Raw genomic sequence first — 57,671 nt, forward strand, 5'->3', positions numbered from 1 at the left:
GAAGCCTCTACCTACAAGCTGGATATCATGCTCGAAAAGCTTGATGTCCAGGCCCACCATCACCTGCTGGAGATCGGCACCGGCTGGGGAGGGCTGGCCATTCATGCGGCCAGGAGTCGTGGCTGCAAGGTCACCACCACGACCATTTCTGAAGAGCAGTACAACCACACCGCCGAGCGCATCAAACAGGAAGGTCTGGAAGACCGGATCACCCTGCTCAAGCAGGATTATCGCGAACTTGCCGGCACCTTTGATCGGGTGATTTCCGTTGAAATGATTGAAGCCGTCGGCCATCAGTATCTGGATACCTATCTGGCCAAGATCGACAGCCTGCTTAACGCCGAAGGCCAGGCCATGCTGCAGGCGATTACCATTCGCGACCAGCGTTTTGAATCTGCCAAACGGGATATGGACTTTATCAAACGGTACATCTTTCCTGGTGGCTTTCTGCCGTCGCACCACGCCATGCTGTCCAGCGTGATGCGCAAGACGTCACTCAACATGGTGGCGCTGGACGAAATCGGCCAGCACTACGCCCGCACCCTGCGCGAGTGGCGGCAACGTTTCGAGGCCAGCCTGGAGGCGGTACGCGCCCAAGGCTACGACGAACGCTTTATTCGCATGTGGCGCTATTACCTCTGCTACTGCGAAGGCGGCTTTATTGAGCGCTCGATTGGTACCTGTCATCTGGTGCTGGCCAAGCCTCAGGCCAAACCGGCACCGTTGACCGGCGCGCCATGAACAAGGCATCCGCGCCGCGCTGGCCAAAGCTGGTTTTCAACCTGATAGGGTTTGAGACCGGCTGGCTTTTGTGTGTGCTGGGAGGCTCCTGGGTGGCGCTGGCCACCGGCCTTGTGCTGATTGGCGGGCACTTGCGGTTTATTGCCCGCCCTGGAGAATGGCGCCTGCTGGCAGGCTTTGCAGGATTAGGATTACTGCTGGATGGCAGCCTGACGCTGCTGGGCGGTTTTGATTTCAGCGACCATAGCCAGCTATTCGGGTTACTGCCGCTGTGGTTCTGGATGCTCTGGCCACTGTTTGCCACTCTGCTGGCGCATTCGCTGACCTGGCTATGGCGCCTGCCCTGGCTGGCTGCCTTGGCCGGCGCTGTCAGTGGACCGCTTTCCTACTACGGCGGCGGTGTGCTGGCCGGCGTCAGTCTGGCACCCTGGCTGCTCCCCGTGCAGGCGCTGATCTGGGGGGTGCTATGCTATCTGTTGGCGCGCAACGCCGAGCGCCTGGGACTGGTGAGCCGGGTATGATTGTCGTTATGGCTGACGTCTGGCACTCAGGAAGCTTCCATATAGGGCAACAGTGTCTGTCTCACTGAAGATCGCCCGCCAAGCACAGTTTTTTATTCTGTCTACACTCATTTTTGACAAAGATACCATTCACCTAAAGGCTACCTTACAAAAAAAAGACACAGTCATAGGCATAACCATGGACTTCGTTCGTTTTTATTCCTTATTGCATCGCAATACAGGCTGATAGAATTGTGCGGCTTTTTGCCACCCCTTATATCAACCACTCTCTTTCATCCCTTTGGGTGAAAGACGCTAAGGATAAACTCACTATGACGCCCTTGAACGAACCTCCCAGCCAGCCGCGATGCCATCGCCGCTGGCTTTTTTTGTTGGCTCTATGCACCTTTTCAGCGCTGATGCTGTTCAGTCCTGCGCTGCTGGCGGCTACCGGCGAGCTTGACCTGACCAGTACAGGCGTGGGCTTTTTTGCCATTGCGGTCTTTGTGTTGGCGTACATGCTGGTCATCGCCGAAGAAAAGATCCATATGCGCAAGTCCAAGCCTGTGTTGGTAGCCGCCGGTATTATCTGGGGCCTTATTGGCTGGGTGTATGTCCAGAACGGCATGTCGGCAGATTCCGAACACGCGTTTCGTGTGACACTTCTGGAATTCACCGAGTTGATGCTGTTTCTGCTGGTGGCGATGACTTATATCAACGCCATGGACGAGCGCAAGGTGTTTGATGCGCTGCGCTCCTGGATGCTGCGCAAAGGCTTTAACTATCGCAAGCTGTTCTGGCTGACAGGTGGCCTGGCCTTTGTGCTCTCGCCGATTGCCGATAACCTGACCACTGCCCTCTTGATGTGCGCCGTGGTCACCAAGGTGGCCGAGGGCGACAAGCGTTTTATCAACCTGGCCTGTGTGAATATCGTCGTGGCGGCCAATGCGGGCGGCGCTTTCAGCCCCTTCGGCGATATCACCACCCTCATGGTCTGGCAGGCCGGTATGGTTGAGTTCCAGGAGTTCTTTATCCTGTTCTTCCCCTCGCTGGTCAACTTCCTGGTGCCCGCCATCGTGATGAGCTTCTTTATCAAGGATGCCAAGCCGGAAAGCGTTTACGAAGACGTCTACCTGAAACGCGGCGCACGTCGCATCATCTTCCTGTTCCTGCTGACCATTACCACGGCCGTACTCTGCCACACCCTGCTGCACCTGCCGCCGGTGCTGGGCATGATGACGGGCTTGGGCTACCTGCAGTTTTTTGGTTATTACCTGCGTCGCAGCCTGCCGCGCTCGCTGGAACGCAAGCGTGAACGCTACAGCCGCCGGGGTGACCACAAAAAACTGGAAAATCTGGGCAGCGTGGTGCCCTTTGATGTTTTCAATCGCGTGGCGCGAGCCGAGTGGGACACCTTGCTGTTCTTCTATGGGGTCGTCATGTGCGTAGGCGGCCTTGGGTTCATGGGCTATCTGGCGATGCTTTCTGAAAGCCTCTACCTGGGCTGGAATGCTACCGGTGCCAACATCACCCTGGGGGTGATCTCGGCGCTGATCGATAACATTCCGGTGATGTTTGCGGTACTGACCATGGAGCCGGATATGTCTCATGGGCAGTGGCTGTTGATCACCCTGACGGCGGGTACTGGCGGTAGCCTGCTGTCGATTGGTTCAGCGGCGGGTGTGGCGGTAATGGGTCAGGCCCGCGGCGCTTATACCTTTATGGGCCACCTGCGCTGGACGCCGGTGATCATGCTGGGTTATATCGCCGGTATTATCGTTCATATGTTTTTGAACTCAGGAAGCTTCGCCCTGTTTGGCTGACCGCCTGACCAGTGACTGACGCTGGCGCCCCTGACGGATTTCTGTCAGGGGCGTTTTTTTAGCGCGCTTTTTTAACCCGGCACCCATGCCGCATCAGCGTCTCTGTGGTTAGAATGATGCTAGATCCGTTTCTTGTGCAGGAGTCACCATGTCCGCTTATCCAGATCCGCTAAACAAGGTCCTTGTTCTTCATGGTCCCAACCTCAATCTGCTGGGCAGCCGGGAGCCCGACATCTACGGCTATGAAACCCTGGATGACGTCAACAATGCTCTGCGTGAGAAAGCCGTGCTCGCAGGCTGGGAGCTGAACTGCCTGCAAAGCAATCATGAAGGCGTGCTGATTGATGCCATCCAGGCGGCGCGCACCGATGGCACCCGGGCTATCATCATCAATCCGGCCGCCTACACCCATACCTCGGTCGCGATTCTGGATGCGCTCAACGCCTTCACAGGCAAGGTGATGGAAGTGCATATTTCCAATGTTCATCAGCGCGAGACTTTCCGCCAGCATTCCTACGTGTCGCTTCGCGCCAACGGTGTGATTGCCGGGCTGGGCACGCAGGGCTACCAGGCAGCGCTGGATGCCATCCTGCGCGCAGCCGGGCAGTAACCACCTCAGGGAGCCACAGATGATTATCTTTAACACCCAGGTCGCCGCTGAGTGGGTCGACTATAACGGCCATATGAACGATGCCGAGTATGCCCGGGTATTTTCATTGGCGGTGGAGGCGTTGATGGATCATATCGGCCTGGATGAAAGCGGGCGGGCCGAACATGGCTATACCATTTATACGCTGGAAACCCACCTGTGTTACCAGCGTGAAACCCATCAGGGAGAGCCCTTGAACGTTTCGCTGGCACTTCTGGACAGCGACGCCAAGCGCTTACACGTGTTTTTTGAGCTGCATGACAGCCAGGGGCGGCAGCTGGCCACCAGCGAGCAGATGCTGATGGGTATGGATAGCACCTCGGTACGCCCAGCGCCCTTTCCCTCGGCTATTCAGGCCGCCATTGAGGCGCTGTCCCGCCCGGCAGAACCTCCGGCCATGGCAGGCAGAGCCATTGGCATTCGCCGTTAACCGCCCTGGTGCCCTCAGCAATGATAGTGCCAGATCCACTGTGCTGCAGGCACCCGAGTATCATCAGGTGCTTACACTGTCGATCAGCTGCCGGCCAGTTCCAGCACCCTGGCAAACTGTTCTTCGCTCAGTACGTTTCGCCAGTGGTCGGCACAGTTGGAGCGCATCATTAACAGCTCGGATTCCAGCTGACCGATATAGGCGGCCTTTTCAGCACGGGCCTGTGGGTCAGCGCCTGTCAGAATCATGCTACGTAGCTCGCCACGCTGAGCAATGACACGGTCTTCAAGGGCTTCACGCACGGCCGGGCTGCTGGCCAGCCAGTCTTCAAGTGCCGCCTGCTGCTCGGCATTCAACTCAAGCTCCTGGGCATTTTTGGCAACTACCGGCGTCAACATCACAATCGGCGTTGAAAGCTCAGCGACATCACGTTTGGCATCTTCGGCGTTGGCGGTTGAAACGCTCAGGCTGAGCAGGGCGATACAGGCAGTGGTCAATACTCGCTGGGAAAAAGGCATTCAGGTCTCTCCTTGGCTGTTGAAAAGACCTTTAATTTATAACCTTATGCCATCTACCACGATGTGTGAGATTGTCACACCCTGAGGGGGTCTCAGTCATTGTCATTGACGCCGGCACCAGCGCCGCCTCGGGACGCCTCTGATGACTCGACCAGAATACGGTGCGCCAGCGCCTTCAGGCGTGCCCAGATGGCATCGTCCACCTCGATACCCTCCTGCAGGGAGCGCTCGCGACAGGCCATCAGGTCGGACTCCGAGTGACGCGCCAGCAGATCCAGGTCGTGGTCAGCGCCCAGAGAAGGAAGCAGCTCAACGTGGTTGGCCATCACCAGGGTGATGCCGTCGTTGGGCTCGTTTTCTTCCGGCACATCGCGCACCGAATAGATACGCACTTCAGGCGTGGGATGACCGGCCCGAAAGCCCACGACCTGCTCGGTCAGCGGCACCTGAACATTACGCCAGAAAGCCGTGATATTGATGCCCCGCCCGGCCAGGCGGGACAGGTAGCCCATGATCAACTGCCGGTTGTGGCAGCGGCGGATCTTGACCACTGAAAGCCCCCGCGCACGGGCCTTGGCAAAGCCCAGCTCGGTGGCCAGGCTGATGCTGCGCAGCACGCTCTGGCCGTGGCCATCCAGCACCGCCAGGTCACCGTCCTGGTAAATCACCTGCGGCAGGGATTCCGGGTCTTCTTCCAGCAGGAAGTCCAGCCCACGGTTGAGCTGGTCAATCGCATTAAAACCATGGCACTGCATCCAGGCCACCATGTCCGCGGCATCGGCGGCATCGCCGTCTTCAAAACCGATCCCGGTGAAGGCCTTGCGGCACAGCCCCTGTAGCTCATTGAAGGAGACTTTCATGGGCTTTGTCCCTGCACAGGTTGATGGTTACAAAGTGCTGCGGCTGGCCCTGCCTGTGGCGATAGCCCTGCAGGGCCGACAGCACCGTTTTCACGCTGCGGCTGCAGCGGAAAACTCCAGTCATCGAAGCGGCCAAGATCCTGCGGCTCGGCGTTGAGCTCTTCCACCAGGGGTGCGCCCTGGAACAGGGTGATGCGTACCCAGCGGTCCGATTTCGGGTCAAAGCGGCTGGCGCCGAAAAATGCCAGCTTGGTGCGCAACAGGTGCATGGGCTTCATATCCTGATGCCAGAGATTGGCGTGGATATCGCCATAGGTATCCTTCACCAGGGTCTGCACCCGGCGGATGATTTCCTTGTGGCGTGGCCTGGCCAGCAGGAAATCCACCACCTTGGCCCGGGGGTTGTCCTCGAGAAACTCGCAGATGGCCGCATGGCTATGGGCAACTCTGGGTCCAATAGCAATCAGCATTTCCTTCTCGGCGCCGGCTTCTTCATGACGCACACCCAAGCGTGGCTCTTCCTTCTCCACGGAGCGGTACCAGAACCAGTAGCTGCCTTCGCGGCTTTGGTAATCATGCGCCAGTGCCCAGTTGTAATGGGTCTCGATCAACTGGCGCAGGCGAATCAACGGCATGTCCGGTTGAAGGTCGAGGTTTTCGGTTACCCCCATCTGCTCCTCCAGTGGGTCAACCCGCTCTGGATACAGCTCGATCAGCAGGGTATTGATCAGCTCCTGGGCTTCAAGCGACAGGGTGCGCTCGCTCCAGGCCGTCAGCTGCGCCCACAGATCGTCTTCCAGAGGAGCACTTTCCAGCCAGGCCAGCACATCCGGCAGGCTGGCGACGGTCTCGGCATTGCGTTCGGTCTGTTCGCCATCCTCGGTGACGGTTTCTTCAAGGTGCTGCAGGGCGCGCCGGGTCAGCGCCAGCATCCGCTGGCGGTCTTCCTCGCTGGGTAACTGGCGCTGGGCCAAGGCCAGGGCGGTTTCCCGCTGATTGACCCACTGGGCAATCAATTGCGGGTGACTGATCAAAAACGGCGCCATGCCCAGGCCGGTGGAATTGCCGATACCCAGATAACGGCGCAGCTCGGTGGCCAGGGCACAGGCGGTTTGCGGCGCCTGACAGCGGGCCAGGTGCTCGACCTGCTCAATCGAGAAATGGCGCAGCAGATAGACGCCTGCCATCTGCGCTGAAAAAGGCCGGCGAAAATCCGGGTTTTCATGCAGGCGGGCAAAATCGGCAATGCCGAACTTGCCGTTGCCATAGACCGCCGTCGTGCGATACAGATAGCCGACCCGGGTCAGCCACTCGGGGTCGGGCTGCTCGCCCTTGGCCAGCGCTTTTACAAAGTGGGCAAAGTTGCGCAGGCTTTTATTGGCGCGGGAAATCACCAGCACCCTGGGGTGCTGGCGGCCGGCTTCCTGCAGGGGTACGTTGGCCGCCATCTGTTCCAGCAGGCTGGCGTCCACATCGCCTTCAATCAGGCCAAAGGTGACATCCCAGGCGTCCGCAATTACCCGGTCGGAGCGGCGCGAATCATCCAACGCCTGGGCAAACATCACCCCGTGATAGCCCCCGTAAGGCGTCTGCAGGCGATAGATGGCGGTGCCATAACCGTTTTCATCCAGATCAAACCGCTCGCGGCTGACCTGCCAGCGCTGACGCCCCATCTGGCGCACCAGGCTGCGCACAAAACTCAGGCGGCAGGCATGCAGGCTGCCCAGACGCTCCAGCTGCATGACGTCATCGGCACAGCGCAGATTCAACGCCGCCAGCCCCCATTCGCGGTTACTCATGAACAACCACCTTCTTGCGGGTGCTCAGCCCCTGCTCGCGCGCCATGGCGTAGGCTGCTTGCGGGCCCAGCCACAGCGAGGGCAGCAGCACCAGGGAAACGGGAATCGCGGTAATCACGATAAACTGCTGCAGCACACCGATCTGTCCGGCGCCCATATACAGCAGGATGGCCGCCATCAGTGCCATGGTGATGCCCCAGAAAATCCGCACGGCGGTGTGCGGCTGATCATGGCCGGTACACACCACGGCAATCGCATAGCTCATCGAGTCACCGGTAGTGGCGACAAAGATGGTGGTCAGCAGCAGGATCGCCAGCGCCATGACAACACCCCCCGGCAGCGCCTGGGCCACGGTGAGGGTCGCCACATCAAACTGGAAGTTGTTGAGCGCCTCGGCCAGGTCAATTACACCGCTTAGCTGGTAATGGATACCGGCTCCGCCCAGCAGGGTAAACCAGACGGTGGTGGCAATCGGCGCCATCACCGCCACGGCAAGAATCATCTGGCGAACGGTTCGGCCACGGGAAATACGCGCCACGAAAATCGCCATCAGCGGGCCGTAACCGATAAACCAGGCAAAAAAGAACACCGTCCACCACTGCATCCACCAGCCCGGCGCAGTTTCCGAGGTCATGGTGGCCATGGCAAAGAAGGAGCTGATATAGACACCGAACCCCTGCAGATAGGCGTTGGTAAAGAACAGCGTCGGGCCAAACACAAAGATGACCGCCGCAATCGCCAGTGCCAGAAAGACGTTAAAACGGCTGAGCAGCTGGATGCCTTTATGGATACCGGTCGCCGCCGAGGTGACGTATACAGCGCCCAGCACAACAAGGATCATCAGCTGGGTAATGTAGCCTTCACTGATTCCAAACAGCTCATGCAGGCCAAAGCTGACCTGGGTGGCCAGAAAGCCGATCGGGCCAACGGTGCCCGCGACCACCGCAATCACGCAGCAGGCATCAACCACACCGCCGACCCAACTGCGCATCAGGCGATGCCCCAGTACCGGGTAAAGCAGGGTACGCGGCTGCAGCGGCAGGCCGCGGTCGTAGTGCCAATAGGCCAGCACAATCGCCGTCAATGAGCCGAGCACCGCCCAGGCCAGAAAGCCCCAGTGCATGAAGGACTGCGCCAGCGCACTGGCAATCGCCTCCACCGTGCCGGCTTCGCTATCAAAGGCCGGCGGCGTCACCACAAAGTGATACACCGGCTCACCGGCGGCAAAAAACACCCCGCCCCCGGCCAGCAGGGTACACATGATGATCGACAGCCATTTGAAGGTGCTTAACTCAGGCGACTCAAGACCGCCCACCCTGGCACTGGCCGCCGGTGACACTGCCAGGCCAATGGCAATAAAAAAAGTCAGTAGCAAAAGCAACTGGAAATACGCGCCCAGCACGGCGGCGGTCCAGGCAAAGCCGCTTGAAATGGCGCCGGCAACGCCCTCGGTATTGATCAGCGAAAGAACGACAAACAGGATGACAAAGCCGCCGCTAAGCCCAAGCACGACAGGGTCGCCGAACTTGCCAAGCCCTGAGGCATTCTCCTTGTTGTGTGGCGTGTTAGAGGAAGAGTCCATGGGGAAACCTCATTATTGATTATTGTAGGTTGTTATCGTTAAGGGGTGGCCCATCAGCCCGGCCATTCCAGGCATCTAGGCCATCGGGGTCGTGGTGCGTTCCAGCAATGCGACCCAGTTGCGCCCCATGATGCGGGCGACATCCTGCTCGGCGAAGCCTTTGGCGCGCAGGGCCTCAATCAGGTTGGGAAAATCGCGGCTATCGCGCAGCCAGGCCAGCGGCCTGGGCCAACCCGCATTACTGGCGCTGCCCTCGCCGTAATCCATCTCTTTTGACCAGCGACCGTTACGCATCCATTCCAGCACCGCGGTCGGCTGGTTCTGGCACAGGTCGGTTCCAAGACCGACATGCTCAATGCCCATCAGGTCAACGGTGCGGGCAATCATGTCGCAGTAGTCCTCCAGGGTGCAGTCCGGGCCGTTCTTCAGGTGGAAGGGATAGGCCGAAAAGCCCAGCAGGCCATCGTTTTCGGCAATCGCCCTGAGCACCTTGTCCGACTTGTTGCGCTTGGCATCATGGAAGAAGCTCGGGTTGGCATGCGAGATAATCACCGGCCGCTCGGAAAGCTCGATTGCGTCCAGGGTCGAACGCTCGCTGCTATGCGACATATCAATCACCATACCGATCCGGTTCATCTCGCGGATCACCTGACGGCCAAAGCGGGTAATACCGCTGTCCTCGCTCTCATAACAGCCGCAGGCCAGCAGGCTCTGGTTGTTATAGGTCAGCTGCATGATCAACAGTCCCAGTTGACGCAGCACCGCCACCATGTCGATATCGTCCTCGATCGGCGAGCAGTTCTGGGCGCCAAAGAAGATGCCCACCTTGCCCGCCTCATGGGCGCGCTCGATATCGCCCGGCGCATGAACGGGCATGATCAGGTCGCCATGCGCTTCAAAACGGCGGTTCCACTCACCAATGCGGGTCAGGGTCTCGCGCAGGGTTTCGTGGTAGACCAGGGTGGCATGGACGGCATCCACGCCGCCCTCGCGCATCTGTTCAAAAATCTCCCGGGACCAGTTGGAGTACTGCAAGCCATCCACGGTCAGCATCTGTCTGGACATGCGCGACTCCTTACGCCTTGACGTAGCAGGTCTTGACCACGGTGTAGAACTCACGCGCATAGCGCCCCTGTTCACGCGGGCCGAAACTGGAATCCTTACGCCCACCGAAGGGCACGTGGTAATCCGTTCCCGCCGTCGGCAGATTGACCATGACGCAGCCGGTTTCAGCGTCGGCTTTGAAACGGGTGGCCAGGGCCAGGGAATCGGTAATGATGCCTGCGGTCAGGCCGAAGTTGGTGTCATTCAGGGTGGCAATTGCCTCGTCCATATCCGCTACCTTGATCACACAGGCAATCGGGCCGAAGACTTCTTCACGGTTGATCGCCATCGCGTTGGTGGTATCCACAAACAGGGTCGGCGCCATGAAGTAACCGTCGCTGGCACACGCGACCCGCTCGCCGCCAAAGGCCAGGGTGGCCCCCTCGGCCTGGGCGCGCTCGATCCAGTTCAGATTGGATTCAAGCTGACGTTCATCGGCCACCGGGCCAATCTGCACGCCCTCTTCCAGAGCCGGGCCGACCTTGGCGTTGGCCAGACGCGCGCTGAGCCTGTCGACAAAGGCATCGTGAACCGCGGCGTGAACAATCAGCCGCGAAGAGGCGGTGCACTTCTGGCCGGTGCCGGAGTAGGCGCCGTTGAAGGCTGCTTCCACGGCCAGGTCGAGATCGGCATCTTCCGCCACAATCAGAGCGTTCTTGGAGCCCATTTCCAGCTGGCACTTGACCAGGTTGCCGGCGGTGGCAGCGGCCACCCGACGGCCGACGTCCAGTGAGCCGGTAAAGGTCAGCGCGTTGATGGCGGGGCTGGTGATCAGCGCCTCCCCGACGCTGCCGCCACTGCCCATCAGCAGGTTGAAAGTACCCGCCGGCAGCGCCTGACGGCTGATAATCTCGGTCAGCGCCCAGGCGCTGGCGGGCACCAGGTTGGCGGGTTTGAAGATTACGGCGTTACCAAACGCCAGCGCCGGGGCAATCTTCCATACTGCTGTTGCCATGGGGAAGTTCCAGGGGCTGATGACGCCTACCACGCCTACCGGCTCACGGCGGGTATCGACTTCCACCCCGGGGCGCACGGAATCGACCCGATCATCCAGTTGGCGCAGCACTTCGGCAGCGTAGTAATGAAAGAACTGCGCCGAACGGGCAACTTCGCCCATGCCTTCTGCCAGCGGCTTGCCTTCCTCACGCGACAACAGGCGCCCCAGCGCTTCCTTGCGCGCCATCAGCTCATCGCCAATCGCCATCAGCACGCCATAACGCTGCTCAAGCCCGGTCTTGGCCCACTCCCGCTGGCCAAGGCGCGCCGCCTCGATGGCTTCTTTCACCTGAGTGACACTGGCCTGGGCATAATCACCGATGACATCGGTCAGGTCAGAAGGGTTGGCGTTGGTAATATGGCGGTCGCCGTCGACCCATTGACCGTTGATATAAAGCGCGTGGGGGGATGACATAAAGCGTTCCTTCAGCAGGGTGATTAACAAGCATTTGACGCCATGCTAGAGAAGAGACGAAGATAAGGATAATCAATAATGCAGATAAAATGATCAGCAAAACTTACCGCTCTGAATGGCTGAAAACAGACCATGCTTCCCGACCTGAAACTGGCGCCCATGCGCTATGTATTGGCGATTCTTGATACCGGTGGTTTTCATGCTGCCGCCCGCCAACTGCACCGCAGCCAGCCGGCCATTTCCATGGCAATACGCGACCTGGAGGAGCGGCTTGGCCAGCCGCTGTTCGAGAAAGGCGGCGGTAAGGCTCAGTTAACCCCCTTTGGCCACTGGTGCGTGCCGCGCTTTCGCGAGCTGGTGGCCCACCACGACCGCGTCTGCCGGGATGCCCTGGCGATTGCCCGTCAGCAGCACGGGCGGGTGGATATCGCTGCCGTGCCTTCGGTGGCCAGCCGACTGATGCCATCACTGCTGGCCGGCTTTCTGCAACGCTACCCGGGGATTGATATCAGCCTGCAGGACGGCCACTCCGAACGGGTCAACGACATGGTGCTCAAGGGTGACGTCGAACTCGGCATCACCAGTCTCTGGTTGCCCGATGAAGCGCTGAGCTTTGAAGCCCTGCTGCACGATGATATTGGCGTGGTCTGCCGCGACGACCACCCGCTGGCGCAGCAGGCGGCATTGCACTGGCGGGCACTCAAGCCCTATACGCTGATCCGCAACGGTACTTCGCGCCTGCTGGAAGGCTCACCGGCGGCAGAGCTTTTGTCCCATAGCACCCTGTATATTTCCAATATGATCTCGCTCACCGCCATGCTGGAAGCCGGCATCGGGGTAACCACACTGCCCAGGCTGGCCTTCCAGGAAGAGCATGAGCGGCTGCGCTTTATTCCCCTGGCCACGCCGCACCTTGAGCGCCAGATAGGCCTGTTACGCCGCTCAGGGCTAAGCCTTTCGCCTGCCGCCGACGCCATGTACCGGTATTTGATGGCCCAGCTTGGAACACCAGCCAAGCGTTGAAAGCCGCCGTTAACGCCTCTGTCGCGCAGCTTGCCGACTTTGCATCTAAACTCGCCAGAGTTGGCTGTCTTTTGCCCCGGAGGCCCTATGGATTACCACGCTTACCGCCATGCCCTTGCCGCCCAGCTGCAAGGCGCTGAACTGCCCTTCCCAAACGCAGAATTTGCCGCCCGCCTGGCACATACCCGCCGCCTGATGCAGGCCGCTGGCCGTGATGCCCTGTTGCTCACCGACCCGGCGGATATTTTCTACCTGACCGGTTATCACACCTTTGAAGTCTCGGTACACACCGCCCTGGTGGTTACCGCTGAGCGCATCACCTTACAGGTGCCCTCGATAGAAACCGGTCCGGCGGTGGTCACCGCCACTGTGGATGAGATCCTCGGCTATCGCTGGGAAGGCATTGATGAGGTGATCGCCCCCTTGGCCGACCTGCTGGCGCCTTTTCAGGCCATCGGCCTGGATGCCTTCAGTGCAGGCCTGCGTTTCGGCGTCACCCAGCCGTTACAGGCGCGTCTTGGCAGCGAGCGCTTCCACCCGGACGGCGGCGAACTCCTTGACGGCCAGCGGCTGGTCAAGCGGGCGCTTGAGCTGGATTGCCTGCGCGAAAGCGCCCGGATAACCGCCGCGGGCCTGGCGGCGGCAGAAGCCATCATTGCCCTGGGCATGACAGATAACGATATCGCCGCTGAAGGCGCTCGCGCCCTGATTGCCGAAGGCAGCGAATTCATGAGCCTGCAGCCGATTGTCACCAGCGGGCAACGCATCAGCGTGATTCACGTCAACCACAAACGCACCCCCATTGCCCCCGGCGACCCGGTGTTTCTGGAATTCGGCTCGGCTTATCAGCGCTACACTGCCCCCATGATGCGCACCGCCGTGGCCGGCCAGGCCTCTGATGAGATGCAGGCGGTGCGCGATATCTGCCGGGACATTTATGAAGCGCTGATTCAGGCCATGCGCCCCGGCAACACCTTTGATGATGCCGCCCGTGCCGCGGAAGCCGTACTGGTGCCTCATGCGCAGCGGCTGTTTTTCTCCGGGGTCTTTGGCTATGCCGTCGGTGCCCAGTTCCCGCCCAGCTGGGTGGAAGGCACCGGCTATATTGCCCGTGGCCAACAGAACGTCTTCGAGGAAAACATGGTATTCCACCTGCCCATCTGCCTGCGCCTGCCCGGCCAGTGGGGGATCGGCATCAGTGATACCGTGCTGGTTACTCACCGAGGTGGCGTGGCGCTGACCAGCAATGACTGGCAGATCAATCAGAAACTGTGACGGGCATAAAGGCCACCTACCCACGCGTATGCGGCGTTTTTTCACAGCCTCAATGCTTGTGATAGCGCTACTTGGGCGCGTAGGTTATCTACTCCTAACCCACCACTTATACGGTCATTATCATGCGTTCTGTGCTTTTTACCCTTGCTCTGATGATCGCCCCACTGAGCCTTGCTCAGGGCGAAACCCCGTCAAGCCCACTTCAAACAGGCGATGCCTTCCCCTCATTGCAGCTACCGGATGCTTTCGGCAACGCGTATCAACTGCCTTACCCCGGCGTTCGTCACGTGCTGTTCAGCGCGGATATGGATGCCAATGACCTGATGAAGCAAAGCTTTGGCGAACTGGAAAAGGGCGATTTCACCGCCGCCGGCCTGGTATATGTCGCCGATATCAGCGGCATGCCACGCCTTGTCGCCCGCCTGTTCGCGATACCGTCTCTGCGTGATTACCCCTTCCGGGTGCTGCTCGCCCGCGAGGCAGAACAGCTGGCCATGTTGCCGCGGGAAGAAGGTGCCGTCAGCGTCATCTCCCTGACTGCCGATGGCAGGGTCGACAACATCGATGTTGCCCTTGATGAATCAGCATTGGCAGACCTGTTGACAACGTCGGCCCCTTGATTGTCGCTTGCTACGCATTCCTGCAACCAGCCTCTGTAAATGGCGTATCGGGGCCTGTTGGTCAGCCGCTTGCTTGCCAAGGAGCACAAATGTAAATTTTTAGTTAAGGCTTGTGTTCAGAGCGACCTGGCGACAAATATATTAGCAGGCAAATATTCTGCTCATCAGGAGGACAGCAAGATGGCCCCCACACCGCGACTTCAGCCAGATTTCGCTTACCTCAACAATCCGGCACGCCTTGAAGCACTGTACCGGCTGAATATCATCGATACGCGCAGTGAAGAGGTGTTTGACACTATCACCCGCTTGACGGCTACCCTTTTCGGCGTGCAAGTGGCCACCATCCACCTGGTGGATGACCACCGCCAATGGGTGAAAGCATCATCCAATGGCACCCGAGCGCCAGATACGCCAATAGGCCAGACATTCTGTGAACGCACCGTGGCCGAAAGGTCCATGGTTGTGATACCCGATCTACAGCAAGACCCTGTTTTCCGTAGCAGTCATTTCGTCACTGGGCCGTCAAGCTTGCGGTTCTATGCTGGTATGCCCTTGGTCACCCGAGACAATCAGGTGATTGGTACCCTTTGCCTGCTGGATTCACGGGCCAACCTCTATGAATCCTTCTCTGAACGTGACATCAGCCTGTATCACTACCTGACCGATATCGTGATTCGCACCATGGAGCTCCGGGAGAGCCACATGAGTGCCCAACAGCGTTTCCTGCAAGCCAGTGAGGAAGACGGTGTCACTGGCCTGATCAACAGCCGGGGCCTTCTGGCCCACCTCAGTCAGCAGCTAACCCAAAATGACGGACCTGAAGGCGTTGCAGGAATGATCGAAATTCGCTTGCAAGACCTTGAGCGCATTCGCTACGCCTATGGAGCTGTCTTCGCCAACCAGCTGTTACAGCAGGTCGCCAGGCGCATTCAGAACGCCCTTCAGCCTGAGGACCTTCTGGCAAGAAACACGGATATCAGCTTTCTGGCCACCAGAGTGTCGGTCGCCTCGACGGAGCAGCATGCCAGGCATCTGATTATCACCTGGGCCGAGGAACAGGCACGCGCCTTGCTGGATGCCTTGAAAGAGCCTTTTACCCATCAAGGTGAGCGCCTGTACCTGGTCGCTCACCTCGGTCTTGCATACTCAACGGATAGCGACACCAGTGGATATGCCGTACTGGAAAGGGCGGATTATGCCGCGATACAGGCACGCAAAGAAAGCAACGTCAGCGCCATGTGCTGGAGTGACCCGGACCAGAGGAAAGAATATAAACGGGCGGTGGCTATCGAGTCTCGCCTGCGCAATACTATTGAAAAGCAACAGCTGGCGGTTGTTTTTCAGCCGATCGTGGACCTTCAGGGCGACAACAGGATTGTAGGCGCGGAGGCGCTGGTCAGGTGGCCGCAGTCGGGTGAGCCAGTCATTGGGCCGGACATTTTTGTAACGCTGGCAGAAGAGTTGGGGCTGATTGGCCAGATGGGGGCCTGGGTATTTGAAAACGCCTGTCAGACGCTAAAATACTGGAATGACGTCTGTGGCCAGAACCTGTGGATGTCACTCAACGTATCACCCAGGCAACTCCAGGACCCTGATCTGGTCTCCCAACTTGAAACACTCACCTCGAAGGCTGGCCTGATGCCTGCCCAGATAAAGCTGGAGATCACCGAAAGTGGCCTGATAGAACACTATGACCAGGTGGCTCAACTTCTTGAATCGCTGTCCAACGTCGGTTTTCAGCTTGCTCTGGATGACTTTGGCACAGGGCATTCGTCATTGAGTCGACTGATCCACTTACCCTTCAACATCCTGAAGGTTGATCGTGCATTTGTCTCTGACAGCCCCGATGGGGCGGGTGCCGCTGTGGTGGCCAGTTTATCCGGGCTGGCCAGATCCTTGAACCTTGAAACCGTCGGCGAAGGGGTCGAAACAGACGATCAGGAACGCTTTCTCCGCCAGCTGGATTATCGCTACGCTCAGGGTTATCGCTATGCCAAGCCGCTGACAGCCGCCGATTTTCTGGAAGAATTGATCAAGCAGGCCCACCGTTAGCTTGAAAGGGGATGAAAAAGAGTGACACGGTAGTACTAACAGGCACGATAGTGTTAAAGGGGAATTTACAGTTAGGGCATCAGCATGAGTGATAGGCAGGGTGAAGGGCTCCCTGAGGGCAACGATGACAAAGGTGCACTACAAAGCGATCTTGAGGCATTTTTTGCCGTATCGCTTTCTCTGATGACCATTACCGATCTTGACGGGCGATTCTTGCGGGCCAACCAGGCGTTTCATGAACTTCTCGGCCACGATCCCGCTAGCATGGTCGGTGCGTATGCCATTGATTACCTCCACCCCGATGATATCCCACAGACAAAGGACGCCTTCAGCCGCCTGGCAGAAGGTGCTACCGTAATCAACTTTGTTAACCGCTTTCGCGACGCGGATAACCGTTACCATTCATTGGAGTGGCAGGCGCGGGCCCGGGATGGCAAGGTCTATGCCTCGAGCGTTGATGCCACTGAGCGATTGGCGCTGGAAAATCAGATCGATGAAGACCGCACCTTCCTGCAGGACGTGATCGATGCCTTGCCAACGCCGATTTTTGTCAAGGATTGGCAGGGCCGCTTCACCATTGTCAACCAGACGCTGGCCGCCGTTTTTGGCGTTCCTACTGAGGCGATTATCGGCAAGACCGACGCCGACTTTTCACCGCGCCCAGAAGAAATCGAAGCCTTTCTGCTTGATGATCAGGAGGTATTGAACAGCGGTAAGTCCAAGTTTATTCCAGAAGAGCCGGTGACCGACAGTAACGGTCAACAGCGCTGGTTCCAGACCACCAAGATTCCCTTGCAGCTCAATCTGCCCCCCGAAAAGCGGCGACTGGTCGGGGTAGCCACCGATATTACCCATCGCAAGCAACGTCAGGATAAGGCGGAACAGGCCAGCCAGGCCAAAAGTCTGTTTGTGGCCAACATGAGTCATGAAATTCGCACCCCGCTCAATGCCATTATCGGCTTTGGTGACCTGCTCAGCCAGTCTTCATTAAACGCCTCACAGCGTGAGTGTCTTGACAATATTCAATCGTCCTCTCAGCTGTTGCTGGGCATCATCAACGATGTGCTGGATTTCTCCAAGATCGAATCCGGCAAGCTGGAAATGGAGAACCGCCCTTTCCGCCTGGAGGAGCTGCTGGAACAGCAGCGAGCGTTGTTTGCCCGTCAGGCTGATGAAAAGGGTCTGGCGTTTGTATTACGCCGTGACCCCCGTTTACCAGAGGCCGCCTACGGGGATGCCCTGCGTCTGAAGCAGGTCATGACCAACCTGGTCAGTAATGCCATCAAGTTCACCCACCGCGGAACGGTCAGCGTTGAACTGAACGGTGAATATGAGTCGCACCGGCAGTGCCGGCTATGCATTGAGGTGACCGACACCGGTATCGGCATGTCCGAAGACCAACTTGCCAACCTGTTCAATGCCTTTACCCAGGCTGATATATCGACGACCCGACGCTATGGTGGCACCGGCCTGGGACTGGTGATCAGCCACCAGTTGACGGAATTGATGGGCGGCCAGCTAACGGTGGACAGCGAGCCTGACAAGGGCACGCGGTTCAGGGTCGCGCTGCCCTTGACCGTCGCCAGCATGCAGGACAATCCCGGCTCCCAGGAAATGGCTCACCTCTCGCTTGAAGGACGCCGGATTCTGGTGGCTGAAGATAACAGGATCAATCAAACGCTGATCAAGCGCATCCTGACCCGTTTTGACGCTGAAGTAATCCTGGTCAACAACGGCCAGGAAGCGCTGGATGCCTGCTGGACCCAGACATTTGATGCCATCCTGATGGACCTGCAAATGCCACAGATGGACGGTTTTGACGCCACCCGCGCCATACGCATGAACGGTTTCAGGATGCCGATTATTGCCATTTCTGCTTCCGTATTTGCCGATGAAAGGCAGCGTGCCGAGAGAGCTGGCGTTAATGCGCACCTTGGGAAACCCATCGATGCTGATGAGCTGGGTCGCCTGCTGGATAACTACCTTAGAGATTGTTGACGTTTCAACGCCAGCAAAGACATCCCGCTCAACCCGGCCTGCCTCGGCTTGTCAGGCTGTCAAGAGCTTGCCAATGACAGGTAATGATAGAGGGTATTATGTAGCTCGGCGACTTTGACGGGCTTGGTGATCACCGCCTGCATACCTGAATCCAGGCAACGCTGGGCATCTTCCGGCATGGCGTTGGCAGTCATTGCCAGTATCGGCAGGGTTTCACCCCTTGCACGCAGTTGCCGTGTGGCTTCGGTGCCATCCATCACCGGCATCTGCATATCCATCAGCACCAGATCAAAACGCTGGTGGGCGAGGATATCCAGCGCCTCCTGACCGTTCTCCACCACGCTGACCTCGTGGCCAAGCTTGATGAGCTGTTTGCGAGCCAACATCTGGTTAACCGGATTATCTTCCACCACCAGTATTCGGGCATACAGACTGGGGGCTTGCGGCACCTCAGGTACCAAGGGTTCCACGGGCTGGGCGGTGAAGGTGAGCCGGAAAGAAAACCGGCTGCCGCAGCCTGGTTCGCTGTGCAATTCGATATGGCCACCCATCGCTTCGACCAGCTGCTGACTGATCACCAACCCGAGACCGGAGCCTTGGCGGCGCCGGGATAATGAGCTGTCTACCTGTGAAAAAGGCTTGAACAGTTCGGATTGCTGCTTCTCACTCATGCCGCAGCCTGTGTCGCTGACGCTGAAGCAAACATGCAGCTGATCATCATCTCGCTGAGCGGTCACATCCAGTGCCACACTGCCTTCATCGGTAAACTTGAAGGCGTTGTTGAGCAGGTTCATCAGTACCTGGCGCAAACGGTCTGGATCGGCCACCACGACCCCCAGCGCCTCAGGTCGGTCACAGTAGAACGTAACTGAGGTATTTTCAGTACGCAGTTGGTAACCGCTGCAGAGCGTTTGCAGGCACTTGTCCAAGGAGAATGGCCGAGGCTCCAATGCCAGCTTACCCGCAGCAATGCGTGAGTAATCCAGTATATCGTTGATCACGGTGGAAAGCGCTTCGGTGCTTGCGCGCAGGGTGTTCAGGTAGTCGCGCCCTTTGTCAGTGCGCACAACCTCTTCTTCAATCAGATCCGTCAGGCCGACGATACCATTCAGCGGCGTGCGCACTTCATGACTGACCACGGCCATGAAATCGGATTTGGCCTGGCTGGCTTTTTCAGCCTGCTGCTTGGCTTTTTTTAGCTGGGCGTTGCTTTCAGTCAGCGCACGCTGGCGCGATTCCAGCGACAGACGCTGATGGCGCAGTTGAAAGAACAGAATCAGACCGGCCAACATGGTCAGGGCCACCAGTACCAGCGATGAACGTATCAAGGTATACAGGGCTTCACGGTCGCGTTGGCGCTGGCCGTCAAAATGGAGATTGGTGCGCACCACCAGTGCGTTGGTCGCTTCCTGTAATGCAACCAATCTTGGGCCAAGCGTTTCACGCTGGGCAGGCAGGGATGCCGGTGTCAGCGCCTGCACCGCCTCGTCAAGCGCCTTGATGTCGTCCAGCATCGTATCAATGCTATGGTCGCGCAATTCGACCCTGCGTATCAGTTCGGCCACTTGCCCACGTTCAAGCACCCTCAGACGACTGTAGAGAATATCGTAGGCAAGTTTGAGATCCGCCAATGAATCAGGGGTTGCCTCAAGCAGGGCAATACGTACATCCCTCAATTCGCGATCAAGCTGGTAGGCAGCCCAAAGGGCATTTTCCAGCAAGCGCTTATCCGACGCCTGATGTTTATATAGGGCAATGCCTCCCAACGTCATGGACGCAAGAAAAAGCACGCTGATGCCCAATACCGACCAGAATCGCTCGCGAACCACGGCACACAGAAATATCTTGATACGACCTATTTTCATCCAAGCCATCCGGTATTGCACTCAGTACATCGGCTCAGGGTACCAGCAATCGATTGACTTGCCAGACAGAGCGCGAATAGATGGTTTCCTTGTGCAGGTCAGCGTCACTGTCAAAAGGATAAATGACAAAGACCGGACCTTGTTCGCGTACGCTCATCGGCTCACCGTTGGCATGCGTGGCGAGGATCACATCATGCTCGTAGAAATCCGCTACCGGTATTTCGGCTTCGTAATCATTCAAGGCAATCGCAATCACCTCATCTCCTTGAGCATCAACGGCTTCAAGCACTGACCTTGCCAGCGGGCCGCTGAATGTCATGGTCTGGTCATGCCAGGGGGTTGCCGTGACCGTGGTATGCATACCCAGCTCAGAAAACATCGCATGGTCAAAGACGGCCTGGTCATCCTGATTGGTAACGCCGATATCACCACTAACGGTAAGAATCACCTCACCCGTGGGGGGCTCCAATGCACTACTGGTTGATACCATGGCTGCCCAGACGGCAGCGCTACATAACATACAAAGCGCCATGCGCTGGAAAGGCCGTACCATAGACATAACGATTTCCTCATTTGACAAGCTTTTTAAATTGTTTTTAACACTTAGCAGTAGCAGATGACAGCATTAAAAAAGACAGTGATTAAATCAATTTGCAACATTAACTTACAGTTAGCTCCCATTGCATTACGCAATTCCGGGACGTGAAATGCAAATTATTGCAACGTCTTGCACCCTCATCCTCTATGAGCCCGGTAAGGGTTAATGGCATTGGATTAAGCCGGCTTTGTCGGTGCTAGGGCATACTCGCGTCAGAAGCCGGCCGTGGCCACGTTCACGATTCAGCCCGCAAGACCCGCAGGACTTCACCTTTAAGACGCTGGAAATCAATCGGTTTGGTGACGTAGCCTTGCATCCCGTGGGCAAGATAACGTTCCTGATCTCCCTTCATGGCGTTAGCCGTCAGGGCAATGACCGGCGTCTGCGGTAAATCATGCCGGCGTTCAAACTCGCGAATGGCTTGTGTTGCCTCCACGCCATCCATCACCGGCATCATGATATCCATCAAAATAATATCGAAGCGACGCTGGCAAGCCTTTGCCACCCCCTCCTGGCCATTCGCGGCCAGCTCGCACTTTGCGTTGAGCTTATCCAGCAGTTTGATGGTCAGCTTCTGGTTGATACGGTTATCTTCCACCAGCAGAACATCCAGGGGCGCCTGTGTTTCACGGTCATTCCCCCCTTTCACTTTGGGGAACCCTGAACCGGTCTGGGCATCATCACTCTCGGACAATATCTGCTGCAGGCCTTCAAGGGTCAGCGGCTTGCTAAGATACCCCGGTATACCCAGCTCAGTGCAGCGCTGAGCATCTCCCGCCAGCGCTGATGACGTTGCCAAATACAGCGACGATGGTGGGACAAGCGCTTCTTCCAGCAGCTGGGCGGCCAGGTCATAGCCACTCACTCCCGGCATATCCACATCCAACAGTACCAGGCTGAAAGAGCGGCCTTCATTATGCGCATGGCGCAGGCGGAACAAGGCTTCCTGGCCGCTGCTGCAAAGCTCGAATGCCACACCGAGCGTCTTCATCATGGCACTGAAGACATCGCGGTCCACCGGCTCATCCTCCACAAACAGGACCCGGTGGCGCTGAGCATCAAAGGATGCCTGCATGGCTTTGACGGGTGGCTGCGACAACGTCAGGGGCGCCTCAAAGGTCACACAGGTTCCCTGGCCTGGATGACTGGTGACAGCAATCCTGCCGCCCATAAGTTCCACCAACTGGCGGGTAATGGCTAGCCCCAGGCCGGTGCCCTCAAAGCGCCGATTGGCATTGCTGTCAACCTGTTCAAACGCGTCAAAGATCCTGTCGACCTGCCCTTCAGGAATGCCAATTCCAGTATCTGTGACGCTGAAGGTCAACCAGACAGGCTGATCAGGAGTGTGTGTCGGCGCCGGGGATGTCGGCTGTACATCCAGACGAACGTGCCCCTTGTCAGTAAACTTGAGCGCATTCCCCAACAGATTATTGAGCACCTGCTGAAGGCGCACCGGGTCTACCCAGACATAGCGCGGCAAGGCGTCATCCAGGTGATAGAAAAGCTTGACGTTCTTGACCATGGCTTTGGGTGCCTGTGTCTTGATCACTTGCCCCAGGTAGTGATAAAGATCGGTGCTCTCAAGATTCAGATCCAGCTTGTTGGCTTCAATTTTGGAAATATCCAGCAAAAGGTTGATGATTTCCAGCAGATGCTCGGCGCTGACCCGAGCCAGGTTGAGATATTCCTGCTGATCTTGTTCCAGGGGCGTTTCCAGCACCAGCTCCAGCATGCCCATCACGCCATTCATCGGCGTGCGGATTTCATGGCTCATGTTGGCCAGAAATTGGCTCTTGGCCGTATTGGCGGCTCTGGCTTGCTCAATCTGATGTTGCAGCTCGCTTTCATACAGGCAGGCACGGGCGGCAACCGCGAGTTTTTCCATCAGCTTGGCAAGCGACATCAGCAAGCTGTGCGAGAATCCTTCACCTTTGCGATACAGCTTCAGCACACCAAATTCCGGCAGCGAAAACACATAGCGCTCGCCCTCCCCGCTCAGGTCAGCGATCCGCATGGGTAGGCTGTCTGAAAAGCTAGCAAGCTGCTGACGGTTTTCAGGCAGCTGCAGGCTGGCAATGAACGCCTGGTGTTCTGGGTCCTTGTTGAGCGTACGGGGGATGCATAGCACATAATCCCAGTTCAACCACTCCTGTTCAGTCGTGCCCGACACCGAGCGGTTTCCTGACGCTGGTGATGGAGACGTGGTGAACTGCAGCACACAGGCACTGACGCAGTTCAGCGAGCGCAGCATGGTACCAACGCTTTGGCTCAACATTGGTCCAAGCTTCAACCCTTGCCCGATCGACAAGGAAATTTCGTACAATAGCTCGGTTTCTGCCAGCTTGTTCACGCCGTTTCCAACCTGTTACTGCTCAATGATCGAGACCATGCCTGTTGAACAGGGCCACTGGCGAGGCGTGCTGACGCCACCTTTGAAGGAATGATCAACCCAGCAAGCCCACTACTATTGTCTTATTATAGAAATCAAGGTAATCATTGCCGCTGTTGGCGATTTCACCCAGTGTGAAAGCACCAAATACCGCCTCACCCTGCGCGACGGCTTGCAGTTCCTTGGTCATGTCGTCGCCCAGGTATAGGACGCGCGAAATACAGTCAATCAGCAGCCAGTCAGTAGACGCCAGCGTTGACCCCTGATAAGCGGCCAGGGCCTGTTCGCGGGCATGGGTTGCCGCCGCAATCAGGGTATCCGGATTACCGTTGAGCAGCCTGACCATACAGCCTTCCGGCACTTCCCCTACACAGGTCAATTCACCCTTTTCGTTCATCATCAAGGGGTCGCGTACGACCATTTCAGCGCCAAGGCGGGAAATACCCAACGGGTAGGATTTGGCCACCGAGAAGAAGTCATCAATGCTGAGGTCCTGGCCGCTGTGAGCGTGAATCATTCTCGTATAAAAAGCCGCAGCAGGCTCCCAGTCGATACTCTTTACGACATTGCGCTCGCTGGACGTGACGGTAAATGCCTCACTGACCGGCTCCCAACCGTGAGTCACACCAATGCTGCTGGGAACCGGCAGAAGCGCAACCAGCGCGGCATCTTTTTTCAGGCCTTGTGGCGTTATCACGCAGGGGCGTTTTTCAAAGCTCAGCGACCCCGCACCACCGCCAATAAAGTTGTGTTCCAGTCCAAAAGTGTAAAACAGGCTTTCAATCAGGGCGCTGATTCGCGATGCCAGGCCATCAACGATCACCAGGTAAGTCTGCCCTCCACAGGTTTCAGACCAACGCTCGGCCAGAGGCAGCAGCGCTTGTTCATACTCGGCATCCGCATCGCTAAGCCCTTCAATCACGCCTGTTTCAGGCGCCGACGCAAGCCCTACCAACAACGTCCCTTTGACATGGTTGCCGCCCTGATAAGCAATCTGTGGAAAGATGCCTCCGAAAACCGGCACTTCCGATGCTTTCAACAGTGGGTCGACGTCATCTGGCTGCCAGCCGTTTTCATCACAGGCCAATACCAGTATGGCGGCGACGTCGACTCTGGCTGCCAACGTCTGCAGTGATGTCGCAAACCCCTCCACGGATCCACTGGAATCAAATTGTAATTGCATGGTGATTTCCTGTTAGCAGACCAAGGGTCAGGATGGTGGTGTCTAGTGCATTTTGTGAGTCACTGTCTGTCAATTAGTCAATCAAACGTAGACGCTGGTTCACATACTCGGATGGTATGGTATCAGTTGACCACCATGGCCCTGGCATGCGCTTGCAGGAAGGCCAGACAGGCTTGTGGCTCCATGGGCCTAGCCAGCAGGAACCCCTGAATGTCATCCACATCAAGTGCATCCAGGTAGTCACGCTGGCGCTGGGTTTCCACGCCTTCGGCAACTGTTTTGATCCCCAGGCCCTGGCTAAGCGCCGTCAGCGAACGCACAATGGCCCGATTCAGGCGAGCGTCAGCGATATCAATAATAAAGCTACGGTCAATCTTCAGCGTATCCATTGGGAAGCGCAGCAGGTAAACGTAGGAAGAGTGGCCGGTGCCAAAATCATCAATGGCAAGCTTGAAGCCCAATTTCCTGAGTTCATACAAGGTCAAAAGCGTTGCTTCCGGATTAATCATGGCCGTGCTTTCAGTGATTTCCAATTCCAGCTGCCGGGGCTGAATAGCATACTGGGCGACATGCCTGGAAAGGCGCGAGGCAAGCCCGAACTGCTCAAACTGGCGCGCCGAGATATTGATGGCCATGCCAACCTCAATGCCTTCAGCCTGCCACTGGGCCAGCTGCCGACAGGCCTCCTCGGCAACCCAATCGCCCACATCAATAATCAGGCCGCTTTCCTCCAGCAAGGGAATGAACTCACCTGGCAACACCACCCCGCGGGTAGGATGACGCCAGCGCAGCAGCGCTTCAACGCCGATAAAGCGGCTGGTGGAAAGCTGTTGTTTCGGCTGATAAACCAGAAAAAACTCCTGATTTTCCAACGCCTTACGCAGGTCATTCTCCAGGCTTAGCGCATGATTTTCCTCAGAGGATGCAACATCCCGATAGAACATGACTTTCTGGTTGCCTGCGTGATCGCGGCAAAACCGCTGGGCCAACAGGGCCGTTCGCAGCAGCTCATCGCTGTTACTACCATCCTGGGGATACAGGCTTACACCCGCGGTAAAATCAACGAAGACCTCTTCACTTTTCACGTGATGAGCGCGAGCCAGCGGCTGCAGCCAATGCTGATAATACGCCCGCATCTGTTCGCTATCAGTATGGGGAATCGCCACGGCAAAAGTATCTGCCTCCAGACGGCACATCAAAGCCTCATGGCCCACGATGTTTTTGAGGCGCTTGGCAAACATGGCCAGCACCTGATCGCCGGCTTCGATACCCAGTGCATCATTAATCCGGTGCAGACGGCTGATATCAATCACGCCAATTGACCAGACCGTAGGCTTTCGATCCGTCAGTTTCTCATCCAGCAGATTCAGGAACAGCCGACGCTTGGGTAAATCGGTCAGCTCATCATATTCGGCAAGGTAGAGCGCCTTATCCTCAAACGCCCGCAAAGCAGTCACATCCTGAAAGGCACCGATCAGTTGGCCTTCCTGGGTTTTAGGGTCACTTTGCAGGCGAACAATACGTTCGGAATGGCCCAGATACAGGGTGATCTCAAGGTTCAGGCCATCCTGACCCTCGCGGGCGACTTTCAGTGCGGTATCAAGACGCAAGCCATCGCTAGCATTCAGCAGCTTCAGCAATGCCTGGCGACTTTTCGGCAAGGTGGCGCAGTTCAACACCTCAGTTGCATCCTCAGACCACGTCAGCGCGTCATTGCTGAAGTTCAGCTGCCAGAACCCCAGGCTCGCCAGCTTGCAGGCACTGGCCTGCTCAATCTGCGCCTCGCGCAGAGCCTTTTCGCGCTCGGCCCCGCGCAAGGCATACTTCACCCGCTCCACCAGCAGCGGCAGGTTGATCGGCTTGGTAATAAAGTCGGTCGCTCCCGAGGTAAAAGCCTGATCAATCGATTGAACATCATCGGAACCGGTGAGCATCAGCAGCGGCCGCTCACGGTTGGCGTTACCGGCCTCGCCATTGCGTACCGCCTGAACAAATTCAAAGCCGTTGCGCCCGGGCATACTGACATCGACCAGAGCGAGATCCGGGTTTTTATCTTGCATCAACAACATCGCCTGCTCCGCATCCATGGCCTGGATGACCTGATAGCCGCGCTTTTTAAGGCCTGACGATGTCAACAGGCGCACAGTGGGATCGTCATCCACGATGAGAAGTGTCGGTACTGGCGCCATACGGTTACCTTGGTACTGTTAACGCAAGAAAGGATAGGGGTAGTATTTGCAAATAGTCTAAACTGTTTTGACGCATATTTTGTTAATATTTGTCATTACTGTAGTTAACATATACCTGTTTATTGGCCTTTGCATGCCTTTTAAAGAGACGTCGCGAGAAGAGAGCATTTATGACACTCGACACCCTGCAAGAATTTGATACTCGCGCCGGGCTTGCCTTTGCCGACGCCGATGAGGAACTTTATCGTGAGGTGCTGGCCATGTTTCTTGAGCAGCTTAACGATGAGTTTGCTCCATTACCAGAGCAACTGCGCCAGAGCAGCAATGAGTTGCTGGCGCGCCAGGTGCACACTCTTAAGGGCTCGGCGGGATCGGTAGGAGCCACGCGTATTGAAGCCGTGGCCAGAGAGATGACGCAAGCTTTTGAAGCAGGCAATGTGCCTGATGACTCGCTGCTGCATGCTCTTCAAACCTCGATGAAGGCTGCCCACGAGGAGCTGGCAGCCCTGCTGAACTGATCGCCTTGCTCACTGAGCAAACGAAAACAAACAACCTTGTCAGCTTTTCCGTGTTGCCCTGGTATTCTGCCCCTGGCGCCACAGCTTGCGCCCGAACAGGACAGCGGCGGTGAGCCCCAGAGCGGCAACGCCCAGCATCAACCACATCATCGGGCTACCCAGATGACTGTGTACCTGCGTCGGTGCATGACCTGGGTGCGCCTGGGCGCTGTTCATCACTAGCAGCGTCATAAAGCCTGCCAGGCTAACCAGAGTGGTGACGGTATGTTGGCGGGGTATGAGCATTTTCTTTCTCCTGAACGTTATTCATGATTTCAAGCACTGGCGGCTGACGGGCGGCGCTCATCCAGCATGCCTTTATCGAGAATGAAGCGGATAATCTCTTCAAGCCCGTCGCCGTCATAGAGGTTGGTAAACACAAAGGGGCGTTCGCCGCGCATCTTTTTCGAGTCGCGCTCCATCACCTCAAGAGACGCATGTACCTGCTCGGCAATGTCAATCTTGTTGATAATCAACAGGTCTGACTTGGTGATACCCGGCCCGCCCTTGCGGGGGATCTTGTCACCCGCAGACACGTCGATCACATAGAGGGTCAGGTCGGAAAGCTCAGGGCTGAAGGTGGCCGACAGGTTATCGCCGCCGGACTCCACCAGCACCAGCTCCAGCTTGGAGTGACGCGCCTGAAGGTCATCAATCGCGGCCAGGTTCATCGAGGCATCTTCACGGATGGCAGTATGCGGGCAGCCACCGGTTTCCACCCCGAGAATACGATCCGCTGGCAGGGCATCGTGCTTGAGCAGAAAGTCAGCGTCTTCACGGGTGTAGATATCATTGGTGACCACGGCAATATCGTAGTATTCGCGTAGCGCCAGGCAGAGCTGCTTGAGCAATGCGGTCTTCCCCGAACCAACCGGGCCGCCGACGCCAACGCGTAAACAATGGGTCATGATGTTCTCCTTCTTGAAACGGCTTGTTAAACGTCTAGCTTCTGAATAAACGTGAATACTGGGTTTCGTGCAGGGCACTGGCCAGGGCCACACCGGGCAGGGCGGGGCCGAGGTCTTCATCGTCAAGTGGTTGGGCCTGATCCACAGCGCCCACCAGCTCACGGCGCAACGCTTCCAGCACCCGCTGGGCGGCGGTATGCCCCAGCGGCAGGGCCTTACAGGCCACGGCCAGCTGGTTTTCCAGCCAGGCCCAGCCAAACCCCAGCTGGGCCTGATGTACCGGCACCCCACGCAGGTAGGCGGTATAGGCAAACCAGGTGACATACCCCGCCTGATCAGGTAGCAGATTGTTATCCGGCAACAATGCCAGGCTGCCCAACAGGCGTTTGAGAGAGGCCCCCAGACGGCTGTCTTCGGCTGCCAGCTCAGCCGTTTCGCGCGTCGCCGCCAGCCAGTCGTCCCATTCAGCAACCGCAACGTGGTCGCCCAGCTCAAAGGCACTGAACAAACGCGCAATCAGCGGCAGTTCGCAGCGGGTCAGGCCATCTTCCAGCACCCCGGAAAGCCACTCGGCCAGGCTGGTTTCGTCCTCGACCCAGCCAAGTTCAAAGGCACTTTCCAACCCTTGAGAAAACGCAAAGGCGCCAATCGGCAACGCCGGGCTGACCAGCTGCATCAGGCCAAGCAGCGCCAGCTGATCATCCTGGTGGGCAGGCACGCCCGGTTCAGTGAGCATGTTCATGGTGGTGCTCATGGGAGTGACTGTGTACGTGTTCGTGCTCATGGCCGTGCTCATGATGATGCGCATGTCCGCCGATGCCCTGGTAGGCGCCTGACTCAGGATCGAAGGTGGCCTCGTGATGTTCCAGCCGGGCGCCGAGCAACGCCGCCAGCTCTTCCAGGACGTGGTCCGGGGGAAAGCGTACCCAGCCACCCTCAGCATCCTCCCCCAGGGCCAGCTGCACATGACGGTTACCCAGGTGGTAGGCCAGCCGGGCCAGCGGCAGGCCGTTGCTGACCCTGGCGGTGACCACCGGCTCAACGGCCGCATGTACCCTGACGACCTCACCACTCTCAGCCTTCAGGCCCTCGCCATCACGCAGCACCGGGCCACGGTCAAGAAACAGCCCCAGCGGCTGGCCGCTGTCGCTCTGCGCTTTCAGGCGACCGCGAATACGCAGCTCAAACGGCAGTGTCAGGGTATCGCTGGCAGCACTGGCGTCTATTGGCCCCAGGCGTTCTATCAGTTTCAACATAGCGGCTCCTCGCACAAAACAGGGTGGAATAAAACCGGCCTAGAACAGGTGATAGCGCTGGGCCAACGGCAGCTCCGTGGCCGGCTCACAGGTCAGCAGCTCACCGTCACAGCGGACTTCATAGGTCTGGGGGTCGACGCTGAGTTCGGGGCAGGCATCGTTGAGTTTCATGTCCTGCTTGCGTACCTGGCGCACGTTCCTGCAGGCGGCCAGGGAACTTTCCAGCCCCAGCCTTTCTTTAACGCCTGCATCCAGCGCGGCCTGGCTGACAAAGCTCAGCCGCGTCTTGCTGGCCGCGCGGCCAAAGGCACCGAACATAGAGCGGTAGTGCACCGGCTGAGGCGTGGGAATGGAGGCATTAGGGTCGCCCATAGGGGCAGCGGCAATCATCCCACCCTTGATAATCATCGCCGGCTTGGTGCCAAAGAAGGCCGGCTTCCACAGCACCAGATCGGCCAGCTTGCCGACTTCCACCGAGCCAACTTCATGGGCAACCCCGTGGGTCAGCGCCTGGTTGATGGTGTACTTGGCGATATAACGCCGGGCGCGGAAATTATCGGCGCCCCGGGTTGCATCTTCCGGCAGGAGGCCACGCTGTACCTTCATCTTGTGGGCGGTTTGCCAGGTTCGGCAGATGGATTCCCCTACCCGGCCCATGGCCTGTGAATCCGAGGCAATCATCGAGATAACCCCCAGATCATGGAGAATATCCTCGGCGGCAATGGTTTCGCGGCGAATGCGCGAATCGGCAAAGGCCACGTCTTCGGGGATATTGGGGTCAAGGTGGTGACACACCATCAACATGTCGAGGTGTTCATCCACGGTATTGACCGTATAGGGCCGGGTTGGATTAGTGGAGGACGGCAACACATAGGGCTTGGCGCAGGCGGTGATGATATCCGGCGCATGGCCGCCACCGGCACCTTCGGTGTGGTAGGTGTGAATGCAGCGTTCCTTGAAAGCCGCCAGGGTATCCTCCACAAATCCCGATTCATTGAGGGTATCGGTATGGATGGCGATCTGCACATCGTAGCGCTCGGCCACGCTCAGGCAGTTATCAATCGACGCCGGGGTGGTGCCCCAGTCCTCGTGCAGTTTAAGGCCTATAGCACCCGCTTCCAGCTGGGCTTCCAGCGCCTCCGGCAGGCTGGCGTTGCCCTTGCCCAGAAAACCGGTATTCATCGGCATTTCATCCACGGCCTGCAGCATCTTGCCGATATGCCATTCACCCGGCGTACAGGTGGTGGCATTGGAGCCGGTGGCCGGCCCGGTGCCGCCGCCCAGCATGGTGGTAATGCCACTCATCAACGCTTCTTCTACCTGCTGGGGGCAGATAAAGTGGATATGCGCATCAATACCACCCGCAGTGAGAATCTTGCCTTCTCCGGCGATGACTTCCGTACCGGGGCCGATGATCAGCTCGACATCCGGCTGGGTATCCGGGTTACCGGCCTTGCCGATGGCTGCAATCCGACCTTTCTGAATGCCGACATCCGCCTTGACGATGCCCCACCAGTCGAGAATCAAGGCATTGGTGATGACCGTATCCATGACAGCCTCGCTATGCTGCTGGCTTTGTCCCATGCCATCGCGGATCACCTTGCCGCCGCCAAATTTCACTTCATCGCCGTAGTGGGTAGCATCCTTCTCAACCTCGATCCACAGCTCGGTATCGCCCAGGCGTACCCGATCACCCAGGGTGGGGCCATACATATCGGCATAAGCCTGACGGCTGATCTTGTTGACCGGCTTCATTGGCCTTCTCCTTGCTGAGCCTCTGTGTCCAGGGGGCCCATGATCTCACCGCGAAACCCATAAATATGCCGCTTGCCGACAAAGGGAATCAGAGTAACTTCACGGGTCTGGCCGGGTTCAAAGCGGATAGCGGTACCCGCCGCCACATCCAGGCGCAGGCCACGGGCCTTGCTGCGCTCAAACACCAGCGCCGGGTTGGCCTCGGCAAAGTGGTAGTGCGACCCTACTTGGATCGGCCGGTCGCCGGTGTTGGCCACCTCAAGCGCCACGCGCTCGCGGCCTGCACACAGCTCAATGTCACCGTCTTGTAACTGATACTCTCCGGGAATCATGCCGGCTCCTCCTGAAGGTTGATGATTAGCTAATCGGCGTATGGACGGTGACCAGCTTGGTGCCATCCGGGAAAGTGGCTTCCACCTGGACCTCATCCACCATCTCAGCCACGCCGTCCATGACATCGTCACGGCTGAGAATCTCACGGCCGTAGCTCATCAGGTCAGCGACACTTCTGCCGTCACGGGCACCTTCCATAATCTCAAAGCTGATCAGCGCCACGGCTTCCGGGTAGTTAAGCTTGAGGCCACGGGCACGGCGGCGCTCGGCAAGCTGGGCGGCCGAGAACAGCAGCAGCTTGTCTTTATCGCGTGGGGTCAATTCCATCGGGCATGTCTCCAGCAGTCCATCGGGTCAGGTTAACCAGATACGGGGGGTGTGGGCGTCGCGCGCTACCCAACGCGGGCGCAGCAGCTGCCAGGCCTGTTCGCACAAGGCCCAGGCTTCATTTCGGCAGCGCCCCAGGTAGCGCAGTAACAGAACATCGTGGCGAACGGTGACCGCCCAACGCGGGTTATCCGGCAAGGTACTTCTGAGTTCATCAATCGCGCTACTCGCATCATTGACACCCACCGCCCACAGGGTGGCCTGTACCGTCGCACCGCCTTGCCCCCAGCGCCCGCGAAAGCGCGGGTGAAGCGGGTCCAGCGGCTGGCGCTCCAGCCATAGCGGCTTGCCATCCAGAGTAAGACGAAACTGCTGTTCAATGCGCCCGGAGGCATAGGGCAGCTGGCTGGCGGGGCGGCCCAGTGCCATGACTTCCCAGCCCAGGCAGCGGGCGCTGCCCTGCAGGGCAATATGGGTGCGCTGGGTGCCTTTGGAACCATCAAAGGCGATGGTTTCCTGAGGCAGCCACTCAAGGATGCCGCCATCCTCAACGTTTAGCGTTGTCTGCTGGTGCCAGGCAACGCCCTGGCTGTCGGCCTTGTAAAGCTTGTTGGCGGCGGGGGTGGTCAGCAGCGCATGGGCACCGGGTTCGATATCCGCGCGAATGGTCAGGGCATCACCACTGACAAGGCCCCCGGGCGGATGGAGAACATAGACATGGCAGGCCTGGGTACGCCCTTCCGGATAAAAGGCGCGCTGCACCCGTAAAGGCCCCTGATGGCGCGCCTGCACCAAACGGGTGATCTCATCACGGTTAACAAAGCGCAGTGCCAGAGACGCCGCCCAGTGGCGTTCGCTATCAAAACGATGCCCGGACGTTGGCAAGGATGGCGTACCCGAAACAGCCGCAATGCTCATAAAGGTCCCATTCGCTAAAGAATCTGGCCAGAACAGTGCAACCGCCGTACCAAAACGCCCAGTTAAACCTTTTTTATATTTATTTCAACAGGTTAGAGTCATCCTTCCGGACGTTAAAGCTTTATTTACGCACCAAAAAAGAGCAGTGCAATTTTGTCAGTGCACTCTCTTGGTGACATGCGCGATTCTGACCCCGAGTGTTTGTCAAACCGTCAGGTGCTGCTTGATCAGTTCGTCGGAAAGCTCGCCAATATCGCCTTTGGCCACCGGCCGACCGCGATCCATGATCACGAAGCGGTCGGCGTATTTGCGTGCAAAGGGCAACTTCTGCTCGACCAACAGCACCGTCAGGCCGTCTTCTGCGATCAGCTGGCGGATCACCTGACCAATCTGGGCGACGATGTTGGGCTGAATGCCTTCTCCGGGTTCATCAAGGATCAGCAGGCGCGGTTCGATCACCAGGGCGCGGCCAATCGCCAACTGTTGCTGTTGACCGCCGGACAGATCACCGCCACGCCGGTGCTTCATCTCCTTGAGCACGGGGAACAGCTCGTAGACGCGCTCGGGAATTTTCTTCTGGCCATCGCTGCGTGCGGCAAGGCCGGTGCGCAGATTTTCTTCCACCGTCAGCAGCGGGAATATCTGCCGCCCCTGGGGGACAAAACCAATGCCCAATCGCGAGCGCGCTTCAATGGCTTTTTTGGTCAGCTCGATATCACCGCTTTCCCCCTGGTAACGCAGCTGGCCGCTTTTGACCGCCACTTCTCCCATGATGGCCTTCATCAGGGTGGTCTTGCCCACGCCGTTACGTCCCATCACGCAGGTACATTGCCCGGCGGGCACTTCAAGATCCAGATCCCAGAGGGTGTGGCTTTCCCCGTAAAACTGGTTGAGTTGTTCAATTGCCAGCATCAGGCCGCCTCCTCGTCGTCCACGCCCAGATACACTTCGACCACCCTGGGGTCATTGGATACCTGGTCCATGCTGCCCTCGGCCAGCACACTGCCCTGGTGGAGCACTGTCACCTGGCGGGCAATCGAGCGCACAAAGCCCATATCGTGTTCAACCACCACTACCGACTGCTGGCCGGCCAGGCGGGTCAGCAGCTCGGCGGTGCGTTCCATTTCCTGTTCGGTCATCCCGGCCACGGGTTCATCCACCAGTAGCAGGCGCGGGCGCTGCATCAGCAGCATACCGATTTCCAGCCATTGCTTCTGGCCGTGGGAAAGAATTCCGGCGGGCCGATGGCGCAGCGCCATCAGCCCGACGGTGGTCAATACTTCCTCGATACGGTCCTTGATCTCGCCGCTCAGGCGTGCTGTCAGGGTAGGCAGGATGCGCTTGTCGGCAGACATCGCCAGCTCCAGGTTTTCAAACACGCTGAGTGCCTCAAACACGGTAGGCTTCTGGAATTTGCGGCCGATGCCCAGACTGGCGATATCCGGCTCGTTCATCTGCAGCAGATTATGGCGGCTACCAAACCAGACGCTGCCCTGGTTGGGGCGCGTCTTGCCGGTGATGATATCCATCATGGTGGTCTTGCCCGCCCCGTTGGGGCCGATAATGCAGCGTAACTCGCCATCATCAATCGTCAGGTTGAGGTTATTGATGGCCTTGAAGCCATCAAAGCTGACGGTGACATCCTCCATATACAGAATCGGCCCGTGGCGGACATCTACCGGCGACGCCTGAGGCGCCATGAAGTCGAACACCCTGTCCCGGGTGGTAAGCGATTGCAAAAAGCTCATGCGGTGGCCTCCTTGGGTGGGTGGTCGTCACCTTGCTTACGCTTGAGATAGCGGAATAGCCCTGCCACGCCTTTGGGCAGGAAGACGGTGACCAGCACAAACATGGCCCCCAGCGCAAACAGCCAGGCATCCGGCATAATGCCGGTGAAGACGGTTTTGGCATAGTTGACCAGCAGCGCCCCTATCACAGCGCCATACAGAGTGGCCCGCCCGCCCAGGGCGACCCAGAGAACAATCTCGATCGAGAAAATCGGCGAGAACTCGCTGGGGTTGATGATGCCCACTTGCGGCACATAGAGTGCGCCGGCCAGGCCCGCCAGCATGGCGGAGACCACAAACACAAACAGCTGGAAGCGTTCGACCCGATAGCCCAGAAAGCGCGTGCGTGCCTCGGCATCCCGGGTGGCCACACTGACCCGCCCCAGCTTGCTGGTGACAATCGCCCGGCACAGGATATAACCCAGCGCCAGAGCAATACCGGTGGCGATAAACAGCCCCAGCCGGGTGGCATCGCTGCGCAGGTCAAAGCCCAGCAGCTCGCGGAAATCGGTCAGGCCGTTGTTGCCGCCAAAGCCCATCTCGTTGCGGAAGAAGGCCAGCATCAGCGCAAAGGTCAGCGCCTGGGTAATAATCGACAGGTAAACCCCGGTGACCCGGGAACGAAAAGCCAGAAAGCCGAACACCAGCGCCAACAGGCCAGGCGCCAGCAGCACCATCAGAAACGCGAACCAGGCCATGTCAAAACCCAGCCAGTACCAGGGCAGGCTGTCCCAGCTGAGGAACACCATGAAATCCGGCAGGATGGGGTCGCCATAGGTGCCGCGATCGCCAATCTGGCGCATCAGGTACATGCCCATGGCATAGCCGCCGATGGCAAAGAACGCTCCATGGCCGAGGCTGAGAATCCCCAGATAGCCCCATACCAGATCCACCGACACCGCCAGCAGCGCATAGCTCAAGTACTTGCCCAGCAGGTTGACGGTAAAGGCGCTGACGTAAAGCGGGTGCCCCTCGGGCACCATGACGTGCAGCACGGTGACCAGCGTCAGGGCCGCCAGCAATACCCCCAGAAACAGCTGAGTGGCGCGCTCAAAAAACGGGCGGGTCAGCCAGAACCGCTGTGCAGAATCCATCGCTTGCATTGCCTAGCCCTCCGCCGCGCGGCCCTTCTGGGGAAAGAGCCCCTTGGGTCGCTTTTGAATAAACAGGATGATGAATACCAGCACGATAATCTTGGCCAGTACCGCGCCCGCCCAAGGCTCGATGACCTGGTTAATCACGCCCAGCGACATACCCGCCACCAGGGTGCCCCACAGGTTACCGACCCCGCCAAACACCACCACCATGAAGGAATCGATGATGTAGTTCTGGCCCAGATTGGGGCCGACGTTGGTCAGCTGGGAAAGCGCCACACCAGCAAGCCCGGCCACGCCCGAACCCAGCGCGAAGGTCATGATATCGACGCGGGTGGCGCGAATGCCCATGGAACGTGCCATGGCACGGTTCTGGGTCACGGCGCGCACTTCAAGGCCCAGACGGGTGCGGCGCATGATCAGCATCAGGGCGGCAAACACCACCAGGGCAAAGCCCAGTACATAAAGACGGTTAAGGGTCAGCGAAAGCGCATCGTTGACCACCAGAGAGCCGCTCATCCATTCCGGAGTGATCACGGTACGGTTCTGCGGGGATATGACGGTGCGCACCAGCTGCTGGAGAATCAGGCTGATGCCAAAGGTAGCCAGGAGGGTTTCCAGCGGGCGACCCTTGAGGAACTGGATCACCCCGCGCTCAATGGCGATACCCGCCAGGGCAGACACCATGAAACCGGCAGGGATCGACAGGATAAGCGCCATGCCGGGCTGACCCGGCAGCAGCTGCTGCATCATCCAGGTGGTGTAGGCCCCCAGCATGATCAGCTCGCCGTGGGCCATATTGATCACCCCCATCACCCCGAAGGTAATCGCCAGGCCGATGGCCGCCAGCACCAGCACCGAGCCTAACGACAGCCCGAAGTAGAGGGTTTCCAGGCCACGATTGATTTTCAGGTTTTGCTGGATGTCGGCAATCGCAGCGCTGGCCGCATCGGCTACCAGAGGGTCATCCGATTGAGTAGCACGGTTCAGCGCAACGCGCACCTGGCTGTTCAGGCTGCCCGCCAGCACCTCGATCGCGTCTACATCACCCTGGTTGAGGCGGTAAACCGCCAGCGCCTGGTTCAAGCGTTCGCGCACAGCCGCTGAAGGTTCTTCGTCGAGGCGGTTGGTGAGCGGCGCGACCTGGGCGTCCTCAACATCGCCAATCAACCCTTCAGCGGCGTCAAGACGGGCATCCTGATCGCCGTTATAAAGCTCGACCAGCGAAATTGCCGATCGCAACTGGCTGCGCAATGCGTTGTTGATCGTCAGGCGCTCGAGGTTGCGTCGGCTCACCTCGCCCATCGCCTCACCGGTCAGCGCATCTTCAATGGTGACGTCCAGGCCCGCCGTTTCCAGGGCGATCACAAAGCGCCCATCATCCTTAAGGCGCTGCAGGTCACTGTCCAGCATCGCCTGCAGCCACACATCGGCGCGTGGCTGTTCACTTTGGATAATGGCATTAATCGCGGCGGCTTTATCGTCGAATGAGCGCGTATCCAATGCTTCGAGTAATGCTTGACCGTCCGGTTCCTGAGCGGCTCCCGTCATCGGCAGCCAGCTTAGCAGGCTAATCAGCAGGCAGGTGACGATCCTTGTCGTAACGACGTAGCAAGGAATCCTCATGGGTGAGTCCTTTGAGTGGCGTGTCCTGCACGCTGGCCCTTATCGGACAGCGCACAGGGGAATGAGTCAGGTGTGGAAATGAACCGAGGGGACGGTCTGCGCCGCCCCCGGCCTATCAGTCCTCAGCAAGCGTTTATTCGGCCTGCTCTTCGGCTTCGCTACCCATGCAGCGGTTTTCCGCCACATTGTAGTTGCCGCATTCCATCGGCTTGCGCCAGTCACTGATCAGGTCCCGCGAGCCCGGCAGGTAGTCCGACCATGCATCGCCGGCCACGGTAGACGGTGTTTCCCAGACCACCGCAAACTGACCGTTGTCCTGAATCTCGCCGATCATGACCGGTTTGGTGATGTGATGGTTGGGCATCATCGCCGCATAACCACCGGAGAGGTTGGGCACACTCACACCAATAATGGCATCCTTGACCGCATCAACATCAGTGGTGCCGGCTTTCTCGACCGCTTCGACCCACATGTTGAAGCCAATGTAGTGCGCCTCCATGGGGTCGTTGGTTACCGCATCATCTTCGCCGGTGTGATCGAGCCAGGCGTCGATGAAGTCATAGTTGGCATCGGTATCGACACTCATGAAGTAGTTCCAGGCCGCCAGGTGACCCACCAGCGGTTCGGCATCGATCCCGGTCAGCTCCTGCTCGCCCACGGAGAAGGCCACTACCGGAATGTCCACCGCGTCGATACCCTGGTTACTCAGCTCGCGGTAGAACGGCACGTTGGCATCGCCGTTAACGGTGGAGACCACCGCGGTTTTCTTGCCCTCGCTACCGAAACGGCCAATCTCCGAGACGATGTTCTGCCAATCGGAATGCCCGAAAGGCGTGTAGTTGACCATGATATCCTCGTCTGACACGCCAAACTCTTCCTGCAGGTAGGCTTCGAGGATGCGGTTAGTGGTGCGCGGATAAACGTAGTCGGTGCCGGCCAGCACCCAGCGCTCTACGCCCACCTCGTCATGCAGGTAGTTGACCGCCGGGATTGCCTGCTGGTTGGGAGCGGCGCCGGTATAGAAGACGTTTTCAGAAGACTCTTCGCCTTCGTACTGCACCGGGTAGAACAGCAGGCCGTTGAGTTCTTCAACTACCGGCAATACCGATTTACGTGATACCGATGTCCAGTTGCCGAAGATGACATCAACCTCTTCCTGCTCGAGCAGCTCGCGGGCTTTTTCTGCAAACAGCGGCCAATCGGAAGCGGGGTCTACGACAACCGGCTCGATCTCGCGACCCAGCAGGCCGCCTGCTTCGTTCTGCTGCTCGATCAGCATCTCAACGGTATCCTTGAGCACCGTTTCGCTGATCGCCATGGTGCCGGACAGCGAATGCAGGATACCCACCTTGATCGGATCATCATCCTGAGCAAACGCCTGGGTGCCCGTTGCGCCAATCGCAGCCGCCAGCAACGTCATGGAAAGCTTGCGCTTGACACCTGAATAGCAAGATGTGCCAGAAACACTGTGAGAGAGAGGTTGATGAGAGTTAGAAACGGTCTGTGAAGACATGCAAAGCTCCTCGCCCTGAACACAGGGCCTTGAAATGATGCATCCAGTACACGGATGCCTGCAAAGTCCTACAGCCCCAGCAAGGAGCGCGCCATAATCGCCTAAATGAGTTAATTTCCATTTAATTCAATTATTTAGTCAACACTAAAAATGCCAGAAAGAGCTTTCTTTCAAGCCACTCAGGAGTCACCCTGCTTTTTTATGGTGCGCCGCTGGCGGGTACTCGTTTTGCATTGCACCAAAATACAGCTTTGGAAAGGCTGCAGAATATGACGCAATGTATCTTGCCTATCGGGTGCCAAAGAGCTGCTGACAAAAACAACATTGTCCACAAAGATGACAATATAAACCTGTGTAGCGTCTTTATCCTGTCCAAATTTAGTTGGCACTTTCCTGCCAGCCACACCTTTTACACACCGAAAACACTCTAGCTGCTTGTATTTAAAGTATAAAAAAAAGTTGGCTTGCAGTTTGCAGAGTGTGTTTAACGAAACTCAGTTAATCGTTAATTCACCACCAACGAGTAATAGGCCGATAGGTACAAGCGCTGGGTATAAACATCGCTTGACGCTTATCGCTATGCTCTTCAAAGGCAGGAAATCAAAATGGCAACCGCAATCTCCGATAACGCAACAGTGACACAGCACCTGCGCCCGATAGACCGTGATGGTCTTCTGGGCTTTGCCGAAAAAGGCCGCCAGAACCCGCAGATGCGTGGCACCAACAAGGTTCATACCGTCACTGAAGGACAGTACCGCACCATTAGCCATGTTAATCATCATCAGGTTGTGGTGGATGAACCGCTGCATTTATTTGGCCAAGATACAGCCCCGGCGCCAGGTGAAATCGTGCTATCCGGACTGGGTGGATGCCTTGCCGTCGGTATTACCGCCGTCGCTACCTGGAAGGAAGTCACGCTATCCAAACTTGAAGTTTTCCTGGAAGGCGACATTGGCAACCCTGCCGCCTGGGGCGCGGGAGGCGCCGAGATGATTCCTTCATTGATGGGCTTTCAAGAGATTCGCGTCAAGGTGCTGATAGAAGGCGATGCCCCGCGTGAGCAGCTTGCCGAAATTGTCGAGCACGCAAACTTCTATTCCCCGGTTGCCAATACAATGCGCAACCCGGTTAATTTCCATATAGCGCTCGCTGACTAACATCATCTGAACCCAGGGGGTGACATTATGATAGTGGATCGTGAACAAGTAACGGGCATGATCATTTCGGCGAAAGTCAGCAAAGGTATTCAATGGGCTGACGTCGCCAAACAGGTTGGATTGAGCAAGGAATGGACAACGGCCGCCTGCCTAGGCCAGATGACGCTGGACAAGGTGCAGGCACAGAAAGTAGGGGAAATTTTTGACCTTTCTGATGAAGCCATCGCCTGGCTTCAAATTGTGCCTTACAAGGGCTCCTTGCCTACCGAGGTACCCACCGACCCTCTGATTTACCGCTGGTATGAGGTGGTCAGCGTTTATGGCACCACTATAAAGGAACTGATCCACGAAGAGTTCGGCGACGGTATTATGAGCGCTATTGATTTCTCCATGGATATTCAGCGTGAAGCTGACCCCAAAGGCGATCGCGTCAACGTGGTTCTTTCAGGCAAGTTCCTGCCTTATAAAACCTACTAACCCTCAGCAGAGGTTTTTTAAAATAATGCTTAAAACAGTTCTTAAAAACAGCTCTTAGACAACAGCTATCAATAGCCCCTTTTTAAAAGGGGCTTCTTTATAACTCAGTTGCCATTGTTTCCTTGCACCTGTTTGGGCATACAGACAAGAGTCGCGTTTTGCATTTCACTATTTTTCATGTGTAATCAGAACGACTGATATTAAGTTTTTTCAACCGATAGCTTAGCTGGCGAGTGCTCAGTCCCAGCTGACGTGCCGCCTCTGTTTTGTTACCGCGCGTATGTTTTAGCGCTGCTAAAAGAATATCAGGATTGGTATCTTCTACATGTTGGTAAGGCCGACTAACGCCGGTACTTGCAAACCCTGTTCTTGGGTATTCTTGCCGTTCAGAACTATCTGGCTTATGCCTGGGTGCCTGCTGATCAGGCGCATAACCAGTAGATGAGCTTTCAATGCCCGGTGAAGCAGTGGTGTTGTAGCGCTCGATCTGGGATTCATCGTGCAGGATATGTTCTATCTGCTCAACAGTGATCAGACTGCCATGGGCCATCAAGACGCTGCGTTCCATGATATTTTCCAGCTGGCGGATATTGCCCGGCCAGGGATAGCTTTCCAAACGTCGCACAACCCCCGCTTCCAGCAGTAATTGACGTTGATATCGGCGGTTGAAAACATCCAGAAAATAATGCGCCAGCAGGGCCACATCGCCTTCTCTTTCGCGCAGCGGCGGCAGACGCAGTGGCACCACGTTAAGCCGATAGAAAAGATCCAGGCGAAAGTCGCCGCGATTAACGGCTTGCTGCAGATCCATATGGGTTGCCGTCAGGATTCGAATATCCACATCAATCTCTTTATCTGCTCCAAGGCGCTGAACACGGCGTTCCTGAAGCAGCCTTAACAGCTTGCTTTGTAGCTCCATGGGCATATCGCCAATTTCATCCAGGAAGATGGTGCCGCCATGAGCTGCTTCAAATTTCCCTGGGCGACTGCGCACAGCACCCGTAAAGGCCCCTTTTTCATAGCCAAACAGCTCCGCTTCCAGCAGATTCTCTGGAATGGCCGCGCAGTTGATACAGATAAAGGCCTTGTCGGCCCGCTGGCTATGGGTGTGGATAAACCGCGCAAAACGCTCCTTGCCCGTTCCGGATTCCCCCTGCAGCATGATGGTGGCATCACTGCTGGCTATCTGCAGTGCCAGATCGAGTGCTCGCTTCATTTGAGCACTGCTACCCAGCATTTCCTGGTCATTTTGTTGTTTCAGAGCCGAACGCAATGCATTGTTCTGGGCTTCCAAGGTTTCCGTGCGCTGCCTGACCAGATCCTTGATACGCAGAATCTGCCCAATCATTGCCGCCACAATATGCAACAGATGAAGGTCTGTTTGAATGCCACGTGGGCGATGGCGCAACCGGTGGCAGGCCAAAACCCCAATGGGCACTTCATCCAGCAATATGGGCACTGCAATAAAGGACACCGTATCGTTTGGCAGTGCCTCTCGGGTGACCGCACGAAACAGAAAATCGTCTTCTTCATCAATATTCTGTACGACGCTAACCCGCCCACTGGCCATCACCTTGCCGGTTATTCCCTCATTCAGTTGATAGATACCGCGCGCTTTCTCAAATGCCTGGAGCCCATAGGCGTAAGCAATCCGCAGCGTCTGGGTGCCAGTGTCTTCCAGCACAACCCGGCCTCGATTGAGACCGGCAAGCTGTGATAAAGAGCGCAATACGGCGGGAATGGTGATCTCTGCTTCCAGTGAACTGCCCAGTAAATGCGCCGCCTCCGAGAGAATCAAGGTGTCCTGATTGATATCCTGGCTTCGATTGGGCGAGATTTCATCGCGCGAAGACGACGACGGCATTTATGTCTCCTGGTGGCTACTCTCTGGACGCTTGGATCAAGATCAATTAGCCATCGCTGTTTTGCCAACCAAAATAGCGAATTAAGCTAACAATCAGACTATCCAGAATATAACCAATAACGCCGATAATAAGAACCAGAGCGGCGAGCAGATCATAGGCCAGAATGTCGCGGGCATCGTTGATGGCATACCCCAACCCACTGGTAACGCCCAGGTATTCGGCGGGCACCAGCACCACCCAGGCAATACCCAGTGCCAGACGGAAGCCAGCCAGAATATCCGGCGCGACGGCGGGCAGAATCAACCGGCGTAAACTAGCTAATGGAGAGGCACCGAAATTGCGCGCAACCTTGAAGTACATCGGGTCAATACGCTGCACCGCAAACGCCGTTGAGAACAGGATTGGCCAGACGGCCGCCATAAAGATCAGAAATACAATAGCGCCATCCCAGGTGCTGAAAGCAAGAACTGCAATCGGCATCCAGGCCAGCGGGCTAACCATGCGCAACAGCTGAAACGGGAAGCCGGTGATCTGACGCAGCACCGGAGAAGATCCCACCAATATTCCCATGGGTACCGCCACCAGCGATGCCCATAAAAGCCCCATCCCGATACGGTAAAGGCTGGGCAGCACGGTATCGAGAAGATTGCCGGAGCTCACCAGCGTCCATGCTTCGGGCAGGACCTGCTGAGGCGCAAAGCCCACAAACGCCCGGGTATCCGGGTTGCTGGCAATCATATAACCACCTAGCCACCACAGCGCCAACAAAGCGCCCAGCCCGATAACCGGATAGCCTATACGTTTCAATAGTTCAAAGGCCTTCTGCCCGGAATCATCCAGTGTCATACCTAGCATCTGATTGCTCATAGCTGAATCCTCTCTTCCCGCTCCCAGCGCTCTTCCATTGGAGTGCCCGGTAGATGTGCCTCGGGGTATTGCTCCATTGCACGGCGCACAAAGTCATAGTTGACCAGGTCACGGGCGACTTCATCAGGGTCAAGGTTATCCAAAAAGGTGGTATCACCACTGACCAGGGTATTGTTCATCGCGCTAACCAACTGCCGCGTTGCTGATGCGTAGGGGTAAGGGGCGAAATCAATCCGGCTGTTGCTCCATTCAGGGTGGCGAATAGCGTTAGGTGACTGGTAGTCCGCTGCATCGTAGTGGGTCATGGCACGCACTACTACATCCTCCGGCATGGGCAAGTAACCGCGCCCATCACGGGAAAGCATGCGGGCCGTTGCTTCTTTATTCTGCTGTGCATAAATCGAAGCACGCACCAGCGCATTGAGGACTTTCTGCGTCCACTCCGGGCGTGCATCGACTTCCTCTTCGTTCATGCACACAACACAGCATGGATGGTTTTCCCAGATATCACCGGTAAAGCGTAGAAGCGTTCCACCTGCCAGCAGCTCACCTGCAGCATTGAAAGGTTCAGCGACAGTAAAGCCATCAATTCGGCCAGCGGCCAGGGCTGCCGGCATATCCGGGGGTGGCAGAATCAGCAGGTTGACTTCATCACTGGCCAAAGGTGTATCTTGATCCTGAATAACCGGTTTTAAGCCCGCGTTACGGAGCGCCATCTGCAGCAGGGTGTTATGAATCGAGTACCAATAAGGCACCGCAATCTGAGTTCCGCCCAGATCGGCAAAATCTTGCGCCTGGCTTTTGCCGCTCACCAGCAGTGCTGAACCATTAACATGCGCCCAGGCCATGATCTTGACCGGGAAATTGTTGTTATAGCGCATCCACACCGGAATCGGGTTGAGCAGATGAACAAGATTGAAACGTCCTCGGGTAAACCCTTCGACCAGTGGCGACCAGCCACGGATCAGTTCTGGCTCGGCAACATCCAACCCTTCGTCTTCAAAATACCCCATCGCATGCGCTACCAGTAGAGGCGTGGCATCGGTAATCGGCAGATAGCCAATACGCAGCTGTTGATCGTCATTGGCAAAGGCGCGAGGTATCATGCCCGGCATATGCATGGCGGTGGCTAAGCCTCCTACCGTTGCCATACTGTCCAGTATGAAACGGCGCCTACCCTGGTCGGTCTTGGTGTATTCGTGGCGATGATGAGGGTGACAGTCACATGGCGACATAATGAAATTCTCCGGATTTAGGATAAGCAATGGCAAAGGACAACAAGCTCGGCTGGCCAGGCAGTCAGGCTGATGAACGTTGGGTATTTTGCGCACTCGTAAGAGGTTCCTGGCGCCGGGTAGACGCTTGGGGCGACGTCGTCAACGCAGGCTCAGTGTTATCCACCGAATGCTGAAAGCGCGTCATCAGGTCATCGCGCAGTGCTACAAACTGCGGATCAATAACGTTGCGGGGATAGGGTAAGGTGATATCCATGACGCTACGGAAAGTGCCAGGATTGCGACCCATCAGCACCACTTGATCGCCCATGGTGAGCGCTTCATCGATATCGTGAGTAACCAGCACCAGAGTAATATTCTTTTGCTGGGCAATCTGGCGAACTTCAAGCTGCAAACTCCGCCGCGTAAAGGCATCCAGCGCTGAGAAAGGCTCATCGAGCAGAATCACGTCAGGCTCAACCGCCAGGGAGCGTGCCAACGCCACACGCTGTTGTTGCCCGCCTGAGAGATCCTGCGGGCGCGCATCACCTTTATCAGTCAAGCCAACCAGCTGGAGCATTTCATCAACACGTGCATTGAGGTTGTCTGTCTGACCGGTAAACTCCAGCCCCAGTGCAACGTTTTGACGAACGCTTAGCCACGGGTAGAGTCCCGGACGCTGGAACATCATGTTCCACTCCGGATGCGGCGCGGTCACCTGACGCCCATTGATTCTCACACAGCCTTCACTTGGCATGGTGAGCCCTGCCAACATGTGTAATAAGGTGGATTTCCCGCAGCCGCTCTCACCGATCAAGGCGGTGCTTTGTCCTGCAGGGATATCGTGAACCAGGTTTTCCAGCACCCTGGCGCCATGAGGGCTGAATTGATGGCTGATGCCATTGATTTGAATTGATGCACCCATATTGAAAGTTCCTGCCCAGTATAAAAATTAACTGGAGTAAACCTAGCAATATGCATGCCTACATAAACTAAATCACTGCTTTGTATTGATTTATCTTTATTAAAATGATTCCTGATCTTACCGCCTTCCTTCTATTCGTGCGGAAATAACCTTACTGACATGTTTTATGTCAAAAGTTATGTCAACAATGTTCACAATGACAATATTGTCAGCGCACTTTTCCATTCTTAGTCATACACCCAACACGCTATAGAACATCCGCCGCTGCCATCAGGCAAGAATATAAGCCATAAAAATCAAATCACTAACTTTCAAAATAACAAGGTGGCACAGGAATTGCGTTAAGCATTCGCAAAGTTAGGCGCGACGAGAGTTCAAGTAATACCGGTTTGACTGACAGCCGCCAGTTAACTACATAAAACACTCTCGTCACTAAATAGCGCACCGCTTGCTCCTTCATTGTTCAATTTTAGAGGTTTACGCATGAACGCCACTATTGATATTTCCACACTTTCATCATCACGGACTCTTTCTGACGTCAATGCTTTGATTAAACAGCAATTGGCGCCTCAAACAGTCGCTATTGATCGCCAAGGCGTTTATCCCGCTGAATTCATGTCATCGCTGGGTAATGCTAAGGGCTATCAACACCATTTGCCGTCGTTGAACCAACATGGTCCGGATTTCTCACAGGCCATTGATGTCATGCAGGCAGTATCGCGCGAATGCATGTCCACCGGGTTTTGTGTGTGGTGCCAGGATGCTCTCGGTTGGTATATAGAACATGCGGATGATGCCAGCGTGCGTGATCACTGGCTGCCACGCGTCGGCAGTGGTCAGCAGTTAGGCGGCACCGGGCTTTCCAACGCCATGAAGCACTTTGCCAGTATCGAGCCTCTCAAGATCAAGGTGAAACGCGTCGATGGCGGCTATGTTGCCAATGGCACCCTGCCCTGGGTGTCCAACCTTAGTGAGGGCCATGTCTTTGCTGCAATCTTCCAGTGTGATGAGCGCCAGCAAAATATCATGGCCATCGTCGAGTGTGGTCAAAACGGCTTTCAACTGCGCCAGTGCGCCGAGTTTACGGCGCTGGAAGGCAGCGGTACTTATGCCTGCCACTTCAATGACAGCTTTATTCCTGATGCCAACGTTATCAGCCACGATGTGCGCTCACTTATCCCGCGTATCCGCGCTGGTTTTGTGCTGTTGCAAATGGGCATGGGCCTTGGCGTCGTGCAGGGGTGTATCGATATCATGCGCCAGATGCATGAGACCCACCACCATGTGAACCGGTTTCTGGATGAACAACCGGATGCTCTGGAAGAAGCGCTTCAGGATGCGCGCAAGGCAACGTATTTCCTTGCCAATGAAGTGCATGGCAACGCCAGTGACTCTCTATTTGCGGATGTATTGCAACTGCGTCACGCCGGTTCTGAACTGTCGCTGCGTGCCTCCCAGGCGGCGATGCTTCACGCAGGAGCCCGCGGCTATCTGGCTGATGCGCCTGCTCAGCGCAAGCTCAGAGAATCTTACTTTGTGGCCATCGTCACGCCGGCCATGAAGCATATCCGCAAGGAATTGAACCGCCTGCAGGCAGCCTGATCGGCGATCAATAGCGCATCTCATCCAGGTAAAACATTATGACTCACGAGATTGACCCGCCCTATCAGCGTTATCTGTGTATTGTATGTGGCTTTATCTATGATGAAGCTGAAGGTGACCCTGATGGCGGCTTGCCGCCCGGTACCCGCTATGACGATATTCCTGATGACTGGGAATGCCCAGACTGTGGCGTGACCAAAGCCGACTTTGTGTTGATTGAAGCGCCCGATGACGCTGCAGAAGCAGAGGATTCGTCTTCTGTTGCGCCGACTACTCTGGGGTCTGCCAATCACCCTGAACAACTGGTGGTACTGGGCGGCGGCATGGCCGCCTGGGGCGTTATTGAGCAAATTCGGCGCACCAGGCCTGAACTCCCCATCGTCATGATCACCCATTGCAACGGCGATGTTTACTCGAAGCCCCAACTATCAGCGGCGGCAGCGCGCGGAGTAACGCCTGACGGCCTGGTGACTGCCTCAGGTGAGCAACAGGCACGCCGATTGAACGTGCAGTTGATTGCTCGCACACGCGTACTGGGTATCGAACGACAGCAAAAACGGATTATCACGCCACGCGGCGGCATTGCTTATAGCCAGTTGATTCTGGCGTTGGGGGCACACCAACCCAAGCCGGATATTGCCGGTGACGGCGCTGAACAGATCCGCCAGATCAACGATCTGGGCAGTTACCGCGCGCTACGCCAACGTATAGACGGTCAATCCGCTACGGATGTCGTCATTCTCGGTGCCGGGTTAATTGGTTGTGAGTTTGCAGATGATCTATCCAGTGCAGGCCACCGTATTACCCTGATCGATAATGCCGCCTATCCGCTAGCACGCCTGCTACCTGAAGCCATCGCCCAAAAACTTGCCGAACGCCTGACGGGCAAGGGGGTGAATTTTCACCTCAACACCACATTGACCTCTGTGGAGCGCCAGGCCGACGAGCCAGACCGCCTTAAGTTGACCCTTGGCAATGGAGTAACCTTCCCTGCTGATACTCTTATCAGCGCACTTGGCCTAAGCCCCAATATCGCCTTGGCATGTGACGCTGGGCTAAAGGTTAACAAAGGCATTTTGGTAGATGATCAACTGCGTACTTCAGACCCGGATATCTATGCTCTGGGTGATTGTGTTGAATATCAGGCGAGACTGCTGCCTTACGTCAAGCCGTTGAATCAGCAGGCGAACGTGCTTGCCGAACAGTTTGGTGACCAGACAGCTAGATATAACGGAGAACCCTATACCATCATGATCAAGACACCCTGCTGGCCTCTGGCTGTTCATGTCTCAGACGAGCCAGGTGCCTGGGTGGAACAGGAAAGCGATGTTGACGGCATGACGTTTATTTACCTCAGCGAAGACGAGCGTATTACCGGTTTTGCCTTGGCAGGTGAACATGCAAGTCGCCGCAACCAGATGGAGCAAAAGCTGGTTTGACAACCATGACATGTAAAACATCAACGCCACCCAAACAGCGCTTGGGTGGCGTTTTACTGATGCTCTACTGTAAACAAAAACGGATAAACAACCGCCGGTGAATCGGCTTACCAGGATTTATATGGCAGGAATTTTCCGTTCATGGTGACCAGGACACGATCGCCTTTCGGGTCTTCGATCTTGTCCACTTCCATGGTGAAATCAATCGCACTCATGATGCCGTCACCGAACTTTTCCTGCACCACATCCTTGAGCGTCTCTCCGTAAACACCTACCACTTCATATAAACGATAGATAAAGGGGTCTTGTGGAATGGCTTCATCCCAGGTCTTGGTGGGGAAGGCCGTCAACGCATCGACCACCTCGGCATCCACCGCCAGGGTATCTGCCAGTTTTTTGGCCATATCAGGGGAAGCGCTGTTCATTCCATAACAGGCTGATGCTACCCAGACGGGCGACATGCCCACAGCACTGGCAATATCATCCCAACTCATTTGGTGGCGCGCTTTTGCAGCGAGCAGGGTGTGACGCATTTCAAGTTTATCCATGATGAGCCTCCTTGGGCGTTAACGAGACAAGGTTTTCGTGTTTTTTACGGGCACCGGATACAGGTTCATCCGGGGATGAAGGCGTATCTTCCAGCTCTTCCAACTCAACCGGATCAACGGATACCGGGTAGTTCAATCCATCCGAACCATTTTGCTGAGTACGCATTTCGCCTGAGCGGTTGACCAGGAAATCCACCAGATAGTTACGGATACGATAGAAATGCGGATGCTTGATGATATCCGCCCGTTGGCGCGGCCGGGGTAAATTGATACTCACCGATTCAGCAATTTTTGCCTGCGGGCCATTGGTCATCAAAAATATCCGGTCAGCCAGAAAGATCGCCTCATCCACATCATGGGTGATCATGAATACGGTCTGCTGATCCTGGCCCCAGATCTTGATCAGCTCGTCCTGAATAACCCCACGGGTCAATGCATCCAACGCCCCGAAAGGCTCATCAAGCAGCAGTAGTTTTGGCTGTGTAGCGAAGGCGCGGGCGATACTCACCCGCTGACGCATTCCCCCCGACAGCTGCGCAGGCTTACGCGTCACCACTTCTTTCAACCCCACCATGGTCAGGTATTTCATGCTGTGATCGCTGACTTCACGGTCGCTCCAGTCAGGCCAGCGGGCACGCACGCCAAAGCGCACGTTTTCCAGCGCCGTCAGCCATGGCAGCAGGCTGTAGTTCTGAAAGACCACGCCGCGCTCAAGGCTTGGGCCAGCAATCTCTTTACCTTCCATCACCATGGCGCCGTCTGAAAACTGGTCAAGCCCGGCCAGCGAATTCATGATGGTCGATTTACCGCAACCCGAGTGGCCGATAATGCAGACGAATTCGCCTTTATGTAGCTGAAAGCTGATATTTTCGAAGACAGTGAGTGGCTCGCCTCCCTTCTGGTTGGCGGGAAAGCGCTTGGTTGCTTGCTGTACCTCAACAAAGGCATGGTTCATCGTCGACTCCTGTTATCCGGCATCGGTGTATTCAACGCTGGGTTATTCAACGTAAGTGAAAAAGCGCGCGACATAGGCAAGCGACATATCCAGCAACATACCGACGACCCCGATCATCAGAATGGAAAAGATCACGCTGGTGAGGTCGAGGTTATTCCACTCGTTCCACACGTAGTAGCCAATACCCGTACCGCCTACCAGCATTTCAGCTGCCACGATCACCAGCCAGGCAATCCCGATGGAAATACGCATGCCGGTAAGAATGGTGGGCGCCGCCGCGGGCAGAATGACCTTAAAGGCAGTTTTCAAAGGCGATAGCTCATGGGTGCGCGCTACATTGACCCAGTCATCGCGTACACCGGCCACCCCAAAGGCCGTGTTGAGCAGCATTGGCCAGATTGAGCAGATAAAGATGACAAAAATGGCCGATGCCTCAGAGTCCTGGATGATGAACAGCGCCAACGGCATCCAGGCCAGCGGCGAGATAGGCCGCAACACCTGAATAAAGGGGTTCAGCGACTTGTAGGCCAGCGGAGACATACCGATCAGAAAGCCGATCGGAATCGCGATGGCGGCAGCCATGATGTAGCCCGCCAGCACGCGGTAAAGCGAATACGCCAGCTGAATGCCGATGCCTTTATCGTTAGGGCCAGCGTCATAGAAGGGGTTGGATAACTCCTCCCAGGCACGGGTGAGAATTTCAGACGGTGGTGGCACCTTGGCCGACTCATTGTCGCCCGCCATCAGCTGTTCATATTCGCTGAGTTCGCCTCCACCACCTATTATTGCCGTCTGGTTGAACCCTTCCCACAGACCGAGCCCGACGACCAGCAGCAGAACCGCCAGCATCAGGGCACGCATGTTGAGACTGATATTCCACTCGGTTGTTGTGCGATCCATGGTTATCTCCTGCCGATTTCAAAGCTGGCAAGGTAAGCTTCAGGCTGGGTGTAATCGAAGGTCTTACCCATAATCTGATAGTTACGCGCGGTTTCCTCGGGCGCCTCATAGCCAAGCTCGCGCATGACATCCTGAGCATCAGTGGCCAGGTATACGTCACGGGCAATCTGCTGGTAATCAATCTCGCCTTCCACATAGCCCCAGCGCTTCATCTGGGTCAGAATCCAGACAGCCATGGAGTGCCAGGGGAAGGGGTCGAAATCGATACGGTCGGGCACGTTCTGAACGTTACCCAGGCCATCAGCAAAGCGCCCGGTCAGTACCTGCTCAATCACCGTGACCGGCTGGTTCAGGTAATTGGTCGGTGCAATGGCAGAGGCAATCTCGGAGCGGTTATCCGGGTTGGACGAATACTGGGTGGCATCAATGATCGCACGCAGCAGGGCCCCATAGGTGTTGGGATTTTCGCGTGCAAAGCTGGCGCTGGTGGCAAAGGCGCAGCAGGGATGACCGTCCCAGATTTCCTTGGTCAGCAGGTGAATAAAGCCGATACTCTCGAAGACCGCCCGCTGGTTGAAGGGGTCCGGCGACAGGAAGCCATCGATATTACCGGCGCGCAGGTTGGCGACCATTTCGGGCGGTGGAATGACCCGGATCTGGATATCCTGATCCGGATCCAGACCATGCTCGGCCACGTAATAACGCAGCAGGAAGTTATGCATGGAATATTCAAACGGCACACCAAAGGTGAAGCCCTTCCACTGTTGCGGATCACGCTTGTCAAGATGATCATTGTGCAACACGATGGCCTGACCGTTGATATTCTCCACCGCAGGCATAATGAAGGGTTCCGGACTGGAACCTGCGCCCATGGTCATGGCCAGTGGCATGGGGGTCAGCATATGCGCCGCGTCATACTCACGGTTCAGTGATTTATCGCGGGCCACGGCCCAGCCGGCCGTCTTGATGACCGAAACATCCAGGCCATAACGCTCATAGAAGCCCATCGGATGCGCCATAATGATCGGTGTTGCACAAGTAATGGGCACGAAACCGACGTTGAGGCTGGTTTTCTCAAGCGGCCCCAGATTTTCTTTAACGGCCGCCTTGATCGCATCCATGGGCAGCAAGCTGGCAAGTGCTGCGGCCACCGTGCCGCCACCCACCAGCTTCATGAACTGACGGCGGTGCATGTCACTGTGACCGAACATGCCGCGCACCAGTGCACTTTCAACCGCGCGATCCAGCATGTCTTCTGAAGAAGTTGGCGCTTGCTGGGAGTCGACCGACTGCTCGGAATGAGTCACAGAGGCCGAGGAAGACGTGGGTTGGCAGCGCTGACAATCACACTGATGACCATGGATCAATGATTGACGATGATCAAAAGGGTCACTCAGGCTACTGAGACCTTCCTGACTGTCTTGCCGGGAACCGAGCTTATAACGATCGTTATCAGGCGTTTTCATGATAAGAGCCTCTCAATGCAACAATAATGGATATCCAATTATTTGCGAGAGGCATGCCAACCTCGATGAAAATCAAAAAAATAAACTAATATTCAATGGTTTACATACAAAAGAGACGCCAGAGTATTCTCTACAATGAATCACGATAATTCGTTAATTATTATATTTCGTCAGCTTTGTTCACGAAAAATCGTAATCAACGCTGCCGCCGGGTAAGCTGATCACCACCCCTGATAGACAAGAGGTACAGCGTGAGCACAAACACTAGGAGTGGTTCTGCCAAGTGGATGTTTGATAATGCGCCTTTGGCGACCATGATCATCGATCCGTTGGATGACCGGCTGATTGCTGCCAATCCGGCAGCATGCCAAATGCTGTCAATCAACAGCTCATCGCCCTTTCCGGCGCCTTTCAGTCATCGGCTTAGCGCCTCACTGCCCCTTTGGGTCAGCTTTACAGATGAAGTGTTAAGTCGCGGCACAGGATGGTCGGATGATCTGGTGATCCTCGACACCAAGCGCCAGCCCCACCACGTTGAGGTATACGCCAGCAGCACTCAGCATTCCTCCTGGCTGCTGCTGACCCTGATTGACCGTAACCAGGCAGAACACCGGCGTGCCAAGGCGGAGCTAGGCCGCCAACATCGTCTCGGGAAGGTGGGCTGGCAACGCGTCGAGCAGGTCTTTGAGCGTATTGAAAAGCAAAACCAGTTGATTCTGAACGCCGCCGGAGAAGGCATTTACGGCCTGGATGCCGATGGTAAAACCACGTTTGCCAACCCGGCCGCTGAGCGTATTCTGGGCTGGAGCGCTCAGGATATGGTCGGCCATGACGCCCATCTGATGTTTCACCATTCCCATGCCGACGGCAGGCACTTTCCGGTCCAGCAATGCCCCATTCATGCCTCCTTCAGTGATGGCCAGGTACATCGCGTTGATAATGAAGTGTTCTGGCACAAGAATGGGGAGGGCATCCCAGTGGAATACACCAGTACACCCATTTTTGAAATGGGCAGGCTGGTCGGTGCGGTGGTACTGTTTCGTGATATCAGCGAACGTTTACGCGCTGAACAGCAGTTGCGCGACGCCTTGATAGAAGTGGAATCCCTCAAAAAGCGTCTGGAACTTGAAAACCAGTACCTGCAGGAAGAGATCAAGGCGGAGCTGGATCATCAGAATATTATTGGCGACAGTGCAGCCCTGAAAAAGCTGCTGCAACAGATTGAAATGGTGGCGCCCACAGATGCCAACGTCCTGATCACCGGCGAATCCGGCACCGGCAAGGAGCTGATTGCACGGGCCATTCACGCAGCCAGCCAACGCAGCGAACGCCCCTTGATCCGGGTGAACTGTGCAGCCATTCCCCGCGACCTGTTTGAAAGCGAGTTTTTTGGTCACGTCAAAGGTGCGTTTACCGGCGCAGTCCGCGACCGTTCCGGCCGCTTCGAACTGGCCGACGGCGGCACCCTGTTTCTCGACGAAATCGGTGAGATCCCCCTGGAACTGCAGAGCAAGCTTTTGCGCGTACTGCAGGATCAACAAATTGAGCGGGTTGGCGAAAATCGCACCATGGAGGTGGATGTCCGCGTGATTGCCGCCACTAACCGCGATCTGCGCAGCATGATTGAGGCAGGGCAATTCCGGGAAGACCTGTATTTTCGTCTTCACGTCTTCCCGCTGGCATCGATTCCGCTGCGCCAGCGCAAGGAAGACGTGCCTCTGCTGGCTGAATACTTTCTGCAACGGGCCTGCCAGAAGTTCAACAAGCCCGACGTACGGATTGCCCCCGAACAAATGCGGGTCCTGCAGCGCTACCCTTGGCCAGGCAATATCCGCGAACTGGAAAACGTGATCGAACGCCAAGTGATTGTCACGCAAAGCCGTCATGTCACCTTTGATGAGCTACTGGAAAATGAAAATCAGACGACCGTGAACCCGGATACCAGAAGCGAAGCAACAGATGAAGTAAACCGCTTACTGAATGGAACGGGCACGCAGTTTCTGACCGAAAGTATGTTGCAGCAGTGCCAGAAAGAAAGTGCCCTGCTGGCCTTGAAGAATAGCCGTGGCAAAGTATCTGGCCCTGAGGGCGCGGCAGCCAAGCTCGGTTTACGACCCACCACGCTGGCGTCACGCCTGCGTAAGTGGGGGGTGGATCCGGGAGATTACCGCTGATCATTCAATGCGCGCGACCGGCTGATGATCTGGGTCAAGATACCAGGGCAGGCCCACTCGGGAATTGCGTTCCAGTTCGGCGATTACCTGGGCCCCCAGCAGCAGGATAATGGCGCCGATTTCCAGGCTGAGCAGGACAATCACCAGGGTCGCCAGGGAGCCGTAGACAACGCTGACAAAGGAAAGGTTGGCGAAGTAGTAGACCAGCAGTAAACGCACGGCTTCCCACAGCAAAGCAGCCACAAACCCGCCGACTACCGCTCGGCGCAGGGCAATCTGTACCACGGGAAGTACCTTATAGATGGCACTGAACAGCAGGAAAACGCCCACAAAACTGCTCAGGTTCAGCACCGGTTCAGACAGCATGGCCAATGGCAGCTCACGTTCAAAAAGCGCCACCACCAGCGTGTTCAGGGAACTGGCCAGGGTCACCACCAGTGTCAACATCATAAGCCCTGCCCCCAACACCAAAATAAAAGCATAAGGCAACATCACCGACACCCAGGCGCTGCGCTGGATGTGCGGGGTCTCGGGCGCATGAAAGATGATGGCCAGCGCATCTTCCAGCATGCGAAAGGCGAACGAGCTGAACAGCAGCAGCACCGGAAAACCCAGAATGCCCATCACATCGCCGGAATCCAGCAGGCCGCGCACCGCCTCCAGCAGGACATCCGCATGGGAAGGGGCCAGATGGCGCGCCTGCACCTCCAGAACCGCAAGAAGGTGCTGCTCATCCACCAGGTGGGTCAGTAACACCACCAGAACGGCAAACAAGGGCACAATGGAAAGCAGGATGTTATAACCCACGCCACCGGCCAGCAGGATGCCGCGGTTGTTGATAAAGTGACGCAGCACGCGCCAGGCAAAACGTGCCAGCCGGGGCAGCAACAGAAGGACGGCTTTCAGCAAGGGGGGTGTTTGAACCACGGTGTGTCGTCCTCTTAAAACGCATTAACCCACGATACGCTGCGCCCCCCCTACCCTGGCCACCTCTTTCGCTCGCCGTTTCTAACATCAGATCCGCTTAGGGTCTGTTGACGCGTGGCGTTCCAGAGTATCAATGACCCGCCTTGATCTTCGGCGCTTTACTGGCGATGGTTTTTTCCTTGATCCGCCATTTGATCTTGACTTCAACTTCCTGTTTGTCGCCTTCATCGCTGGCTCGCAGAGAGACCTGCAGCAGTTGCTGGGGCGACAGCACCAGATCATCATCACTTTCCTGAAAGGCCAGATGCCCTTCATTGATAGCCTTGGCCAGTGTCACCAGCAGCTCCTGAGTGGCCTCACGGTCAAGCAGCGAGTCATGGCTGAACTTGGTTTTTGACTTCATTGATGGCCCCCGTTGAGCCTTTGTTCAATTAACCCTTCTCGATTAAATCCCGGGTGGCGACGCCTTGCCCGTCCGCTTTCCCTTGCGCCCGGGCCTGAATACCTTAGCCACTGGATAGTCACCGCTCAGGCCCACCAGGCCGCGCTTTTTATCAATCAGGGTGGCACCCACGCCCATGCCCTCAAGCCCTTCGCTTTTGCGCGAGTTGGCATCCAGGGTGATGTCGGCCTCGATATGAATCAGATCATTCTTGAGCGAAACGCGCTGGCCGGCGTGCTGATTGATATGCCCGTGCACCAGCACCTGAATACCGGCCTTTCTGGCCACTTTGGCGCCGTGACGGGTCAGCGGCAGATCAGCCTTGCGATATTTGGTTCTGAAGGTATTGGCCAGCGAGCCATAGTAGAAGCTGAACAGGTTCTGGCTCATCAGGTTCTTTTTGAATGCCTGGTTGGCATGCTTGATGCCATGATTGGCCAGCAGTTCTGCCATATTGTCATCCAGGCCTGCATGCAAAAACAGAAAGGAACCGCGTTTTTTAACCAGCTGCATGCGGCGGAAAAACCAGCCAAACTCACCAGAGGGTTTGAGAAACAGGGAGCGGCATTTCATGGCCGCCGCATATACCTGCTGCAGAGAAAGCCCTTTTTTGGCGCAATGGCTCTCAAAGCTCTCGGCTTTTTTGCGCATCTTGCTGATTTCACGGTCAATGCCTTCTGGCGTCAGAAAACCCGCTGCGTAGAAAGGAAAATTTTCAAACCAGGCATCACTGGGAAACAGCGCCTTTCGGCAAGCGTCTTCATCGGGTATGTCCCTGTCCCATTGGCTATCCGCCAGGTACTGATCAAAGACCTCCTTGAACAGCGGAATGACCTTCTTGCCCATACGCACAAACAGGTGCTGGCTGCCGGTATCGGTGTCGCGTTTCAGCGATAGCAGACCCATCAGCAGGCGCAGGTCATGATTACCGGCCAGCAGGGTGACATTGGCCTTTAGGCGGTAGAGGTGCGCCAGGCTGCGCAACAGCATCAGATTGCTGGGCCCTTTATCCAGGCAGTCACCGCCCACGATGATTTCGGCCTGCTTGCCGAATCGGGTCAGTTCATATTCACACAGCTGGACACCGTCACGCTCGATGACCCCAGCGGCTAACAGTGACGCTTCAAAAGCTTCAGCATCGGCGTGGGCATCGGAGATAAACACCACCGGTTTGGCAGGCCAGGTAAAACGCTTTTTCTGCGCGCGACGCTGAAAAGCGGCTAACGCATCATCATGGTTGACGGACGTCGGGTCATCCGGCCAGGGCGCCCACTCGGTTGGCAGCTGGCTCAGCACAGCATTGTGATAGGAATGCCTGCTGACCTGTGGAATAAGATTGAATGCTGTCATGGTCGCCATCATCTTCTAGTCGAGAGGGTCCGCCGCCTGACGGTGTTTCCAGTTGCCATAAAGCCGACTCCAGCCGTCGGCTTGTCTTTCAAAAACGACCGGATGACCGTGAAACATGCTCAACCGTTTAATATCGCTGAAAGAGATGACATCCAGATGATAGCAGGCATGGCGGATAGAGGCACCGTGGCCCACGATCAAGCGAACGTGGCCATCGGCGGCTGAAGGCAACCCCTGTAGATGGCGGGCAACCCGCTCGCCGGCCGCCAGCAATGACTCGGCCCCCTCAAAGGGTAACCTGAAGTGGCTGGCGGATTTCCAGCCTTCGGGCAAAGGCGCCAGGCGTGGGTCCTGGGCGACAATACGTTCGATTTCACCAACGCTGAGATTGGCCACAGACCCCACGCTGCGCTCACACAGGGCAGAAAAGCTGCTGACGGACGCCGGCTCGGTAAACAAAGAGGCAAGTTCCTGGCGAAAGATATCCGCTGTCTGCCAGGCTCTTAACAGCGTCGAGCAGTGAATGTCGCTATCTAACTGCAATCCTGACGCGGCCAGCCAGTCGCCGAACGCTCGGGCTTGTGTTCTGACCTCGGCCTCGCCTTTCGCCGTCAGTGGGTAAGGCTGCAGCGCACTGGGCGTCTCCGCCCGCTGGGCATAATCACCGTGACGAACCAGCG

The 57,671-nt window shown here is 56.7% G+C and carries 52 protein-coding genes (2 of these 52 only partly in view); 16 read left to right on the top strand and 36 right to left on the bottom strand.

The features are described from left to right. From LL947_RS13140 to LL947_RS13160, 5 genes are all read left to right on the top strand, one after another. Window positions 1–741, top strand: the 3' portion of a protein-coding gene (locus LL947_RS13140) for a class I SAM-dependent methyltransferase (protein ID WP_499834431.1). 429 nt of this gene lie to the left of the window's left edge; only the last 741 of its 1,170 coding nucleotides appear in the window; its start codon lies off the left edge, out of view; it ends in the stop codon at window positions 739–741. Further along, window positions 738–1,262 (top strand): DUF2878 domain-containing protein, encoded by a 525-nt coding sequence (locus LL947_RS13145; RefSeq protein WP_404414491.1) that lies wholly within the window; start codon window positions 738–740, stop codon window positions 1,260–1,262. Before LL947_RS13140 ends, LL947_RS13145 begins: the two co-directional genes overlap by 4 nt. Before the next feature lie 311 nt (window positions 1,263–1,573). Beyond that, a complete protein-coding gene (gene nhaD, locus LL947_RS13150; RefSeq protein WP_290821461.1) occupies window positions 1,574–3,064 on the top strand; it encodes a sodium:proton antiporter NhaD in 1,491 nt (496 codons plus the stop codon). A gap of 148 nt (window positions 3,065–3,212) precedes the next feature. Further along, window positions 3,213–3,674, top strand: a complete 462-nt coding sequence (gene aroQ / locus LL947_RS13155) for a type II 3-dehydroquinate dehydratase (protein WP_290821460.1) — start codon at window positions 3,213–3,215, stop codon at window positions 3,672–3,674. Between the two features lie 19 nt (window positions 3,675–3,693). Then, on the top strand, window positions 3,694–4,143 hold the full coding sequence (locus LL947_RS13160; protein WP_499833435.1) for a thioesterase family protein: 450 nt from the start codon (window positions 3,694–3,696) through the stop codon (window positions 4,141–4,143). Between the two features lie 83 nt (window positions 4,144–4,226). On the opposite strand, the gene LL947_RS13165 is transcribed toward LL947_RS13160, so the two are convergent. The 6 genes from LL947_RS13165 to LL947_RS13190 all read right to left on the bottom strand — a co-directional run bounded on the left by LL947_RS13165 (window position 4,227) and on the right by LL947_RS13190 (window position 11,417). Further along, entirely contained in the window at window positions 4,227–4,661 is a 435-nt protein-coding gene (locus tag LL947_RS13165) for a hypothetical protein (protein WP_290821456.1), read from the bottom strand. Window positions 4,662–4,753: 92 nt separating this feature from the next. Continuing rightward, a complete protein-coding gene (locus LL947_RS13170) occupies window positions 4,754–5,521 on the bottom strand; it encodes a DUF3726 domain-containing protein (RefSeq protein WP_290821454.1) in 768 nt (255 codons plus the stop codon). Beyond that, window positions 5,518–7,320 (bottom strand): hypothetical protein, encoded by a 1,803-nt coding sequence (locus LL947_RS13175; RefSeq protein WP_499833436.1) that lies wholly within the window; start codon window positions 7,318–7,320, stop codon window positions 5,518–5,520. The genes LL947_RS13170 and LL947_RS13175 overlap by 4 nt, the downstream gene beginning before the upstream one ends. Beyond that, window positions 7,313–8,902, bottom strand: coding sequence for a BCCT family transporter (locus LL947_RS13180; RefSeq protein WP_499833437.1), 1,590 nt, complete (start codon window positions 8,900–8,902; stop codon window positions 7,313–7,315). The genes LL947_RS13175 and LL947_RS13180 overlap by 8 nt, the downstream gene beginning before the upstream one ends. Before the next feature lie 75 nt (window positions 8,903–8,977). Then, window positions 8,978–9,967 carry a dipeptidase gene (locus tag LL947_RS13185; RefSeq protein ID WP_499833438.1) on the bottom strand — a complete coding sequence of 330 codons (990 nt, stop codon included), beginning with the start codon at window positions 9,965–9,967 and terminating at the stop codon, window positions 8,978–8,980. 10 nt (window positions 9,968–9,977) lie between these two features. Further along, window positions 9,978–11,417 (bottom strand): aldehyde dehydrogenase family protein, encoded by a 1,440-nt coding sequence (locus LL947_RS13190; protein ID WP_499833439.1) that lies wholly within the window; start codon window positions 11,415–11,417, stop codon window positions 9,978–9,980. 132 nt (window positions 11,418–11,549) lie between these two features. On the opposite strand from LL947_RS13190, the gene LL947_RS13195 reads away from it, so the two are divergent. The 5 genes from LL947_RS13195 (at window position 11,550) to LL947_RS13215 (ending at window position 18,385) form a co-directional block, all read left to right on the top strand. Further along, complete coding sequence (locus tag LL947_RS13195; protein ID WP_404414516.1) at window positions 11,550–12,440, top strand: LysR family transcriptional regulator; 891 nt, start codon at window positions 11,550–11,552, stop codon at window positions 12,438–12,440. Between the two features lie 87 nt (window positions 12,441–12,527). Beyond that, the gene (locus tag LL947_RS13200; RefSeq protein WP_499833440.1) at window positions 12,528–13,715 is read left to right on the top strand and encodes a M24 family metallopeptidase; all 1,188 of its coding nucleotides are present in this window, start codon (window positions 12,528–12,530) and stop codon (window positions 13,713–13,715) included. A 122-nt stretch (window positions 13,716–13,837) separates the two neighbouring features. Beyond that, window positions 13,838–14,335, top strand: coding sequence for a hypothetical protein (locus LL947_RS13205; protein ID WP_499833441.1), 498 nt, complete (start codon window positions 13,838–13,840; stop codon window positions 14,333–14,335). Window positions 14,336–14,515: 180 nt separating this feature from the next. After that, a complete protein-coding gene (locus tag LL947_RS13210; protein ID WP_499833442.1) occupies window positions 14,516–16,387 on the top strand; it encodes a putative bifunctional diguanylate cyclase/phosphodiesterase in 1,872 nt (623 codons plus the stop codon). Window positions 16,388–16,471: 84 nt separating this feature from the next. Next, window positions 16,472–18,385, top strand: a complete 1,914-nt coding sequence (locus LL947_RS13215) for an ATP-binding protein (RefSeq protein WP_499833443.1) — start codon at window positions 16,472–16,474, stop codon at window positions 18,383–18,385. A gap of 59 nt (window positions 18,386–18,444) precedes the next feature. Here LL947_RS13215 and LL947_RS13220 read toward each other — a convergent pair whose 3' ends face one another. The 5 genes from LL947_RS13220 to LL947_RS13240 all read right to left on the bottom strand — a co-directional run bounded on the left by LL947_RS13220 (window position 18,445) and on the right by LL947_RS13240 (window position 26,609). After that, a complete protein-coding gene (locus LL947_RS13220; protein ID WP_499833444.1) occupies window positions 18,445–20,250 on the bottom strand; it encodes a response regulator in 1,806 nt (601 codons plus the stop codon). A gap of 34 nt (window positions 20,251–20,284) precedes the next feature. Continuing rightward, window positions 20,285–20,809, bottom strand: coding sequence for a putative pterin-binding protein (locus LL947_RS13225; RefSeq protein ID WP_290821435.1), 525 nt, complete (start codon window positions 20,807–20,809; stop codon window positions 20,285–20,287). 274 nt (window positions 20,810–21,083) lie between these two features. After that, a complete protein-coding gene (locus tag LL947_RS13230; protein WP_499833445.1) occupies window positions 21,084–23,099 on the bottom strand; it encodes a response regulator in 2,016 nt (671 codons plus the stop codon). 193 nt (window positions 23,100–23,292) lie between these two features. Beyond that, complete coding sequence (locus LL947_RS13235) at window positions 23,293–24,420, bottom strand: FIST signal transduction protein (protein ID WP_499833446.1); 1,128 nt, start codon at window positions 24,418–24,420, stop codon at window positions 23,293–23,295. 122 nt (window positions 24,421–24,542) lie between these two features. Continuing rightward, window positions 24,543–26,609 (bottom strand): two-component system response regulator, encoded by a 2,067-nt coding sequence (locus tag LL947_RS13240; protein WP_499833447.1) that lies wholly within the window; start codon window positions 26,607–26,609, stop codon window positions 24,543–24,545. 170 nt (window positions 26,610–26,779) lie between these two features. Between LL947_RS13240 and LL947_RS13245 the strand changes: the two genes are divergently transcribed. After that, window positions 26,780–27,127, top strand: coding sequence for an Hpt domain-containing protein (locus LL947_RS13245; RefSeq protein WP_499833448.1), 348 nt, complete (start codon window positions 26,780–26,782; stop codon window positions 27,125–27,127). A gap of 39 nt (window positions 27,128–27,166) precedes the next feature. On the opposite strand, the gene LL947_RS13250 is transcribed toward LL947_RS13245, so the two are convergent. The 13 genes from LL947_RS13250 to urtA form a co-directional block, all read right to left on the bottom strand. Next, the gene (locus tag LL947_RS13250; protein ID WP_290822379.1) at window positions 27,167–27,412 is read right to left on the bottom strand and encodes a hypothetical protein; all 246 of its coding nucleotides are present in this window, start codon (window positions 27,410–27,412) and stop codon (window positions 27,167–27,169) included. Between the two features lie 29 nt (window positions 27,413–27,441). Continuing rightward, window positions 27,442–28,074 (bottom strand): urease accessory protein UreG, encoded by a 633-nt coding sequence (gene ureG / locus LL947_RS13255; protein WP_499833449.1) that lies wholly within the window; start codon window positions 28,072–28,074, stop codon window positions 27,442–27,444. A 34-nt stretch (window positions 28,075–28,108) separates the two neighbouring features. Beyond that, a complete protein-coding gene (locus LL947_RS13260; protein ID WP_499834432.1) occupies window positions 28,109–28,810 on the bottom strand; it encodes an urease accessory protein UreF in 702 nt (233 codons plus the stop codon). Further along, the gene (gene ureE / locus LL947_RS13265) at window positions 28,800–29,330 is read right to left on the bottom strand and encodes an urease accessory protein UreE (protein ID WP_290822383.1); all 531 of its coding nucleotides are present in this window, start codon (window positions 29,328–29,330) and stop codon (window positions 28,800–28,802) included. The genes LL947_RS13260 and ureE overlap by 11 nt, the downstream gene beginning before the upstream one ends. A 39-nt stretch (window positions 29,331–29,369) precedes the next feature. Further along, window positions 29,370–31,085: an urease subunit alpha gene (gene ureC / locus LL947_RS13270; RefSeq protein WP_499833450.1), complete on the bottom strand. Its 1,716-nt coding sequence runs from the start codon at window positions 31,083–31,085 to the stop codon at window positions 29,370–29,372. Then, window positions 31,082–31,417 carry an urease subunit beta gene (locus LL947_RS13275; RefSeq protein ID WP_499833451.1) on the bottom strand — a complete coding sequence of 112 codons (336 nt, stop codon included), beginning with the start codon at window positions 31,415–31,417 and terminating at the stop codon, window positions 31,082–31,084. The genes ureC and LL947_RS13275 overlap by 4 nt, the downstream gene beginning before the upstream one ends. Before the next feature lie 25 nt (window positions 31,418–31,442). Continuing rightward, window positions 31,443–31,745 (bottom strand): urease subunit gamma, encoded by a 303-nt coding sequence (locus LL947_RS13280; RefSeq protein WP_290822389.1) that lies wholly within the window; start codon window positions 31,743–31,745, stop codon window positions 31,443–31,445. Between the two features lie 27 nt (window positions 31,746–31,772). Further along, the gene (locus LL947_RS13285) at window positions 31,773–32,663 is read right to left on the bottom strand and encodes an urease accessory protein UreD (protein ID WP_499833452.1); all 891 of its coding nucleotides are present in this window, start codon (window positions 32,661–32,663) and stop codon (window positions 31,773–31,775) included. Window positions 32,664–32,867: 204 nt separating this feature from the next. Next, window positions 32,868–33,575 carry an urea ABC transporter ATP-binding subunit UrtE gene (urtE, locus tag LL947_RS13290; RefSeq protein WP_290822393.1) on the bottom strand — a complete coding sequence of 236 codons (708 nt, stop codon included), beginning with the start codon at window positions 33,573–33,575 and terminating at the stop codon, window positions 32,868–32,870. Beyond that, entirely contained in the window at window positions 33,575–34,411 is an 837-nt protein-coding gene (gene urtD / locus LL947_RS13295) for an urea ABC transporter ATP-binding protein UrtD (protein WP_499833453.1), read from the bottom strand. The genes urtE and urtD overlap by 1 nt, the downstream gene beginning before the upstream one ends. After that, on the bottom strand, window positions 34,408–35,544 hold the full coding sequence (urtC, locus tag LL947_RS13300; RefSeq protein WP_290822437.1) for an urea ABC transporter permease subunit UrtC: 1,137 nt from the start codon (window positions 35,542–35,544) through the stop codon (window positions 34,408–34,410). Before urtC ends, urtD begins: the two co-directional genes overlap by 4 nt. Before the next feature lie 12 nt (window positions 35,545–35,556). Beyond that, window positions 35,557–37,170 carry an urea ABC transporter permease subunit UrtB gene (gene urtB / locus LL947_RS13305; protein WP_499833454.1) on the bottom strand — a complete coding sequence of 538 codons (1,614 nt, stop codon included), beginning with the start codon at window positions 37,168–37,170 and terminating at the stop codon, window positions 35,557–35,559. 133 nt (window positions 37,171–37,303) lie between these two features. Further along, on the bottom strand, window positions 37,304–38,590 hold the full coding sequence (gene urtA / locus LL947_RS13310; RefSeq protein WP_499834433.1) for an urea ABC transporter substrate-binding protein: 1,287 nt from the start codon (window positions 38,588–38,590) through the stop codon (window positions 37,304–37,306). A gap of 698 nt (window positions 38,591–39,288) precedes the next feature. Here urtA and LL947_RS13315 point away from each other — a divergent pair. Next, complete coding sequence (locus LL947_RS13315) at window positions 39,289–39,840, top strand: OsmC family protein (protein WP_499833455.1); 552 nt, start codon at window positions 39,289–39,291, stop codon at window positions 39,838–39,840. Window positions 39,841–39,867: 27 nt separating this feature from the next. After that, on the top strand, window positions 39,868–40,317 hold the full coding sequence (cynS, locus tag LL947_RS13320; protein WP_499833456.1) for a cyanase: 450 nt from the start codon (window positions 39,868–39,870) through the stop codon (window positions 40,315–40,317). A 175-nt stretch (window positions 40,318–40,492) separates the two neighbouring features. Here the strand turns inward: cynS (LL947_RS13320) and LL947_RS13325 are convergent, their stop codons facing one another. The 4 genes from LL947_RS13325 to LL947_RS13340 all read right to left on the bottom strand — a co-directional run bounded on the left by LL947_RS13325 (window position 40,493) and on the right by LL947_RS13340 (window position 45,188). After that, complete coding sequence (locus tag LL947_RS13325; protein WP_499833457.1) at window positions 40,493–42,181, bottom strand: sigma-54-dependent Fis family transcriptional regulator; 1,689 nt, start codon at window positions 42,179–42,181, stop codon at window positions 40,493–40,495. 46 nt (window positions 42,182–42,227) lie between these two features. Beyond that, window positions 42,228–43,049: an ABC transporter permease gene (locus LL947_RS13330; protein ID WP_499833458.1), complete on the bottom strand. Its 822-nt coding sequence runs from the start codon at window positions 43,047–43,049 to the stop codon at window positions 42,228–42,230. Then, entirely contained in the window at window positions 43,046–44,284 is a 1,239-nt protein-coding gene (locus LL947_RS13335) for an ABC transporter substrate-binding protein (protein ID WP_499833459.1), read from the bottom strand. Before LL947_RS13335 ends, LL947_RS13330 begins: the two co-directional genes overlap by 4 nt. A gap of 64 nt (window positions 44,285–44,348) precedes the next feature. Beyond that, window positions 44,349–45,188 (bottom strand): ABC transporter ATP-binding protein, encoded by an 840-nt coding sequence (locus tag LL947_RS13340; RefSeq protein WP_499833460.1) that lies wholly within the window; start codon window positions 45,186–45,188, stop codon window positions 44,349–44,351. Between the two features lie 483 nt (window positions 45,189–45,671). Here LL947_RS13340 and LL947_RS13345 point away from each other — a divergent pair, with 483 nt between their 5' ends. Continuing rightward, window positions 45,672–46,790, top strand: a complete 1,119-nt coding sequence (locus LL947_RS13345) for an acyl-CoA dehydrogenase family protein (protein ID WP_499833461.1) — start codon at window positions 45,672–45,674, stop codon at window positions 46,788–46,790. Window positions 46,791–46,828: 38 nt separating this feature from the next. After that, complete coding sequence (locus LL947_RS13350; protein ID WP_499833462.1) at window positions 46,829–48,229, top strand: FAD-dependent oxidoreductase; 1,401 nt, start codon at window positions 46,829–46,831, stop codon at window positions 48,227–48,229. Window positions 48,230–48,336: 107 nt separating this feature from the next. Here the strand turns inward: LL947_RS13350 and cynS (LL947_RS13355) are convergent, their stop codons facing one another. Genes cynS (LL947_RS13355) through LL947_RS13370 form a run of 4 tightly spaced genes read right to left on the bottom strand, consistent with a single transcriptional unit; the run spans window position 48,337 to window position 52,098 of the window. Continuing rightward, a complete protein-coding gene (cynS, locus tag LL947_RS13355; RefSeq protein ID WP_499833463.1) occupies window positions 48,337–48,777 on the bottom strand; it encodes a cyanase in 441 nt (146 codons plus the stop codon). Continuing rightward, window positions 48,770–49,732 (bottom strand): ABC transporter ATP-binding protein, encoded by a 963-nt coding sequence (locus LL947_RS13360; RefSeq protein ID WP_499833464.1) that lies wholly within the window; start codon window positions 49,730–49,732, stop codon window positions 48,770–48,772. The genes cynS (LL947_RS13355) and LL947_RS13360 overlap by 8 nt, the downstream gene beginning before the upstream one ends. Window positions 49,733–49,774: 42 nt before the next feature. Continuing rightward, a complete protein-coding gene (gene ntrB, locus LL947_RS13365) occupies window positions 49,775–50,632 on the bottom strand; it encodes a nitrate ABC transporter permease (protein ID WP_499833465.1) in 858 nt (285 codons plus the stop codon). A gap of 2 nt (window positions 50,633–50,634) precedes the next feature. Beyond that, window positions 50,635–52,098 (bottom strand): CmpA/NrtA family ABC transporter substrate-binding protein, encoded by a 1,464-nt coding sequence (locus LL947_RS13370; RefSeq protein WP_499833466.1) that lies wholly within the window; start codon window positions 52,096–52,098, stop codon window positions 50,635–50,637. A gap of 251 nt (window positions 52,099–52,349) precedes the next feature. On the opposite strand from LL947_RS13370, the gene LL947_RS13375 reads away from it, so the two are divergent. Continuing rightward, a complete protein-coding gene (locus LL947_RS13375; RefSeq protein ID WP_499833467.1) occupies window positions 52,350–54,272 on the top strand; it encodes a sigma-54 interaction domain-containing protein in 1,923 nt (640 codons plus the stop codon). On the opposite strand, the gene LL947_RS13380 is transcribed toward LL947_RS13375, so the two are convergent. The 4 genes from LL947_RS13380 to LL947_RS13395 all read right to left on the bottom strand — a co-directional run. Further along, complete coding sequence (locus tag LL947_RS13380; protein WP_404414569.1) at window positions 54,273–55,199, bottom strand: YihY/virulence factor BrkB family protein; 927 nt, start codon at window positions 55,197–55,199, stop codon at window positions 54,273–54,275. A 130-nt stretch (window positions 55,200–55,329) separates the two neighbouring features. Further along, the gene (locus LL947_RS13385; RefSeq protein ID WP_290822399.1) at window positions 55,330–55,602 is read right to left on the bottom strand and encodes an amphi-Trp domain-containing protein; all 273 of its coding nucleotides are present in this window, start codon (window positions 55,600–55,602) and stop codon (window positions 55,330–55,332) included. A 42-nt stretch (window positions 55,603–55,644) separates the two neighbouring features. Next, the gene (locus tag LL947_RS13390; protein WP_499833468.1) at window positions 55,645–56,991 is read right to left on the bottom strand and encodes a metallophosphoesterase family protein; all 1,347 of its coding nucleotides are present in this window, start codon (window positions 56,989–56,991) and stop codon (window positions 55,645–55,647) included. Between the two features lie 15 nt (window positions 56,992–57,006). After that, a protein-coding gene (locus LL947_RS13395; protein WP_290822403.1) for a histidine phosphatase family protein crosses the window boundary here: on the bottom strand, window positions 57,007–57,671 show its 3' portion. Its footprint extends 19 nt past the window's final position; the window shows 665 of its 684 coding nt (coding positions 20–684); the start codon falls outside the window, past its right edge; the stop codon is at window positions 57,007–57,009.

The sequence above is a fragment of the Halomonas sp. BLK-85 genome (assembly GCF_044792155.1).
GTDB lineage: Bacteria > Pseudomonadota > Gammaproteobacteria > Pseudomonadales > Halomonadaceae > Vreelandella.

What these genes read in the sequence shown, in the direction of transcription:
- urtD (WP_499833453.1), bottom strand. Translation starts at nt 34,411, where the DNA reads ATGAGCTTTTTGCAATCGCTTACCACCCGGGACAGGGTGTTCGACTTC.
- LL947_RS13240 (WP_499833447.1), bottom strand. Translation starts at nt 26,609, where the DNA reads ATGGCGCCAGTACCGACACTTCTCATCGTGGATGACGATCCCACTGTG.
- LL947_RS13340 (WP_499833460.1), bottom strand. Translation starts at nt 45,188, where the DNA reads ATGGGTGCATCAATTCAAATCAATGGCATCAGCCATCAATTCAGCCCT.
- LL947_RS13200 (WP_499833440.1), top strand. Translation starts at nt 12,528, where the DNA reads ATGGATTACCACGCTTACCGCCATGCCCTTGCCGCCCAGCTGCAAGGC.
- ntrB (WP_499833465.1), bottom strand. Translation starts at nt 50,632, where the DNA reads ATGGATCGCACAACAACCGAGTGGAATATCAGTCTCAACATGCGTGCC.
- LL947_RS13145 (WP_404414491.1), top strand. Translation starts at nt 738, where the DNA reads ATGAACAAGGCATCCGCGCCGCGCTGGCCAAAGCTGGTTTTCAACCTG.
- LL947_RS13280 (WP_290822389.1), bottom strand. Translation starts at nt 31,745, where the DNA reads ATGGAATTGACCCCACGCGATAAAGACAAGCTGCTGCTGTTCTCGGCC.
- ureE (WP_290822383.1), bottom strand. Translation starts at nt 29,330, where the DNA reads ATGTTGAAACTGATAGAACGCCTGGGGCCAATAGACGCCAGTGCTGCC.
- LL947_RS13275 (WP_499833451.1), bottom strand. Translation starts at nt 31,417, where the DNA reads ATGATTCCCGGAGAGTATCAGTTACAAGACGGTGACATTGAGCTGTGT.
- LL947_RS13250 (WP_290822379.1), bottom strand. Translation starts at nt 27,412, where the DNA reads ATGCTCATACCCCGCCAACATACCGTCACCACTCTGGTTAGCCTGGCA.
- urtC (WP_290822437.1), bottom strand. Translation starts at nt 35,544, where the DNA reads ATGGATTCTGCACAGCGGTTCTGGCTGACCCGCCCGTTTTTTGAGCGC.
- LL947_RS13260 (WP_499834432.1), bottom strand. Translation starts at nt 28,810, where the DNA reads ATGCTCACTGAACCGGGCGTGCCTGCCCACCAGGATGATCAGCTGGCG.
- urtB (WP_499833454.1), bottom strand. Translation starts at nt 37,170, where the DNA reads ATGAGGATTCCTTGCTACGTCGTTACGACAAGGATCGTCACCTGCCTG.
- LL947_RS13235 (WP_499833446.1), bottom strand. Translation starts at nt 24,420, where the DNA reads ATGCAATTACAATTTGATTCCAGTGGATCCGTGGAGGGGTTTGCGACA.
- urtE (WP_290822393.1), bottom strand. Translation starts at nt 33,575, where the DNA reads ATGCTGGCAATTGAACAACTCAACCAGTTTTACGGGGAAAGCCACACC.
- LL947_RS13245 (WP_499833448.1), top strand. Translation starts at nt 26,780, where the DNA reads ATGACACTCGACACCCTGCAAGAATTTGATACTCGCGCCGGGCTTGCC.
- LL947_RS13195 (WP_404414516.1), top strand. Translation starts at nt 11,550, where the DNA reads ATGCTTCCCGACCTGAAACTGGCGCCCATGCGCTATGTATTGGCGATT.
- LL947_RS13220 (WP_499833444.1), bottom strand. Translation starts at nt 20,250, where the DNA reads ATGAAAATAGGTCGTATCAAGATATTTCTGTGTGCCGTGGTTCGCGAG.
- nhaD (WP_290821461.1), top strand. Translation starts at nt 1,574, where the DNA reads ATGACGCCCTTGAACGAACCTCCCAGCCAGCCGCGATGCCATCGCCGC.
- LL947_RS13345 (WP_499833461.1), top strand. Translation starts at nt 45,672, where the DNA reads ATGAACGCCACTATTGATATTTCCACACTTTCATCATCACGGACTCTT.
- LL947_RS13160 (WP_499833435.1), top strand. Translation starts at nt 3,694, where the DNA reads ATGATTATCTTTAACACCCAGGTCGCCGCTGAGTGGGTCGACTATAAC.
- ureG (WP_499833449.1), bottom strand. Translation starts at nt 28,074, where the DNA reads ATGACCCATTGTTTACGCGTTGGCGTCGGCGGCCCGGTTGGTTCGGGG.
- LL947_RS13175 (WP_499833436.1), bottom strand. Translation starts at nt 7,320, where the DNA reads ATGAGTAACCGCGAATGGGGGCTGGCGGCGTTGAATCTGCGCTGTGCC.
- LL947_RS13390 (WP_499833468.1), bottom strand. Translation starts at nt 56,991, where the DNA reads ATGACAGCATTCAATCTTATTCCACAGGTCAGCAGGCATTCCTATCAC.
- LL947_RS13170 (WP_290821454.1), bottom strand. Translation starts at nt 5,521, where the DNA reads ATGAAAGTCTCCTTCAATGAGCTACAGGGGCTGTGCCGCAAGGCCTTC.
- LL947_RS13205 (WP_499833441.1), top strand. Translation starts at nt 13,838, where the DNA reads ATGCGTTCTGTGCTTTTTACCCTTGCTCTGATGATCGCCCCACTGAGC.
- LL947_RS13330 (WP_499833458.1), bottom strand. Translation starts at nt 43,049, where the DNA reads ATGAGCAATCAGATGCTAGGTATGACACTGGATGATTCCGGGCAGAAG.
- LL947_RS13335 (WP_499833459.1), bottom strand. Translation starts at nt 44,284, where the DNA reads ATGTCGCCATGTGACTGTCACCCTCATCATCGCCACGAATACACCAAG.
- LL947_RS13210 (WP_499833442.1), top strand. Translation starts at nt 14,516, where the DNA reads ATGGCCCCCACACCGCGACTTCAGCCAGATTTCGCTTACCTCAACAAT.
- LL947_RS13350 (WP_499833462.1), top strand. Translation starts at nt 46,829, where the DNA reads ATGACTCACGAGATTGACCCGCCCTATCAGCGTTATCTGTGTATTGTA.
- LL947_RS13180 (WP_499833437.1), bottom strand. Translation starts at nt 8,902, where the DNA reads ATGGACTCTTCCTCTAACACGCCACACAACAAGGAGAATGCCTCAGGG.
- LL947_RS13285 (WP_499833452.1), bottom strand. Translation starts at nt 32,663, where the DNA reads ATGAGCATTGCGGCTGTTTCGGGTACGCCATCCTTGCCAACGTCCGGG.
- cynS (WP_499833463.1), bottom strand. Translation starts at nt 48,777, where the DNA reads ATGGATAAACTTGAAATGCGTCACACCCTGCTCGCTGCAAAAGCGCGC.
- urtA (WP_499834433.1), bottom strand. Translation starts at nt 38,590, where the DNA reads ATGACGTTGCTGGCGGCTGCGATTGGCGCAACGGGCACCCAGGCGTTT.
- LL947_RS13360 (WP_499833464.1), bottom strand. Translation starts at nt 49,732, where the DNA reads ATGAACCATGCCTTTGTTGAGGTACAGCAAGCAACCAAGCGCTTTCCC.
- LL947_RS13370 (WP_499833466.1), bottom strand. Translation starts at nt 52,098, where the DNA reads ATGAAAACGCCTGATAACGATCGTTATAAGCTCGGTTCCCGGCAAGAC.
- LL947_RS13215 (WP_499833443.1), top strand. Translation starts at nt 16,472, where the DNA reads ATGAGTGATAGGCAGGGTGAAGGGCTCCCTGAGGGCAACGATGACAAA.
- LL947_RS13225 (WP_290821435.1), bottom strand. Translation starts at nt 20,809, where the DNA reads ATGTCTATGGTACGGCCTTTCCAGCGCATGGCGCTTTGTATGTTATGT.
- LL947_RS13165 (WP_290821456.1), bottom strand. Translation starts at nt 4,661, where the DNA reads ATGCCTTTTTCCCAGCGAGTATTGACCACTGCCTGTATCGCCCTGCTC.
- LL947_RS13385 (WP_290822399.1), bottom strand. Translation starts at nt 55,602, where the DNA reads ATGAAGTCAAAAACCAAGTTCAGCCATGACTCGCTGCTTGACCGTGAG.
- LL947_RS13185 (WP_499833438.1), bottom strand. Translation starts at nt 9,967, where the DNA reads ATGTCCAGACAGATGCTGACCGTGGATGGCTTGCAGTACTCCAACTGG.
- cynS (WP_499833456.1), top strand. Translation starts at nt 39,868, where the DNA reads ATGATAGTGGATCGTGAACAAGTAACGGGCATGATCATTTCGGCGAAA.
- aroQ (WP_290821460.1), top strand. Translation starts at nt 3,213, where the DNA reads ATGTCCGCTTATCCAGATCCGCTAAACAAGGTCCTTGTTCTTCATGGT.
- LL947_RS13315 (WP_499833455.1), top strand. Translation starts at nt 39,289, where the DNA reads ATGGCAACCGCAATCTCCGATAACGCAACAGTGACACAGCACCTGCGC.
- LL947_RS13325 (WP_499833457.1), bottom strand. Translation starts at nt 42,181, where the DNA reads ATGCCGTCGTCGTCTTCGCGCGATGAAATCTCGCCCAATCGAAGCCAG.
- ureC (WP_499833450.1), bottom strand. Translation starts at nt 31,085, where the DNA reads ATGAAGCCGGTCAACAAGATCAGCCGTCAGGCTTATGCCGATATGTAT.
- LL947_RS13230 (WP_499833445.1), bottom strand. Translation starts at nt 23,099, where the DNA reads ATGCTGCGCTCGCTGAACTGCGTCAGTGCCTGTGTGCTGCAGTTCACC.
- LL947_RS13190 (WP_499833439.1), bottom strand. Translation starts at nt 11,417, where the DNA reads ATGTCATCCCCCCACGCGCTTTATATCAACGGTCAATGGGTCGACGGC.